This is a genomic window from Caballeronia glebae, assembly GCF_001545035.1.
In the GTDB taxonomy this organism is placed as follows: domain Bacteria; phylum Pseudomonadota; class Gammaproteobacteria; order Burkholderiales; family Burkholderiaceae; genus Caballeronia; species Caballeronia glebae.
On sequence record NZ_FCOJ02000024.1, the window covers coordinates 56,543 to 102,876 of the forward strand.

Genomic DNA, 46,334 nt, shown 5'->3' on the forward strand with positions numbered 1-46,334 from the left:
CAGACGCGTGTCGGCGCTCAATTGCTCGTAACCGCGCAAGCCGAAACGCGAGCCGCGATACGCGCCCGAATCCATGCGCGGCGTCCAGGACGAGCCGGGGTTCGTCACTTCGATGCTGGTGTCGATGGTTCCGTACAGGGTCACGGCGCTCTGCGCGTGCGCTGTCGTTGCGCAAATTCCGCACATCATCGACATGGCCAGCAAGCGGTTGAAAGTGTTTGTCAGGCGCATGAAATCTTCGGCTCGATATTGAGCCGACGCGATCGAAATACAGGGATGAGTGTTACGAGGCGGCGGCATTCACACCAGGCAATGCCGTCCGCCATGATAATCGCCCGAGCGGACGATTAGCGATTCAATGCATATGCGATGACGTAATCACCACGATCCGGCGATTGCCGCGCGCCGCCCGCCGAGATCAGCACGTATTGTTTGCCTGTCTTCGGCGACACATAGCTCATCGGCCCGCCCTGGCTTCCGACCGGCAAGCGCGCCTTCCACACTTCGCGGCCGGTGGCGCTGTCGAACGCGCGCAGATAGTAGTCTTGCGTGCCCGCGATGAACACGAGGCCGCCTTGCGTCGCGAGCGTGCCGCCGAGCGTCGGCATGCCGATGGGCATCTTCATGCGCATCTTGATACCGAACGGCCCGGTGTCCTCCACCGTGCCCACGGGCACTTGCCACAAGAGCTTTTGCGTCTTCAGATCGACGGCTGAGAGCGTGCCGAACGGCGGCTTCTGGCACGGAATGCCGAACGGCGACATGAAGCGGTTCTTGTTCACGGCATACGGCGTGCCCTTCAGCGGCACCGCGCCCATGCCCGTGTTCACCGCTTCGCCGCCGTCGCTCGCGACCGCGTTGTCGGTCTTTTGCGGAATCATCTGCACCCAGAGACCGAGGCGCATGTCGTTCACGAAGATGACGTGATGATTCGGATCGGTCGACAGGCTGCCCCAGTTCATGCCGCCGAGCGAGCCGGGAAAGTCCAGCGAGACATCCGTGCCGGGCACAGTGAAGAGGCCCTCGTTACGCATCGACTTGAAGCTGATGCGGCACATCAGCTGATCGAACGGCGTCGCGCCCCACATGTCCGATTCTGTCAGCGTACCCGAGCCGATCCTCGGCATGCCGACCGAGAACGGCTGCGTTGCGGAATATTGCTCGTTGGGGATCGTGCCCGTCTTCACGGTGCGTTCCTCGACGCGCGTGAGCGGCTTGCCCGTCATGCGGTCGAGCACGAAGATCTGGCCGGATTTCGTGCCGAACACGACCGCGGGTTTCGTCGAACCGTCCTTTTCGGGGAAGTCGATGAGGCTCGGCTGCATCGGAATGTCGAAGTCCCACAGATCGTTGTGGACCGTCTGGTACACCCACTTTTCCTTGCCGGTGGTTGCGTCGAGCGCGAGGATCGACGTCGCGTACTTATGATCCAGCGGCGTGCGATTGGCGCCCCACAAGTCCACGGACGAACTGCCCATCGGGATGAACACGGTGTTCATCGCGGCGTCGTAGGACATCGGCGCCCAGGAGTTCGGCGTGCTGCGCGCATACGTCTCGCCCGGTTGCAGTCGCACGTTCGGATCGTCGTGGCCCGGATCGAACGCCCAGCGCATCTCGCCCGTGATGACATCGAAACCGCGCATCACGCCGCCCGGCATGTCGGTCTGCACGTTGTCCGCCACGCGTCCGCCCACGACGACGGTCGTGCCCGCAAGCGTCGGCGCCGACGTCAGTTGATACTTCGGATCGTCGGCCTCGCCGAGACCCGCCTTCAGATTCACGAATCCGTGCTCGCCGAAGCCTTCGCACAGCGCGCCGGTGTCGGCGTCGATGGCGACGAGGCGCGCGTCGATCGTGTTCATCAGCAAGCGGCGCTGGCAGCTTGCGCCTGCCGCGACGGAAACGGGCGTCACAGGCGTCGAGCCAGCCACGGAAGGTTGCGTCAACGGCTGGGTCGCATCGAAATAGGCGAGGCCGCGGCAGCGGTTCCACGCCTGCGACTTCGCGTCGATCTCGCGCTTCCAGATCTGCTTGCCGCTGTCGGCATCGACGGCGATCACGTTGTTATGCGGCGTACACATGTAGATGCGCTCGCCGATCTGCAGCGGCGTCTGCTGATCTTCCGCGCCGTTGCCGGTCGGACTCTCGGGGACATCGCCGGTATGGAACGTCCACGCGACCTGCAGATCCTTCACGTTGTCGCGCGTAATCTGATCGAGCGCCACGAAGCGGCTGCCGCCGGGCGTATTGCCGTAGTTGCTCCAGTCCTTTTGCGCGTGTTCCTTCGCCACGGGCACGAGCGGCGTTTCGCCGCCATCGGACGCGACGGTCGGATGCGGCTGAAACATCCGCACGAAGGTGACGACCATGCCGAGCGCGATGACGGCGGCGAACGCATACGCACGCTTCGAAGCGGGCTTGCCGGTCTCACGCCTGCGCAACGCCGGCCACGTGAGCAGCGCGAGCGCCATGAAGCCGGAGGGCAGCATCAGACGCGACACGAGCGGCCAGAAATCGAAGCCGGCGTCCACGGGCGCCCAGATGAGCGTGCCGATGAAAACCGCGCCGAACGCGATCACCGCCGACGATTTCGCCCGCATGAACTGCACCGCGGACACGACGATGACCGCGCCCGCGATCAGGAAATACGTGCTGCCGTGCAAAAGCGCGAGCTTCACGCCGCCGGCGAAGAAAAACAGACCTGTGGCCAACAGCGCGAGGCCCAGTAAAACACACGCCGCTCTCAGACCGGCCGAAAGACGGGCTTCACTCGTAGACATTCAATCTTCTCCAGGAATCTGCCATGGCGATCTGGCATCGGCCGACGACAAGGAACGCGGCGGCCGTGTTGCGCCGCGCGATGAAATGCGTTCCGTGAAGTCGATGCGTCGAGCGACGCATGTCGTCATTCGCCGATACCGCAACACGCGAGAAACCGGCGACGCGTGCATGCGTGCGCCGGTGTGCGCGGCTGGATCGCCTGCCCCGCGCGGCCGATACGAATCGGCCGGGGCATTAGCGTTAACCTTTATATTCTAACTGGATAGTTAAACACTTGCATAGTTCGTTGTCCTGTCTCACGGCGCGCGCTCACACTTCGTGCTCGCTCTTGAACGCGTCCCCTTCGTGTTCGAGCCATGAGCGAAACAGCACGATCAGATCGTGCCCCGCCTTTTCATCGGCGACATAGGTGCAATAGCTTCGCGACGGCAAGCGCGGACCGTCGAACGGCGCGACGAGACGGCCTGCCGCGAGATCGTCCGCGACGAGCGCCGTCGGGCCCATCGCGACGCCCATGCCATCGACGGCGGCCTGCAAGGTCAGATAGAAATGATCGAAGGTGAGCACGGCCGCAGGCGTGAGCGCCGCGATGCCCGCGCGCGCGAGCCAGTCCGGCCAGACGCGCGGCAGGCTCGACGTGTGCAGCAGCGTGTGCCGCCGCATGTCTTCGGGCGTGTGCAACGGGAGACGTTCAGACAGCGCGGGACTGCACACGGGCAGGCGCTCCTCGTCGAGAAAGGGCCGCATCGCGTAGCCGTAGAACGTGTCCGGGCCGCCGCGAATCACCATGTCGTAATTGTCCTTCAGGCTTTCGACCGGTTCATTCGATGTCTCTATCCTGACCTCGACATCAGGATGACGCGTGCGGAATTTTTCGAGCCTCGGCACGAGCCAGCGCAACGTGAAGGTTGCGGGCGCATTCACGGTGAGCGTTCGCGACACAGCCTCGGACAAGCCGTAGCGCGCCGTGGCCTGCGAAAGCCGATCGAAGAGCGGGCCGATTTCCGCGAGATAAGCGCGCGCCGCCGGAGTCAACATCACGCGGCGGTTGTGACGCTCGAACAGAGGCGCGCCGAGCCACGCTTCGAGCAGACGCACCTGCTGGCTGATCGCGCCGTGCGTCACATGCAGTTCGGCCGCGGCTTCCTTGAAGCTGCCGAGTCGCCCCGCAGCCTCGAAAGCGCGCAACGCGTTCAGAGAAGGCAATATCGGTCTCATTCACAAGAGTTTTTCTAACGCGACGACGCAATTTATATGGTTTGCGATGGCCTTACAAGATAGTTATTCTACGAAGTACTCGTCACATAACCGACACAAGAAAGCATGTTCACCTACACCGGCGGTGTCGTTCTCCTCGCAGCCGTGCTTCACGCGAGCTGGAACGCGATGCTCCACGGCAACCGCGACCGGTTTCTGTCGATGACGTGGATGAGCATCGCCATCGGCGTTGTTTCCGCGCTCGTCGTCTGCTATCTGCCAATGCCCGCGAAAGCCGCGTGGCCGTACATCGTCGCGTCGGGACTCGTGCATATCGTCTATAACGTGAGCCTCGTGCGCTCGTATCGTCGCGGCGATCTCGCGCAGGCTTATCCGATCGCGCGCGGATCATCGCCGATGCTCGTCACGCTCGGCGCGGCCGTCTTCGCGCACGAGGCGATCGGGCCGGTGCACGCGTTCGGGATCGTGCTGATCTCGGGCGGCATCATGGCGCTCGCTTTGCAAGGCGGCCGCGTGTCGCGCGCGGGCGCGCTCGCCGCGTTCACGACGGGCGTGACCATCGCGATCTACACGGTGATCGACGGCATCGGCGTGCGTTTGTCCGGCGGCGAAGCGCTCACCTATACCGCGTGGATGTTCATCTTCTACTGGTTCATGCCGCTGATCTTCGTCGCCAAACGCGGCACGGCGGCGCTCTTTACGCCCTTGAAGGAAGCGCCGATGGCCGTGGGTTCGTCGCTCGCGGGCGGCCTCGTATCGATAGCGGCCTACGGCATCGTGATCTGGGCGATGCAATCGGGCGCGATGGGCACGGTGTCCGCGTTGCGCGAGACGAGCGTCGTGTTCGCGGCGCTCATCGGACGCGTGTTCCTGCAAGAGGCGGTCAGCGCGAAACGCTGGCTCGCGTGCGTGGTCGTCGCGGCCGGGGCCGTTTGTCTCGGGCTATGAACGGCCCGCATGCTTTCACGCGTAAGGCACATGCGGCGAACTGAAGGCCAAGCGTGCCTTTGATCGACGAATCGGGATTGCGCAGGGTTCGGTAGATTGCCCATCGTGGCATCGGGCCCCACGGCGATACGTGGAGCGCGATGGCCTTGTGTAACCCGGAAGAAATCGAGAAGATCCTTGCAACCCGTCCACGAATGGCACGCGGCGCCCCTGCCCGCCGACGAAGCGAAGCGGCTCCAGTTGCTGCGCAGCCTCGACTTGCTCGACACGCCGCGAGAAGAAGTCTTCGACCGTGCGACGCGTGTCGTCGCCGAGTTGTTGCAGGTGCCGATCGCGCTGGTATCGCTCGTCGATGAACATCGGCAATGGTTCAAGTCGCGTCTCGGACTCGATGTATGCGAAACCGCGCGCGATGTTTCCTTCTGCGCGCACGCGCTGCATTCCGAGCGCCTGCTGCTCGTCGAGGATACGCACACCGATGCGCGCTTCGCCGGCAATCCGCTCGTCGCGGGCGCGCCGCATATCCGCTTCTACGCGGGCGTGCCGTTGCGCTCGTCGAAAGGTCTCGTGCTCGGCACGCTCTGCGCGATCGACACGAAACCGCGCAAGCTGAGCGCCGGTCTGCAAGCCGCCTTGTGCGATCTCGCGGCCACGGTCGAGCGTGAGATCGTGCAGCGCGAAGCCGCGCGCGAGACGCGCGAAATTCAGGAAGCCGATCGCCGCAAGCTGCGCCTGTCCGAGACGCGCTTTCGCACGATCTTCGAACAGACGCCGACGGGCAAGGCTATCGTCGATCTGGACGGCCGCTTCGTCGAAGTCAATCCGAAGTTATGTGAAATCACAGGCTATAGCGCGGATGAACTTGTCACGATGACGTTTCAGCAGATCACCGAGGAAGCGGATTTATCCGCCGATCTGCAGCTCGTCGCCGAACTGCTCGACGGCACGATCAAGACATATACGCTTGAAAAACGCTATCGCCGCCGCAACGGCGAGCCGGTGTGGATCGAGCTTTCCGTCGCGCTGATCCGCGACGAGCGCGGCGAGCCGCTGCACTTCGTGAGCGTGATGCACGACATCACGAGCCGCAAATACAGCGAACAGGTATTGCGCGATTATCGACAGGAACTTGAACGCCGCGTGCTCGAACGCACCCGCGAACTCACTAGCAGCCGCACCGCGTTGCAGACGATCACGGACAACCTGCCGGTGCTGATCGCCCATGTGGATGCGGACCTGCGCTACCGTTTCAATAATCAGGTGTATCGCGAAGTGTTCGACGTCGATCCGGCCGCGTTGCGTGGCAAGCGCGTGCGCGACACGATCGGCGCGGCGACGTTCGAGCGTTGCCAGCCCTACTTTCGCCGCGTGCTCGCGGGCGAACGCGTGACGCACGAGGACATCGTCTACGAGGGCGCGCCGAGCCGCATCTGGAACGCGACTTATATTCCCGAGTTTCAGCGCGATGAAGTCGCCGGCTTCTACATCATGTCGCAGGACATCACCGAGACCAAGCGGCGCGAGAACCAGATGCGCTCCGAAGTCATGCTCGATGCGCTGACAGGCTTGCCGAACCGGCGCGCGCTCGCCGAGCAACTCGCGCTTTCGGTCGATGCGGCCCGCGACGATGCCGTGCCTTTCGCGCTCTTCTTCATGGACCTCGACGGCTTCAAGAACGTCAACGACCAGCACGGCCACGATGTCGGCGACGCGCTGTTGAAACAGGTGGCCGCGCGGCTGAAGAAGGCCACGCGCGCGGGCGATCTCGTCTGCCGCCTCGCGGGCGACGAATTCGTGCTGCTCGCCCGAGGCCTCTCGTCGCCGGGCGCGTGCAGCCGCATTGCGCAGGACATCTGCCGCGCGATTGGCCGGCCGTTCGAACTCGGCCGTGCCGAAGCGCATCTCGGCACGAGCGTCGGCATCGCGATGTGCGCGGGCGGCTTCGACACGTCGGCCGAAGCGATGCTCGGCGAAGCGGATCGCGCGATGTACGAGGCCAAGCGCAAAGGACGCAACGGCTTTCGCTTCGCCTCCGTGCCAGCGGACGTCGCGCCCGCCATCAACAATTTTCTCGACGTCGAGTGCCAAAGCGCGTTGCGTCATTGATTTTCACGATACGGAATTGAGGTCCGTTTCACGAAAATCCGCGCTGCATGGCAGCACGCGTCGGGTTGCATATCGGAGGATGGGCTTTCTCATCATGAGAGCGCGCGGTTAGCGCCTTGATTTGAATCAAGTTTTATTTGGTGCGCAACGCCACGCATCCGCGCCGGCCGGCCACGTTTCTTCGATAACCTCTTATACAAGAGGTGTAAGTTCGCCAATGCGAACCGCCCAGTGCTTTCCAATCACGCTGGAGAAACGCGATGCAAAATGTTTATATCGAACCGATGCCGAAGGGCCAGTGGGGGCCGATCGACGGCTATGCGCTCGAATTCAACGACGGATCGAGAATGACGCAGCAAAGTTATCGCTCGGAGCGGCTTGCCGTCGATGAAATCAGGCTGCGCGGTTATGCGCCGATGGTCGCGAAGGTGCGCGTGACGGATAAGACCGTCGACGAGCATTGGCAGGCTGCCGAATAAATATCCATCAGTGCGCTTCGCGTCCGGCGCGAAGCGCGTTCCTGCCGATTGCTCTATCTTCCTTCTGCGCGCAGCGAACACATCGACGCCGCGCGCGATGTCATCAAAACGTCGACTGACCCATGCACGATGCATGTCTGTCCGCGCCGATCGAACCCCGCCAGGTGCGAGCCATCCGCGCGATGCGTCGATCCGCCAGGCACGCACTCAACCGCGCCTCCCGCCAGGAGATGAAGCATGTTGATTGCCTGCGTTGCCTATCAGGACGGCCGAAAACTCGGCGACATCACCGTCGAGGAAATCAGCGACTACGTGCAAAAGCCGGAGTGCTTCGTGTGGGTCGCGCTCAAGGACCCCGATCCCGCCGAACTCAATGCGATGAAAGAAGAATTCGGCCTGCACGAACTCGCCGTCGAAGATGTGCGCGCGCATCATCAATGGCCGAAGATCGAGGAAAACGGCGATTCGCTGTTCGCGGTAATGCACACCGTCGAGTTAGAGGAAGACGGCAATTTGTTATTCGGCGAAGTCGATGTATTCGTCGGCGCGAACTATGTGCTCTCGGTGCGCATGCGTACAATGCGCGGCTTCAAGAAAGTGCGCGAGCGCTGCGAGAGCGAGCCGCCGCTTTTGAAGCAAGGTTCCGCGTTCGTGCTGTATGCGCTGATGGACGATATCGTCGACGGCTATTTCTCCGTGCTGGAGACGCTCACCGCCGAGCTCGAAGTACTCGAAGACCGCATTTTCGCGCGTCAGGCGCACAGCGACTCGCGCGAGTTGATCGAGGATCTATATCGCTTCAAGCGCCGGCTCGTCGTGCTGCGGCATCACATCGGCCCGTTGCTCGAAGGCGTCGGCAAGCTGACCGGCGGACGCGTGCCGCGCATCTGCGAAGGCATGACGACATACTTCAAGGACGTGTACTTTCATCTGGAGCGCATCGTCGGCGCAATCGAAGGACGCCGCGAAATGGTGATCACCGCGATTCAGGTCAACCTCGGCATGATCGCGCTGACCGACAGCGAAATCACCAAGCGCCTCGGCACGTTCGCGGCGATGTTCGCGGTGCCGACGATGATCGCCGGCATCTACGGCATGAACTTCGAGCACATGCCGGAATTGCACGCGCGCTTCGGTTATCCGGTCGTCATCGCGGCGATCGTCATGATCGATACGCTGCTTTTTCGATGGTTCCGGAAAGCGAAGTGGATCTGATCCGCGCGCCTTTCTTCAGCGGATATGACACGCGCGTTACTGCGGCTCAGTTCTTCTTTTTGCTCGGCCGCCAACTGTCGTCGGCCGTCATGGCGGGTTTCACCGGCGGAGCGATGGCCGCCACCTTTTGAAATTCCTTCGCGCCGGCCTTTGTCTGAGCGACGGGCGCTGTATGCGACGCCGCGCGCGTCTGCCGTTGCTTCGGCTCCGTCTTCGATGCATAGCTTTTCTTTGCTTCGGCGCACGCACGATCGGACTTATGCGGACACGCCGCGGCGGATTTTGACACGGGTTTGGATGCAGGCACCGAAGCCGTTTTCGAAGCCGTTTTCGAAGTGGTTTTCGAAGTTGTCCTTAGGGTTTGTCTGGAGCTAGAAGTCGAGTTCTTTTTTTCGATCGAACGTTCGGGAACGACACGTTGCCGAGCGTTTTCCTTGCTCGATGCCTTGACCGGAATGAACGGCGACGCGGATTCGACTGACGGATGCGGCGCACTACGCGATGCGCCGTCCACGATCCTGTCCGCCGAATCGATATTGCTGAGGGTTACGTCGGTCTTCGTCGGAGCCGGACTAACCGTGCCCGCGACGGCCACGGGAAGCGTTCCCGCGCGCGGTGTCGAACCCTGTTGGTCGAAATAAGCACGTGCCAGAAAACACGCGACGAGCACGGCAGCCCCCATCACGACCGTGGCAAGTATCGAGTTCGACGCGCGCTCTGTTTCGAGGACAGCCGCGCTGCTGGCTTGGGACGCGGGCGCAGGCAAACGAGGTTCATAATCCCTCACACGCGCGGGCCATCTCACGGGGACCAACTCGCCGCGCTCGTGAATATTGCGCGTGACGCCGCGCGCCGCCTCGACTGCCCGCAAAGCTGTCTCCGCGCCCCTCGTCAGCACGGCCCCGTGCCGGTCGGCGCCGCAGAACGGGCACACGCTTTCTTCTACTGATGAAAGGGTTTCACATCGGGGGCAGATGACGAAATATAGCGACGAGCCATCGCCTCGCTGTTCCATTGTCACACTCCGTCCGAATCAGTTCGGAACGCCGATCGACAATCAGCGATCGTCCGGTCGCAAGTAATACATACGAATTACCGTAGCACACCGGCCATTGTTTCGGAAGAACAAACATACCCTTTCGAACAGCATGTATTCATCAGGTGAAAGGTGCGGAAAGCGCGTGTCAGATAGGGCTATTCGCGGCCGCGATCGTGCGACTAACCCTTCGCTCTCTCGCCCACCACAGCGCGCGGCAGATGCGGCGCGGTCTGCGCAATCTGGTCCAACTCTTCCCGCACCGCATCGACCACACAGGGGTCGCACGCACAAGCATCGGCGGCGTGAATCGCTTCGAGACGCCGCCGCACCGCGCCATACTGCGCGCCCGCCCGGCGATGCAATTCCGCCCGCTCGCTGTAGCGCAGGAACGTCTGCAATGAGGCGAGCACCGCGGCGCTCAGACTCGTCATGCCGATCACGATGCGCACATCCGGCGACACCATCGTCGCGACAAGCGAGAGAAACGCCGACGTGCCCGTCGCCGCCGTGATGCCGATGACGGCGAGTCCGAGCCGTCTGCCGCAAAGCGTCAGCTTGTCGGCCATCGTGTAGTGACGAATCTGCGATTCGCGCGCGCGCCTGATCCACGCCAGCACGAGCGCCGACGTGTCGCGCGGAGGGTCATAGGAGGACGCGGGGGCCGTCCGTTGCGATTGAAGTAGGGTATCGGTCATGTTCTAAGCACTGTACGAACAGACCTCATCTTCGCCGCGAACGCGGACAAATCGCGTCCCGATGCCGCGCCGCTTCAACGCTCGTTTCGCGGCGCCTGAATCATCTTCCAGCCATTGCCGGCGGGATCGCGAAATCCGGCATCGACGCTGCCAAAGCGATCGACCGGCTCTTGCGTGAACTCCACGCCGCTCGCCTTCAGCCGCTCGTAAGTCGCGCGGCAGTCGACGACGGAGAGCACGAGCGGCGGCATTGCGCCCTTGGCGACCATCGCGCGCAGGGTTTGCGCGGTCGCATCGTCGTGAATCGGCGCGCCCGGCGCAAACAGCCCGAGCTGAAACGACGGCTGATCCGGATGCTGCACGGTGAGCCATCGATAAGTGCCGTTGCGCACATCGGTGTGAACGCGAAATCCGAGCTTGTCGACATAAAACGCGAGCGCTTCGTCCTGATCGTCCACGTAAATGCCCACCACGTTGATGCCCTGGTTCATGTGACCTCCTTCGTTGAAGATGGCCGCACTGTACCTGTCGCATCGCGCCGCCGCTTCTCCAAAACTGCGATCGTGAGATCGGGACGTTGCGCGGCCTTCAGCACGCAGGCGGGCACGCAATCGAGCGAGGCTATGCTGGCGCGCGATTGCACGCGCATCGCGCCCGGACTGTGGCCGGTGATATCGCGAAAAATGCGACCGAATGTTCCGAGGCTTTCCCAGCCGGTGACGAAGGCGATGTCCGTGATGGCGAGATCGGTATCGCGCAACAGCGTGACTGCCTGCTCAATACGCCGCGTCAGCAAATAGCGATGCGGCGGAATGCCGAACGCCCGCTTGAACGAACGCGCGAAATGGGCCTCGGAGACGCCGCTGACCTCGGCCAACCGCTTCACGGGCCAGTCCTCGTGCGAGCACGCGTCCATGCGGTCTTTGGCACGCAACAGACGCCGCAGCAGAGCCGGATCTTGCAGGGCGTCGTCGCTATCGGGGTCGCTTGGCGGCATGGCGTGCGGGCGGGTGAAATGTGCGGCTAGTGTAGCCCGGCGCGCATAAGAAAAACGTCGTGCGGACGGAATCCGCACGACGCGAAAGTCGCTCATTCCTTGGAGAAAATGAGCTAGAGGGGATGGAAGTTATCTTAGCGCCCGACGTCGCTCCGCGATGTGCCGGAAAACGGGCGAATTGCTGCCCACTTCGCGCAATCGGTCTTGCGCTACAACAACGGCAGCGTGAGCCGGATGTGTTCCGCGAACGCCGCCGTCAATATCGAAGGACGCTCGCGCGCGAACTTCAACGATATGCCGACGCCCGGCAGCGCGGGCAGTCCGGTATCCGCGTTCAGCACGCAGAGATCGGCGGGCACGGCCGTCTGCGTGATGACCGCGAAGGCCTGCCCCGAGCGCACGAGCGCGATGAGACCGGCGAGACTGCTGCTCGCGTACGCGATGCGATACGCCCTGCCCGCGCGCTGCAACGCGTCGCACGCGGCGATGTGATCGAGCGTGTCCGGATCGGAAAGCGCGAGCGGCAACGGATCGTAGTGCGCGGAATCCATCCCCGGGCAGCCGATCCAGACCAGTTGCTCGCGCCGGATCGCATCGCTGCCGGCGCGGTCGTCGGGCAGCGAGAGCATCGCGAGATCGAGTGCGCGCTTTTTCAGTTGCTCGGCGAGCCGAGGCGTCGGACCGCACACGACTTCCACCAGCGCGTGCGGATGCTGGCTCGAAAACTGTCGCAGCAAGCTCGGCAGAAAGACGGCAGCGTAATCGTCCGGACAGCCGAAACGAATGCTGCCCGATAGCCCTTTTCCGCACAGATCGGCCATCGCCTCGTCGTGCAGGCGCAAGATGCGCTGCGCGTGAACCAGCAGGCGTTCGCCGGGATTCGTCAGCACGACGCCGCGTCCGGTGCGCTGAAAAAGCGGCTGATCGACGATGTCCTCCAGCCGCTTCATCTGCTGGCTTAGCGCGGATTGCGTCCGGCCGATGCGCTCGGCCGCGCGGCTCAAAGCCCGCATCTCCGCGATGACGGCGAACGAGCGCAACAATTCGATTTCGAGTGACAGGCTCAAGGTATTAACACCTCTTCTATCTCGCATTAGAACTATTCGATTCTATAAAACCGGAGCGTTGTCTACACTGCAAATTCGTTCCGCTATTTCGTTCCGCTACTCGCCAGGAGAAGCACGGTGTCCCTGAACAACGACGCAACTTTCTGGCGCAACGCCAGACAACATCTCATCCGCTACGGCGGCACGTTCGAGCCGATGATCATCGAGCGCGCGCAGGGCAGTTTCGTCTACGACGCGGACGGCCGCGCGATCCTCGATTTCACGTCGGGACAGATGAGCGCGGTGCTCGGTCACAGCCATCCCGAGATCGTCTCGGTGATAAGCGAATACGCGGGCAAACTGGATCATCTGTTCAGCGGAATGCTGTCGCGTCCCGTGGTCGATCTCGCGACGCGTCTCGCCGATATCACGCCCGCCGGACTCGATCGCGCGCTGCTGCTCAGCACCGGCGCCGAATCGAACGAGGCCGCGATCCGCATGGCGAAGCTCGTCACTGGAAGGTATGAAGTCGTCGGCTTTGCGCAGTCGTGGCACGGCATGACGGGCCACGCCGCGTCCGCCACGTACAGCGCCGGGCGCAAGGGCGTCGGTCCCGCGGCGGTCGGATCGTTCGCGATTCCCGCGCCGTTCGCGTATCGCGCGCGCTTCGAACGCAACGGCCGGTACGACTGGCTCGCGGAACTCGACTACGCGTTCGATCTCATCGACCGGCAGTCGAGCGGCAATCTCGCCGCTTTCATCGCGGAGCCGATCCTGAGTTCGGGCGGGATCATCGAATTGCCGGAAGGCTATATGGCGGCGTTGAAGCGCAAGTGCGAAGAGCGCGGCATGCTGCTGATTCTCGACGAAGCGCAAACGGGCATCGGCCGCACGGGCACCATGTTCGCGTTCCAGCGCGACGGCGTCACGCCCGACATTCTCACGCTGTCCAAGACGCTCGGCGCGGGTTTGCCGCTCGCGGCCGTCGTGACATCGGCGGAAATCGAAGAGAAAGCGCATGCGCTCGGCTACTTGTTCTACACGACGCACGTGTCCGATCCGCTGCCCGCCGCCGTCGGCCTGCGTGTCCTGGACGTGGTCGAACGCGATGGTCTCGTCGCGCGCGCGAACGTGATGAGCGCGCGGCTCAGACGCGGCCTGCTCGATCTGATGGAGCGCTTCGACTGCATTGGCGATGTGCGCGGACGCGGCTTGCTGCTCGGCGTGGAGATCGTGAGAGATCGCCGCACGAAGGAACCCGCCGACGGTCTCGGCGCGAAGATCACGCGCGAATGCATGAATCTCGGCCTGAGCATGAACATCGTGCAACTGCCCGGCATGGGCGGCGTGTTTCGCATCGCGCCGCCGCTGACCGTGAGCGAGGAAGAGATCGATCTGGGGCTCGATCTGCTCGGCAAGGCTATCGAGCGATCGTCGTAGGCATTCGAGGAGATCGACTTAAAAGTTATCGCTTTTGCAAATAAAGCGTGCCTTTTCGGTCATGTGCGAATGACCTTCACATTGGACGGCAAAAAAACGTCGTGCCAGCCTCGGCACGACGCCTTCAAACAAGGCCGTCAACGCCGCATGAGGCCCATCACCAGCGTCACGAGGAATATCACGAGGAATATGAAGAACAGGATCTTTGCGATGCCCGCCGCACCCGCCGCGATGCCGCCGAATCCGAGCGCGGCCGCGATGATGGCGATGATGAAAAAGACCAACGCGTAATACAACATGATGTTATCCCCCTCTCGTTCGAGTCCGCCGCGCGCCCCATGTGCGCGGAGTTCCCTAGCATAAGCAAGCAGTATTCCTTACCGGGTGGAGCGGAGATTTTTGCCGTGCTATCCTTGGCCTCGCCTGCATACGCCATCAAGCCCGCATCACGCTGCGAGCGCGGTTCATCCGTTTTTTACACTGCCGTCAAGAAGACTCGTCACCTGCCGTTAATAAAAAAAAGAAGACGTGAAGATTGAATCGGCGTGTTGAACGCTCGTTCGCGCGCTGCTTCGCGCTATCGAATGGTCATGCATTTACGGGCAACATTCCAGCGAAGCACTCCCAAAAAAAGGGGCCATGCTCGCATGGTTGACGATCTGCGGTTCAAGGTCGATCGCTTCGCCATCTTGAGCATCAAGACATACGCGCGGGCATCCCACCACCGAAGCACGATAGAGACACTCGTTTGGATTCTATTCATCCGTCGATAGCTTTAGGGCGCCGCGCTTGTGGCCCCACTGGACAGAATTGATGAAACCGGCAAGGAATTCGCTGCGGTCACGCGTTGGCCGATATATCGCATATGGTGTGATCGCGGCCGCGCTCGTGGCGGGCGTCAGCATTCTGCATTGGCGCAATGAACAGCGGGCCGCACATTCGCAGCCCGCGGCGCTGACGGGCGTCGCCAATCAGATGCGTCATGACGCATCGCCGTGGACGCATCGGGAGAAAGACGCTTCGGAAATGCTGACCGATATTCGCGCGAAGAATGTCGCGACGATCGGCGTCAGTCCCGATGCGATTCTCGTCTCCACGCTCAACGGCGAAAGGTATTTCGTAGCCGACCACAACGGCGCATTCTCCAACGCGCTGCTGCTCGGCGACATGAAGCCCGACGCAGCCTCGCCGTATCAACTGGTCTGGTTGCCGGACGCGGACGTGCGAACGGGTTTCGCGCGCTGGAGCGAGATGTTCGATCGCTCGCGCGACGGGCTGAGCCTCTTGCTGCCGTTACTGATGATCGGCGGCCTCTTCTGGTTCATGCGCCGTGAAACGCGCGGTGGCGCGCAACTGCTCGGTCAATCGCCGACGCTACGTTTCGATGACGTCATCGGCGCAGGCGAGGCGAAAGCCGCACTCAACGATGTGCGCGCGTGGCTCACCGAGCCTGCGCAATTTACCGGCATGGGCGTGCGTGCGCCGTGCGGCATCCTGATGACGGGCGGCCCCGGCGTCGGCAAGACGCGCCTTGCGCAGGCGCTCGCGGGCGAATGCGGCGCGAACTTCATCGCGATCACGGGCAGCTATTTCAGCGCGAAGTACTACGGCGTCGGCATTCAGAAAGTGAAGCATCTGTTCGAGCTCGCGCGCAAGAACGCGCCGACCGTGATCTTCATCGACGAAGCCGATGGTCTCGGCAAGCGCACCGATACCGGCGGCGGCCCGGTCGAAGCGGAAAGCAACCGCATCATCAATCAACTGCTCGCGGAGATGGACGGCTTCGATTCGAACGAGGGCGTGATCATCGTCGCGGCGACGAACCATCCCGACAATCTCGATGAAGCGCTGCGTCGTCCTGGCCGTTTCGACCGTACGGTGCAAGTGCGGCTGCCGGGCGTCGAGGATCGCGCGGAGATCCTGCGCTTCTACGCGGACAATCTGAAGACGAAGCGCGACGACATCGACTTCGATCAGCTCGCGCGTCTGACGACGGGCCTGTCGCCGGCCACGCTCGCGATGATCGTCAATCAGGCGGGACTCGTCGCGCGCAAGGCGGGCGACCGCGAAGTGTCGGCGACGCACTTCCTCGAAGCGGTCAAGATCGCGCGCATCGGCGATGTCAACGGCGCGGAGCGCGCGCTCTCGGATGACGAACGCACGCGCATCGCGGTACACGAAGCGGGTCACGGGCTCGTCGCGGCGCTGCTCGGCACGGGCGTGCTCGAAGAAGTGACGATCCTGCCGCGCGGCGGCGCGCTGGGCGTCGCGCTCATCACGAAGATGCAGGACAAGCACCTGTATCGCGAAACCGAATTGCGCAACGAGATTCAGGTGCTGCTCGGCGGACGCAACGCGGAACTGCTCATGTTCGACGAAGCATCGAGCGGCGCGGCATCGGATCTTCAGGAGGCGTCGCGTATCAGCCTCGACATGGTGTCGAAGTTCGGCTTCAACGAAGAAGGCAATCTGTTCAGCCTCGCCGCGTTGCCGCAGCAATATGCGGGCTTGCAGCTGAAAAATTCGATCGGCCATGCGAACGCGTTGCTGCATGACCTGAGCGATGAATGCTTCGCGCTGCTGCAGGCAAACGAGCCGGTGTTGCGCGCGATCGCCGATCAGTTGCTCGAATCGGAGACCGTGGCGGGCGAGACGGTTTATCGTCTGATCCGCGAACACGCGGCGGCGCTGGTTGATGTGGAGGCGGCCAACGAAGTGCTGGCCGCCTGAGCGGTTCTCGCATCGCCTAGCTTCGAACGGCCTGACGCAAATCGAACGGCGTCTCGCGCAGCCTTCTGCCCGTGAGCCTGAACACGGCATTGCCGATCGCAGGCGCTACCGACGGACTCGACAACTCGCCGACGCCGCCGGGCTTCGCCGGATCGCCCTGCATGATGTGTATGTCGATGCCGGGCATATCGCTCATGCGCATCACGCGATACGAATCGAAATTGGTCTGCTGAACCTGGCCGTGCCGTATGTCGATGCAATCGGCAAGCGCGTGTCCGAGTCCCCACATCAGGCCGCCGTACAACTGCTCTTCTACGCCGCCGGGCGACACCGCGAGTCCGCAGTCGGCCACGCACGTGAGCTTCTCGATCACGATGCCGTCGTCGCGACGTGCCACGCGCGCGATCACCGCGATGTAACTGCCATACGCGCGATTGGTCGCGACGCCGAGCGCTGTGTTGCGCGGCAGCGGCTTGCCCCAGCCAGCGCGCATCGCGGCCTCGCGCAACACGGCGACATGCCGCGCGTCCTTCATATGCGCGACGCGAAACTCGACCGGATCGCGATGTCCCGCATGCGCGGCTTCGTCCATGAACGATTCGACCGCGAATACGTTCGGGATATAACTCACCGCGCGATACCAGCCGGTCGGCACGCCCGTTTCGTGACGCACCCAGCCGATATCCGCATGCGGCGCGCCATACGCGAACTCATACTTGCTGATTGCCTCCGTCGTGCTGTAGTCCATGCGGTCGGGACGATCGAAATAGCCCGGCTCCCATTGCTCCGGCGATGCCGCCATGACCGCGCGCAGTTGCAGCGCGCGGAGATCGCCGTGTGCATCGAGCACGGCCTTTGCACGATGATGGCTCGCCGAGTGATAGAAGAGCGCGCGCATTTCGTCCTCGCGGCTATTTATCAACTTGACGGGCTTGCCGGTCTGCAAAGCCAGCCACGTAACTTCGAAGAGCCAGTACTTGGATTCACGCGCACCGAAGCTGCCGCCCGAAACCAGCTCGTGCAGCACGACACGATTCGCCGGAATGCGGCCGATTACCTGCGCCGCCTCCTGCGCCGTCGATGGCACTTGCAAACCGCCCCAATACGCGATGCCGCCGTCTTTCGCCCACGCAGTCACGTTGATGGGTTCGAGCGGATTCGCCGCCTTGTATGGCATCGAATACGAAGCCTGGATCACGCGCGGCCCACGCTTGAAGACGGCTTCGGCGTCGCCGTTCGTAACAGTCGTGACGACGCGCGCGGCGGGATCGTCGAGCCATGCGGCCTGATGCGCGACGACGTCGCGGCTATCGAAGCTTTCGAACAGACTGTCTTCCCATTCGATGCGCAACGCGGCCCGCCCCTTGTGCGCGGACCAGTAATCGTCGGCGAGCACGGCGACACCCGCCTGATTGCCGCCGAGCACGTCCGGGCGTGCGGGTATCGGCAGCACTTGCCGCACGCCGGAGACGGCGAGCGCCGCTTTGGCATCGACGTTGCGCACGCGCGCATCGATCATGGGCGCGCGCGCGACGACGGCGACGAGCATGTCCGGCAAGCGCACATCGATGCTGTACGCGAACGCGCCGCATACCTTCTGCGCGGCGTCGCGCTTCTTGCGCAGCTTGCCGATGTACTTGAACTGCGATGGGTCTTTCAACGGCACGTCTTTGGGCGCGGGCAAACTCGCGGCGACGACTGCGAGCGAACCATAGCTCGCACGCATGTCGTTCGCCTTGTCGCTCGCCTTGCAGATCACGAAGCCGTCGTCGGTCGTGCACGCGGACGGCGAGACCTTCCACTGCTTCGCGGCCGCCGCGATCAACATGGCGCGCGCTGTTGCGCCCGCGTGCCGCAAGCGGTCGTATTCGAGCGCCACGCTCGTGCTGCCGCCCGTCGAAAACACCTTCCACAAGGGATGAATGTAATCGGCATAGAAGGGATTCTCGGGCGTGATCACGTCGATGCGAAACGGATCGACATCCAGCTCTTCCGCGACGAGCGCCGCGAGCGCGGTACGCGTGCCGGTGCCCGAATCGTGCTTGTGAACGACGAGCTTGATCGTGTCGTCGGGCAGCACGCGCACCCATGCGTTCGGCTCGAATTCGCCATCGCGCGGATGAGGATCGCCGCTCTTCGCCAACGCCTCAGGCAAGCGGAAGCCGATCGCGAGTCCCGCCGCCAGCAGCGCTGAACCTTGCTTCATGAAGCGGCGGCGCGCCGCGCCATGCGTGGCCGTCGAAGTGTGTTCGTCGATACGCATTCAGGCCTCCGCCGCCGCGCGCTTGATAGCCCGGCGAATGCGCGCATACGTGCCGCAGCGGCAGATATTGCCCGACATCGCCGCCGTGATGGCGTCGTCGCTGACGGACGTTTTGCCCTTGAGAAACCCCGCCGCCTGCATCAACTGTCCCGACTGACAATAGCCGCATTGCGGCACGTCTTCCGCGACCCACGCGCGCTGCAAAGGATGCGTGCCGTCCTTCGAAAGACCTTCGATCGTCGTGATGCGTCTGCCGGCCACGGCCGCGATCGGCAAGAGGCACGAGCGCACGGCCTCGCCATCCAGATGAACCGTGCACGCGCCGCAAAAGCCGCCGCCGCAGCCGAATTTCGTGCCCGTCAAACCGATCCGGTCGCGCAGCACCCACAACAGTGGCATGTCTTCCGGTACATTGTCGAGCGAGTGCCGCGCGTCATTGACGACGATTTCGATCATGCGCTGTCTCCTGAATGTCGTTCGAGCTTGCGGCCATTATCGGAAGCCGCCGGGCATGAACGCCAGCGACGATTTCTTTGATCATCCGTAAGCCCGGCTAACACCTATGTTGAAGCGCTATCCTTCGCTCCAGTCGATGCAGGCCTTTTTGCAGGCGGCGCGCGCCGGCAGTTTTTCGAGCGCCGCGCGGCAGTTGTCGCTCACGCATAGCGCGATCAGCCAGCAGATCCGCACGCTCGAAGAGTTCGTCGGCCAACCGCTTTTCGTGCGCGAAGGCGCGCGCGTGGTGCTGACCGATGCGGGCGCGCTCTTCGCGAATCAGCTAGGCGATGGCTTCGAGCAGATCGATCGCGCGTTGTCGTCGGTGAAGGAGCGCGCGGTGAAGCAGTCGATTACGCTCGACGTCGATCCCGAGCTTGCGCAAAGCTGGCTCGTCGCGCGCCTGCCCGCGTTGCTCGGCGCACTGACGGGCACGTCGCTCACGATGCTCTCCGCGCCCCGTCATGATCGCAGCGCCTTCGAGCGTGTCGATCTCGCGCTGCGTTATGGCTACGGCGAATGGGATGGCTTCGAGAACGCGCTTATCTGCGGCGATCGTCTGACGGTCATGGGCTCGCCGGCGCTGCTGGATTCGCGCGGACTGGCCATGCCGCTCGCTCCGCAGCAAGTGCTCGCGCTGCCGTTGCTCGGCTACACGAAGCGCTCATGGATTCCGTGGCTCGCCGCCGCGGGCCTCCCGGAAACGGAACCGCATGCGGTCGCCGTGTTCGACAACGCAGCGGGACTGATCGCGGCCGCGAGCGCGGGCGTGGGTGTCGGTCTTGCGCGCGGCCTGCTCGCCGCCGACGCGCAACGCAACGGCACGCTCGTCGAACTCACGCAGGTCGAGATCCCGACGCACTACAACCTCTACGCGGTGTGGCCGCGCGAGAAGTCGGCACGCGTGGCGCCGCTCGTCGAAACGATACGCGAGCTCGTCGCGCAAACGGTCAACGCGCGCGAGCGCAACTGACGACTTCGCGCACCGTGTCGAGAAACCGCGCCAGCACCGGCGACGGCGTTTCCGCACGATAACGCGCATGCAGCGATACCTCGGGACAGGGCGATGCGAGCGGCACGAATGCGACGCCGCCACTCGACAATTGCGCAGCCGATGCCGGCAGCAGCGCAACGCCCAGCCCTTCACGCACGAGACACAGAAGCGTATGAAGTTCGACGACTTCCTGCTCGATGCGCGGCGTGAATCCCGCCTCGACGCAGCAGTCGCGCAGAAACCGCGCGAGTTGCGAATGCAGCAGCCCGAAGGACAGAAAGCGCTCGTCTCCAAGCTCACGCAACGCGATGTCCCCGCGTGAGGCGAACGGATGCGAAAGCGGCAATGCAACCACGGCGGGCTCGCGCAGCACGACTTCGCTGACGATCTCCGGATCTTCGTGCGACACGCGAAAGAAGCACACATCGAGCCGCCGCTCTTTCAACGCCTGGATTTGCGCGGCGGGCGTCATCTCGTGAAGCGTCCATCTCACTTGCGGATGCTTGCGCGCGAACACGCCGAGCGCGCGTGGAATCGGCTCGACCATCGCCGAGCTGATAACACCTATCTCCAGGCTTCCCACTTCGCCGCGCCCCGCGCAACGCGTTAGATCGATCGCGCGCTCGAACTGCGCGAAGATCAGCGGCGCTTGTTCTTTCAGTGTTTTCCCTGCCTCGGTGAGTTCGACGCGATGTTGCGAGCGCAGAAAAAGCGCCGTGCCCATTTCCTCTTCGAGGATGCGGATCTGCTGACTTAGCGGTGGCTGTGAAATGTGCAGCCGCGCGGCTGCGCGCCCGAAATGGAGTTCATCGGCGAGCACCGCGAAGTACCGCATGTCCATATCGCTAACGTATCAAGATCGTGGTCAAAAAATATTGTACAGAGCGTGCATAACTTGTGAGACTGCATCGCAAGCAGCAGTGCACGTCAGTGTGACACTCGATGCCGGCGAGGGGAAGGCGCATCAACATGCGTCTTGCAAAAGGCCGCATGGGCAAGCTCGCAAGAGCTTTTGTTCCATCGATGCGCCTGCCCGCGATCCGGCAACTGGACACGCCAGTTCCCCTCAAGGAGATCGAGACCATGATCATCGACACAAGCTGTTATCCGACCAATCTCGTCGACCTCGCCTGGCGCCATGACGGCGAACCCTTTTCGGGCGAGCGTCTGATCGAGGTGATGGACGGCCCGTACATCATCAACGGCAAGCCGCGCCGCATCGACAAGGCTTTCATTCAGCCGCCCCAAGGCAACACCATCTATACGTGGACCGACGGCGAGCGTAGCGGCCGCGAGTCGATTGACGACTATATGGCGTACACCGTCGAGATGACGCAGAAGTATCCCGAGCGTCTGCTCGGCTGCTTCGTGTATAACCCGCGCTGCGGCCCCGAGAACGGCGCCGACGCGATCGAGTTCTATGCGAAGGAACACGGCTTCAGGATGGTGCAGTTGCAGGCCAACATGCATGCGTACCGCCCGGACCGCGCGCTCGACTGGCTGCGCCCCGCGTTGCGCAAATGCGCGGACCTCGGGCTCATCGTGAAGCTGCATACCGGCGACGGACCGTACAGCATTCCGAGCGAATGGTATCCGCTGATCCGCGAGTTTCCGTCGGTGCCGTTCATCATGGCGCACTTCGGCGTGCAGACCGGCGGCGTGTATTGCTTCGAGCCATATCAAATGGCGCTCGATACGCCGAACGTCTATTGCGAATCGAGCTGGTGTCTGCAATCGCGCATCGTCGAGTTCGCGAAGGTTCTGCCCACGCACAAGATCCTGTATGGCTCCGACACGCCGCCCAACGAGCCGGGCATGTGGCTGCGCCTGCTCGAAGTGCTCTGTCATGAGCCGCCGCAGGGCCTCAATCTCGACGAAGACACGCTAGAGGATTATCTCGGCAACAACCTCGCGCGCATGCTCGGCCTCGAACCGAGCGCGCCGCCCGCAAGCGTCGAAGAAGCGCAGGCCTATCTCGACCAATTCAAAGAAACAGACTACGCAGGAGCGCGCTGATGATCATCGATACCCATCTGCATCCGACCAATCTCGTCGACGAAGCCTGGCGACACACGGGCGAGCCGTTCACCGGCGAACGTCTTCTCAAGATGATGGACGGTCCGTACATCATCAACGGCAAGCCGCGCCGCATCGACATGGGTTTTATCCAGCCGCCGCCGGGCAACACCGGTTATCGCGACGGCAACCGGCGCGGCCGCGAGGGCATTCGCGATTACATGTCGTATATCGCGGAGCTGACGCAAAAGTATCCCGATCGTTTCATCGGCAACTTCACGTATAACCCGCGCTGGGGTCCGGAGAACGGCGCGGCCGAGCTCGAATTCCACGTGAAGGAGTACGGCTTCAAGATGCTCAAGCTGCACGCCAACATGCACGGCTATCGGCCGGATCGCGCGCTCGACTGGCTGCGTCCGGCGATGAAGAAATGCGCGGAGCTTGGGGTCGTCGTGCTGATTCACACGGGCGACGGGCCGTACACGATTCCCACGCAGTTCTATCCGATCATCCGCGAATTCCCGATGGTGAATTTCATCATCGGTCACTTCGGCATTCAGACCGGCGGCAATTACTCGTTCGAAGCCTTCTGGATGGCGATGGACACGCCCAACGTCTATTGCGAATCCGGCTGGTGTTATCAGTCGCGCATCGTCGAATTTGCGCGCCAGTTGCCGCGCGACAAGATCGTGTTCGGCACCGATTCGCCGCCGAACGAGCCGGGCATGTGGCTGCGCGAACTGGAGATGTTATGCGGTCCCGCGCCGCAAGGCATGGATCTCGATGAAGACGGTCTCGAACACTACATGGGCAACAACATCGCGCGGCTGGTGGGCATCGAGCCGACCAAACCACCGAAGGATCTTGCCGAAGCGCAGAAGCGGCTGAAGGCCACGTATGTAACGAGCGACGAAGTCGCGCAGACTGCCTGACCTCACGCGGGCGCGGTTGCTCACGCGCCCTTCTTCCTTTCGATGGAGCTCACGATGGCCGATAACTTCTTTCGCGCCACACAGGACTTTCATAGCTTTGCGCGCGCCTATCGCGAGCGATATCCCGATGATGTGTTGACGCTCAAGCAACCTGTGTCGGCCGATCAGGATGTCACGGCGATCGTCGCGGCGCTTGCCGCGCGCGGACAACATCCGATGCTAGTATGCGAGCAAGTCGAAGGCATCGATACGCCTTTGGCCACCAACTTCTTCGCGTCGCGCGAGCGCATCGGCCGTCTGTTCGATGTCGATGCGCGCGGCCTCTTCGACGCATATCAGCAACGCGCGAACGCGCCGGTCGCGCCCGAGTATGTTGCAAGCGGTCCCGTACTCGATGAAGTCGTCGAGGCCGACGCGGTCGATCTCGCGCGACTGCCGATGATCCGCCACTTCGCCACCGACCGCGGCGCGTACATAACGAACGCGGTGATCGTCGCCGAAGACCCCGTGACCGGCATCGCCAATCTCAGCTATCACCGCTCGATGCTGCACGCGAAGAACGCGCTGGCGACGAGCCTGCATTCGCGCGGGCATCTGTGGCGCATGCTGCAGAACGTAAAGGCGCGCGGCGATACGCTGAAGGTCGCGATGGTGATTGGCGCGCATCCGTTGTTCATGCTCGCGGCGGCGTCGCGCGTGCCTTTCGGCGCCGATGAGCGCGCCATCGCCGGCGGACTCTTCGGCGCGCCGCTGCAACTCGTGCGCACGCCGCGTTACGGCATCGGCGTGCCGGCGGCCGCGGAGTTCGTGCTCGAAGGCACCATCGATCCCGATGCGCGCGCCGAAGAAGGACCGTTTGGCGAGTTCACGGGCTATTCGTCGGACCGGTCGACCAACAACGTGCTGCGCGTCGACACGATGATGCGCCGCCGCGACGCGTGGCTCGTCGATGTCGTCGGCGGTCCGTATGCCGAGCATCTCACGCTCGCCCGCCTGCCGCGCGAGGCGGAAATGAGCGAGAAGCTGAAGGCGCGCTTTCCATCGGTCACGGCGCTGCACTATCCGAACTCCGGCACGCACTTTCACTGCTATGTCGCGTTGAATCAGACGCGCGATGGTGAAGCGCGCCAGATCATGCTCGCGTTGCTCGGCTGGGACCCGTATCTCAAGCATGTCGTCGCGGTCGATGGCGATATCGACATAACAGACGATTCGCAAGTGCTCTGGGCGATCGCCGCGCACGCGCAGCCGCACGAGGATGTGTTCATCGTCGGCGGATTGCCGGGCAGTCCGCTCGATCCTTCATCGTCCGTGGACGGCACCACGTCGCGCATGGGAATCGACGCGACGCGCGGCTCGCGTTTCGACGGCATACGCGCGCGCATCGGCGAAGAGGTAATGCAACGCGCGGCGCGCATTCTGGAAGGAGCCACGCAATGAGCACGCGGCGCATCGCGGTCGGCATCAGCGGCGCATCGGGCTTCATGTATGGCGTGCGCCTCCTGGAATTGCTGCGCGAACTCGATATCGAAACGCATCTGACGATCTCGCGCAGCGCGCTTTTGACAATGCAGCACGAGACCACCCACAAGCTCGCCGACGTCAACGCGCTCGCAAGCTTCACTTATCGATGCGATGACATGGCCGCCGCCATTTCGAGCGGTTCGTTCCGCACGCTGGGCATGATCGTCGCGCCGTGTTCGATGAAGACGCTCGCCGAAATCGCCAGCGGACTTTCATCGAGCCTCATTTCGCGCGCGGCCGACGTCACGCTCAAGGAGCGCCGCCCGCTCGTGCTGCTCGCGCGCGAAACGCCGTACACGCTGGCGCATTTGCGCAACATGATGGCCGTCACCGAGATGGGCGGCATCGTCGCGCCGCCAGTGCCCGCGTTCTACGCGCGCCCCGCTTCCCTCGACGCAATGATCGATCACACGCTGGGCCGCGTGCTCGATCTGTTCGCCCTCGATTGCAACTCGGTAAGACGCTGGAAAGAACACGAAGCCTGACTTACTCAAGGAGACAAGCAATGACTCACATTCATACGACGCACAACGCGTTCCGGAAGATTCCCGTCACTGTGCTGACCGGTTTTCTCGGCGCGGGCAAAACGACGCTGCTCAACTACATCCTGCGCGAAAAGCACGGCCACAAGATCGCGGTGATCGAGAACGAGTTCGGCGAAGTCGGCATCGACGGCGGGCTCGTGCTCGAATCGACCGAAGAGATCTATGAAATGACGAACGGCTGCGTGTGCTGTGTCGGCGCGGTGCGCGAGGATCTCGTGCGCATCGTGAGGATGCTGGTGGAAAGGCCCGAGCCGCTCGATCACATCATCGTCGAGACGAGCGGGCTTGCCGATCCCTATCCTGTCGCGCAGACCTTTTTCATCGACGATCCGATCGCGCAGCGCGTAACGCTCGATGCCGTCGTCACCATGGTCGATGCCAAGCACATCGCCGCGCATCTCGACGATCTCGTGCTCGATGGTCGCGACAACCAGGCGGTCGATCAGATCGTGTGCGCGGATCGCATCGTCGTCAACAAGGTGGACCTCGTGACGCCGCACGACATCGCTTCGTTGAAAGAGCGGCTACGCGGGCTCAACGCGACGGCTGAGATCGTCGAGTCGAGTTACGCGCAGATCGATCTGCGCACGATTCTCGGCGTAGGCGCGAACGAGTTCGCGCAGCAGCTCGTCGAAGCAGATGGCGATCGCGAACACGATCATCACGGCCATCACGAAGAAGATCACGACGATCACCATCACGATGAAAGCGTGACGTCGGTGGGCATCGAAGTCGATGCGGATATCGAGCTCGAAGCGCTGCAAACCTGGCTCACCGAACTGCGCGCATCCGATGCGACGAACCTCTTTCGCATGAAGGGCATCTTCGCCGTGAAGGGCCAGCCGTATCGCTACGTGCTGCAAGGCGTGCACGACATCATCGAATTGCGCGCGGCGCAGGCGTGGGGCTACGAACCGCGTTCGAGCCGCATCGTGTTCATCGGACGCGCGCTCGACCGCACCGCGCTGACCGAGCGCTTCCATGCCTGTCTTGCAGTGCCGGTCGCGGCCTGACGAACGCAGCCGCCGATAACGATATTCAGGAGACACGTGATGAACACCGACCAACACCCCGTCGATCGCGTCCTGCCCAAGCGGCAGATGATCACGCTCGGCCTGCAGCATATGCTCGTCGCTTACATCGGCGCGATTGCCGTGCCGTTGATCGTCGCATCCGCATTGAAGATGTCGCCCGCCGACACCACCGTGCTCATCAGCACGGCGCTTTTCTGCTCGGGCATCTCAACGGTGCTTCAAACCGTCGGCGTCTGGAAATTCGGCGTGCGTTTGCCGATTCTCCAGGGCGTCGCGTTCAGCAGCGTGGGGCCGGTCATCGCGATCGGCTTGAGTCCGGGCGGCGGCTTCGCGGGCGTCTGCGGCGCGGTGATCGGCGCGGGCGTCTTCACGATGTTCGCTGCGCCGCTCGTAGGACGTCTGCGACGCTTCTTTCCACCTGTCGTGACCGGTTGCATCGTCACCGTGATCGGGCTGCAACTCTTTCCCGTCGCGTATCAATGGGCGGGCGGCGGCGAGAATGCGCGGCACTTCGGCGCGCTGCCGTTCCTCTGCGTCGCGCTGTTCGTCGCGCTCGTGATTCTCGCCGTCAACCGCTTCGCCAATGCGTTCCTGCGCAATCTGTCGGTGCTGATCGGCCTCGTCTCGGGCAGCGTGCTTGCGTGCTCGCTCGGCATGGGCGACTTCGGCAACGTCGCCAGCGCGCCGTGGTTCACGATGCCGTTGCCATTCCACTTCGGCATGCCCGTGTTTTCCGTGGTGCCCGTACTCACGATGATCGTCGTGATGGTGGTGCAGATGGTCGAGTCGATGGGCCTCTTCGTCGCGATCGGCGATATCGTCGAGAAGAACATCAGCGAGGAAGACGCCGTGCGCGGCATGCGGGCGAACGGACTCGCGAGCGCGATAGCCGGTATGTTCGCCGCGTTTCCGTTTATCGCGTTCATGGAAAACGTGGGGCTCGTGATTCTGACCGGCGTGCGCAGCCGATGGGTCGTAGCGGTGAGCGGCGTCTTGATGTGCGTCGTCGCGCTGGTGCCGAAGATCGGCGCGATCGTGGCCTCGACGCCCGCTGCGGCGCTCGGCGGCGCGGGCATCGCGATGTTCGGCGTCGTGGTCGCCGCGGGCGTGCAGACGCTCTCGAAGGTGGACTTCGAACGCAATCGCTACAACGTGCTGATCGTGGGCTTTACGATCGCCACCGCGCTCATTCCCGTGATGGCGCCGCAGGTCTTCAAGCAAATGCCCGACTGGACGCAGCCCTTCGTGCACAGCGGCGTCGTGCTCGCGTGTCTCGTGTCGGTCGTGTTGAACGCCGTGCTCAACGGCGCGCATGAGGAAGACGTCGTGCCAGCGCAAAGCATGGTGCGCGAGTAAAACGTGTCGACAGGACAATCATTCATGAACACTCGAAACGAAGCAGTACTTATAAAGAATCCCGTCGCGGTGATGAGCGGACTGCGCGGTGACGCCGCACGTCTCGGCCAAGTGGATATTCGCATCCGTGACGGCGCGATCCGCAGCATCGCGCCGAATCTCGAAGCGCGCGACGACGAGCGCGTCATCGATGCGCGCTCGTGCGTCGTCTATCCCGGCTGGGTGAACACGCATCATCACCTGTTCCAGAACCTGCTGAAAGCGGTGCCTTCGGGCATCAACGCCGACCTGCAGGAATGGCTCGCCGCCGTGCCGTATCCGCGCCTCGCGCGCTTCACGCCGGAACTCGCGCGCATCGCCGCTCGCCTTGGCATGGCCGAGTTGCTCTTGTCCGGCGTGACGACATGCGCGGATCACCACTATCTTTATCACGCACAAGGCTCGACCGAAACCGGCGACCTGCTCTTCGACGAAGCCGCGTCGTTCGGCCTGCGCTTCGTGTTGTGCCGTGGCGGCGCGTTGCAGGCGGCGGGCGATCATCCGGGCTTCTCGAAACTCGCGCTGAAGCCCGAGACGCTCGATCAGATGCTCGCCGATATCGAGCGTCTGAAGGCGCGTTATCACGATCCGCGCGCGGCATCGATGCGTCGCGTCGTCGTCGCGCCGACCACGCCGACCTTCTCGCTGCCGCCCGATCTTCTACCCGAGATCGCGCGCGCCGCACGCGGCATGGGTCTGCGCATGCACACGCATCTTTCGGAGACGCGGCGCTATGTCGATTTTTGCCGCGAGCGCTTCGACAAGCTGCCGGTCGAGTTCGTCGCCGATCACGAATGGCTCGGCCCCGATGTGTGGTTCGCCCATCTCGTGCATCTCGAAGCGAGCGAGATCGCCACGCTCGCCGAAACCGGCAGCGGCTGCTCGCACTGCCCGGTGAGCAACGCGCGGCTCGGCAGCGGCATCGCGCCAGCGCCGCAAATGGCCGCGGCGGGCGTGCCGATGTCGCTCGCGGTCGATGGCGTCGCATCCAACGAGTCGGGCAGCATGATCAACGAGGCGCACTTCGCGTGGCTCGTGCATCGCGCGGCACAGGGCGCGTCGGCGACGACCGTGGAGGAAACGATTCACTGGGGCAGCGCGGGCGGCGCGGGCGTGCTCGGACTCGATGCGACCGGCACGCTGGAAGTCGGCAAGGCCGCGGACCTCGTGTTGTATGACATCGACGATCCGCGCTTCTACGGTTATCACGATCTTGCGGTGGCGCCGGTGACATCGGGCGAACCGGCGCGCGTGCGCTATAACATCGTGAACGGTCGCGTGGTGGTCGATGACGGCGTGATTCCCGGCTTCGATTTCGACGCGTTGCGCCGCGAGGCCGCCGAGGGCGTGAAAGTTCTCCTGGCCGATTAGGGAGACATCGCCATGCCGACGAAACGCTTGCGGCTCGGAATTCTGACGCCTTCTTCCAACACGGCGCTCGAACCGATAACCTGCGCCATGCTGAGCGCGCTGCCACACGTGAGCGCGCACTTCGCGCGCTTCACCGTGACGAAAATCAGCCTGACGGACGAGGCGCTCGGCCAGTTCGACGCGAGCCGCATTCTCGATGCAGCGGAGCAGCTCGCCGATGCGCGTGTCGATGTTATCGGCTGGAGCGGCACGTCGGCGGGCTGGCTCGGCTTCGAGCGCGACGAAGCGCTCTGCCGCCAGTTAACGGAAGCGACCGGCATTCCCGCGACCACTTCGGTGCTCGCGTTGAACGAGATCCTCGCGAAGACGGGCGTGCGACGCCTGGGTCTCGTCTCGCCTTACATCGACAATGTGCAGGAACGTATCATCCGCAACTACAAACGGCGCGGCATCGAATGCGTGGCGGAGCGGCATCTGGGCTTGAGCGAGAATTTCAGCTTCGCCGAAGTGCCCGACACGCTGCTCGCCAACATGATGCGCGAGGCTGCGTTCGCCCGACCCGACGCGCTGACGACGTTCTGCACGAACCTGCACGCGGCGCATCTCGCACAGTCGTTCGAGCGCGACACAGGCATTCCCGCGTATGACACGGTCGCCACTGTCGTGTGGAAAGCACTCAGGATGTTCGATGTGGATATGTCGACGTTATCGAGTTGGGGAAAGTTATTCTCTTTGCGTCTATAACCTTAAGGAATGCGCCGCGTCGCTATGAATCACGCCGTGTCGCCGCTCTTTCTTCGAGACCGGTATTCCGTTGGCGACATCAGGAATTGCTTTCTGAACACCTTCGAGAACCTTTCTCCATTGGTCAAACCGGTCCTGCGCGCAATCTTATCGATCGGCAAGTCGCTTTTGACCAGCAATTCGCAACTCAAATTTAGCCGCGCGCGCAAAAGATACTGCGACGGCGTCAGCCCGATTTCACGCTTGAACAAGCGCAGGAAATTGCGCTCGCTCATCGCGACGGTGCGGGCCGCATCGCCGACGGAGATCGGACGGCCGCAATTGCGCTCCAGCCAGCGCGCCGATTCCTGCGCTTTTTCCGCGAGCGTGGTCGTCCCGATCGTGCTCAGCATGATCGGCAGATGCTGGTCGTTGGACGAGGCCAGCCGATCCGCCAACGCCGTGGCGATATCGTAGCCGAGATCGCGCTTCACGAGCGCGAGCGAGTTGATCAGCGCATCGCCGCGTTCGGTCGACGTCGTGCTCTTCGACGTCGCGGCACCCCATACGCCACGCCCAACGGAAGCCCAGTCGCGCCGGGCGACGCCCGCGGCGGCGAGCAACGCGTCGCCATTGCCGAGCGACCCGACCGCGCCGCTTTGCGAACAGGCGATCCTCAGTGAGTCGAGCAGCCCCTCATCGGCGGCCGCACGCGTCACACCTGCGCCGCCCGCGATATACAACGCATCGAAGCCCTGAAACCTCTGGCCGCCCAATCGCTCGGTCCAGACGCAGACCGACGACGAACAAGCTATCGCGCCACCGCGAGCGGAGACGAGACGAACGCTATAGGTCACGCCGTTGCTCAGGATGGAGGACTGCAGCTCGTTGGCGATATGAAGCGCCTCGGCAAGCGTTCCAGCACCGAGAAGAGAGAATCCGTCATACAACACGATTCCTATGAGTTTTGTCGATCTCTCTTCGGCTGCGTGATAAAGGTTGTTGAACTCTGCATCGCCGAAGGCTGTAACGTGAGACATGGCGTTATCTTCCTATGTTTCGGTTGCAGATCTGCGGAACTAATGAACGTACCAATGCTATCGATTCCGTACTATTTCGGGAGCGTAGTTTCCTATTGCGTCCGTTCTTTCCGCCGTGGCCGGTAAAAGCATGGTTTTGGCCGAGATCGACGCATCCGGCCGCCATAACAACACGACTGTTCGATCTAGTCCGCTTCCTGTCAGATTCGACAGGAAAGTTATTGGAATACATTTAATACGGACATCGAATCTATCAGCCGTTTGACGCGGTAAATACAGAGCGGCGTTTATTGGAGTGATGTTTCCCTCGTTCGATCGCCACGCCTCGACGATTCCCGAAACATAACCTCTGCTTCCGTCATCACCTTGTCGAAACCGGACTATGGAACTACCACCGGCAACCCGGCCAACATCTTGCCGAATTCCGTCACGCACGAGGCCATGATTCGTGCGAGCGCTACGCTCTGTCATGAAACGGAACGCTAGGGGAGGACTTGTTATTGCACAGCGCCTCGGTCTCGTAGACGAGCACATCATTGCGTAGGCATGCGTGGGGCACCACCTCGAATCATGGAGTCGCTCACATGAGTTTCAGCAAGCGGTACTCGCAATACTATGATCTTTTCTATCACGAAAAGAACTACAAGGCCGAGGCCGCGTTCGTCACGGACCTGCTTGGCCGGTATGGAATAGTCAGTGGTCATCTAATGGATCTCGGTTGCGGAACCGGACGCCACGCGGCGGAACTGGCGGCCACGGGCTTCTCGGTTTCCGGCGTGGACATGAGCTTCGACATGCTTGCCCGCGCCGATGCCAGGCGAACCTCGCTGCCGGGCACGGTAGCGAAGAGGCTGAAGTTCCAGCAAGGCGACGCGCGCACCGTCCGCACCGAAGAGACCTATGACGCGGTCGTATCGCTATTTCATGTCGCAAGCTATCAGACGACGAACGCCGACTTCATGGCGATGTGCCACACCGCCGCGACACATCTGCCGCGCTCCGGACTCTTCCTTTTCGATTGTTGGTACGGCCCGGCCGTTCTTGCCGACCCGCCCAAGGTTCGCGTCAAGCGCGCCACGAGCGATGAGACCGCGGTGATACGCATTGCCGAGCCGCTGATGCGCCCTCATGACAATACCGTCACCGTCAACTACACGATCATGATGACGGACGGGAAGACGCAGTCCGTCGAAACCGTTCTAGAGACGCACGTCATGCGCTATATGTTCAAGCCGGAAGTCGAGCTTATGCTGGATCTCAGCGGCTTCGAGGTGCTCGACAGCGTGAGGTGGATGGGTGGCGAACTGAGCGCCGCGGATCTGTCCGCAACTTTCGTCGCGAGAAAGAGATGATGCCGGCATCGCGCGCGCCGCGCGCGATGCACTCGGTTCAGTAGGCGTTGGTCCCGCGCAGCCCCTTGAACACCGTCGCGGCAATGATGCGCATATCCAGTGCGAAGGTCCAGTTTCCCAGATAGTACAAATCGTGCGCAACGCGCGCCTCCATCTTTTCTATCCGGTCCGTTTCTCCCCGAAATCCGTTGACCTGCGCCCACCCGGTTATGCCCGGCTTGACCCGGTAACGATGGATATAACCTTGCACGACCTTCTGATAAAGATCGTCATGTTCTAGCGCGTGCGGACGCGGTCCGACGACGGACATATCGCCGCGCAGAACATTGAAGAATTGCGGCAACTCATCGAGACTCGTGCGTCGAAGGAACGCGCCGACTCGCGTCACACGTGGATCGTTACGCGTCGCCTGCTTAAGCACGCCGGCCTGTTCGGTATGCAGGCGCATCGACCGGAACTTGTAGATGGTGAACTCGCGACCGTCCGCGCCCTTGCGACGCTGCCTGAACAGCACAGGCCCGGACGAACTGAGCTTGACCGCAATAGCAATGCAGATCAAAAGCGGCGCAACCGCGATAAGCGCCGCGAGCGCAAATAGCCGATCGAATACATCCTTCTGCAACAGCGCCCGCTGTGAAAGCGGAGAAGCCACGAGATTGATCGCGGCCACACCGAGCAGGTCGCTCACGCCGCTCTCGAAGAGCGCCAGGCTGCGCACGTCGGGGATGAATCGCACGTTGACCAGATCGTCGCGAAACTCGTTCACGAAACGCAGAATGGCTTTGTCTTGCGACAGCGGCAGCGCGAGCCAGACCTCGTGCACATGCTGCTCGCGCGCGTGGCGGACGAACGCGTCGAAATCTTCGAAGATGGGTACATCTGAAGTTATCTGCAATTCGGGCGAAGTATTGAATACCGCGATAGTACGAAAGCCGGAATGGCTTGCGCGTTCGATTCTTTTCATGATCGATTCGCAATGCCGTCCGCAACCGACGACCGCCACGTCGTGAAAGTTCATCCCGGCATGGCGCATGCGCGCGAGCACCGCGTGCGTGACGAGACGTCCCACGATCATCAACGCGCCCGACATCGCCGTCCAGTAAGCGAACCACAAGCGCGAGACATCGTCGAGCCGATGCAGCGAGAACATCAGCACGAGGACGCAGGCTTGCACCACCAGCCAGGCGAGCGACACGCGGCTCGCCAGCACGAGCTTGCTGCGCCCGCGCCACGACTCGTACACGCCGAAGCCCGGGAACAATACGAGAGAAAACGCCGCTGCAAAAGCCACGAATGGCATGTAATAGCCGGGTTCGGCGATATTGTCGAACCTGATCCGCGATGCGACGGTGGCGCCCCCTATCACCATGGCGACATCGAAGAGCCTTGCCAGCAATCCTTGAATATCGCGCATGTTATGCCCCGCCTTCGAGAGCTTCGTCGATAAGATCAAATGCGGCCGTAGCAATCGTCCAGGCGCACGATATCGTCTTCGCCGAGATACGAGCCCGATTGAACTTCGATGATTTCGAGTTGCACCTTACCCGGATTTTCGAGCCGATGCCGCACGCCGAGCGGAATGAAGGTGGATTCGTTTTCCGACAGGAGGAACTGATCGTCGCCGCGCGTGACGAGCGCCGTGCCACGCACGACCACCCAATGCTCCGCGCGATGATGATGCATCTGCAGCGAAAGCCGCGCTCCCGGCGCGACGACGATGCGCTTCACCTGGAAGCGCTCGCCGTGCTCGATCGAATCGAAAAAGCCCCACGGACGACGGACCTTTCGATGCGTTTCGGCCTCGGGCGCGTGTTGCTCGCGGATACGCGCGACGAGGCGCTTGATGTCCTGCGCATGCGAGCGATCGACGACCAGCACGGCATCGTCGGTATCGACGACCACGAGGTTCGCGGTGCCCACACACGCGACGAGTCTTCCGCCATCGGAGCGCGCGTAGCTGGACGTCGCGCCTTCGAAAACCACGCGGCCGCTTCCGACGTTGCCCGAACCGTCCTTTTCCATGGCCTCCCACACCGCGTCCCAAGAACCGAGATCCGACCATCCCGCCGAGAGCGGCACGACCACGCCCTTGCAAGGCGAGCCGGCGTCGCCGATGTGCTCCATCACTGCGTAATCGATCGAGTCGGACGGCACGCGGCCGAATTGATGCGGACAAGGACGGAAGAAGCGACCATCCGCCTTGCCATCCTTGAGCGCCGCTGTGCATGTCGCATGCATTTCGCCATTGAGATGCGCAAGCGCATCGAGCCACACGCTAGCGCGGACGATGAAGATACCGCTATTCCACCAGTATGTTTGCGCGGCGACGTATTGCGCGGCGAGTTCGGCCGCGGGCTTTTCGACGAATCGGTCGATAACATGAGCGCCGTTTTCGAGCGGCTCGCCGAGGCGGATATAGCCGAAGCCCGTATCGGGCCGCGTGGGCGGAACGCCAAGCGTCACGATCATTCCGCGCTCAGCGTATTCCGCCGCTGTCGATATAGCTTCGTGTAGCGCGGGAAGATCGGCGATGGAATGATCGGAAGGCATCACGATCAGGATCGCGTCTTCATCACGCGTGACGGCCGCAAGCGCTGCGAGCGTAAGCGCGGGCGCCGTATCCCGGCGCGCTGGTTCGAGAATGATCTTCGCATCGACGCCGCATAGCCGCACCTGCTCCTCGGTCGTGAAGCGATGTTCCTCGCCACACACGATGATCGGATGCGTGTCGACGTCGAATACGCCTGAGAATCCGTCCATTCGTAAGACCGTAGCCTGCAACAACGAGTCGCGTCCCACCACACCGATGAGCTGCTTCGGAAACTGCTCGCGCGACATCGGCCAGAGGCGCGTGCCCGATCCGCCCGCGAGTATGACGGGCACGATGCGACGGCAAGACTGCATATCCGGCGCTAGCGCATTGGTTATCGACATCGAGCCGGCCGAACTCATTGCGTTCTCCATGGCTGCACTCCGTGATGTGTCGACCCATCATCGGTGCGAGGGATGACGGTCATATGAAGCAGACGATGCCCCGCGCGCATGGCTGCGGGATCTCTAGAGATACTCGCCCATCATGTTTCGAACCGCCGCCACCACGTGATCCTGCTGGGCCTCGGTTAGCGCAAGTCCACTCGGCAGATAGAAGCCGCGCCGGCCCATGCGCTCGGCGACCGGATAACTTTCTCCGTCGAATAACCCCTGTTTGCGAAACACCGGTTGTTCGTGCATGGGCCAGAAGAATGGCCGCGCGCTGACGCCTGCATCGGCCAGTATCGCGCGTGCTTCGTCTGCGCCTATGGGCAAGCGATCGTCCAGCATCACGCCGAATACCCAATAAATGTTCTCGGCATAAGAACACGCGACCGGCGCCAATTCGAGTCCTCGCACGTCGTGCAGAAGCGCTTCATAACGCCGCCCCAGTTCGCGCTTTCTCGCGACATGCTCATCGAGATTTTCGAACTGCGCAAGCCCGACCGCCGCCTGAAGACTGCTCATACGATAGTTCCAGCCCAGCTCCTCATGCACGAATCGCCTCTCGGGTTTGAAGCAAAGGTTTCGCAGGCTCCTTGCGCGCGCGGCGAGTGCGTCATCGTCGCAGAGGATCATGCCTCCCTCGCCCGTGGTTATGTGCTTGTTCGCATAGAAGCTGAAGCAGGAAATATCCCCGAAGCTACCGCATTGCTTTCCCTCATAAGTCAGCCCGATAGCCTGCGCCGCGTCTTCGATCACGGCAAGGCCGTACTTCTTCGCGAGATCCAGCACCGGCTTCAAGTCGACGGGCAGACCGAAGGTATGCACCGCCATGACCGCGCGCGTGCGCTCCGTGATGGCCGCTTCGATCTTCGCTACGTCCATGTTCCATGTATCCGCATTCGAATCGACGAGTCGCAGACGCGCGCCGGCGCGAACGATCGCCGACGCGCAGGAGATGATCGTGTGCGTGGGAATGATCACTTCATCGTCCGGACCGAGATTCAGTGCGGCCGCGGTAACGTCCAGCGCCGCACTTCCGTTCGCGACGGCGATCGCATGCTTGCGGCCCACATAGGCGGCCATGGCCCGCTCGAAGCGCTCGACGAATACACCGTCCGACGAGATCCAGCCGCTTTCGATGCATTCGTTAAGGTATGTCCTCTCGTTTCCCTCGAGCAGGGGTTCGTTTACCGGAATCATCAGGTCCCTCTCCTGGTGTCAAGATCGATGCTTTATGGCTCGTCTGAGCCGGTCCGCTAACGAAGGAATTGCTTCATCAACGGCCTGCATGCGTTCACGGAGCATAGGACCCGGGAAAGGCTCGCCAGGCGGGGTGGCCGAATATGCCATGACGTTGGCTGAAGCGGGTTTCGCCCTGATAAGCGGTGCTTGGTACGCTGCTGGCGGCGGCACATCGATGACGAGGAAAGGCTGGTCGCGACAATACCTTGCCACCGTCCGCCACAAGCTGATGGTTGCCCGGATGCCTCGCTAATCTGGCAATCGCACATCGGGCCTCACGCTCCGATCAACGCACCTCAATGGACGATTGAGCACCAACATGAATAAAGGTTCTCGGATATTTGTTGCCGGTCACAAGGGCATGGTCGGCTCGGCCCTTGTCCGGCATCTCGCCAGTCGCGGCTATCACCACTTAATCACGCGTTCCAGACAAGAACTCGACTTGCTGGACCAGCGCGCGGTGGCCGACTTCTTTGGCCAGGAAAGCATCGACGTCGTGCTACTCGCTGCCGCAAAGGTCGGCGGCATACATGCAAACTCCACTCAACCGGCATCGTTTCTCTATGAGAATCTCGTCATCGAGACCAATGTAATTCACGCGGCCTTCACGAAGCGCACGCCCGAACTGGTCTTCTTCGGTTCTTCCTGCATCTACCCGAAGTATTGCCCTCAACCGATCAAGGAAGAATATCTGCTCACGAGCGGCTTCGAGCAGACCAACGAAGCCTATGCGATTGCGAAGATCGCCGGGCTCAAGCTTTGTGAAGCTTATAACCGCCAGCATGGAATGCGCTATATCTCGGTAATGCCCACGAACCTTTACGGTCCGAACGATAACTATGATCTGCAAAACGGGCACGTTCTGGCCGCGCTCATCCGTAAGGCACACGAAGCCAAGATGAACGGACTTCGGTCGATCTCAGTCTGGGGTTCCGGCTCGCCGAGACGTGAATTCCTGCACGTGGACGATCTGGCGTCGGCGGTATTGGCATTGCTCGACAGCGACAACGCCGAGGGCACATTCAATATCGGATGTGGACGCGACATAGCGATTGCGGACCTCGCTCGTCTTGTTTGCGACGTCATAGGCTTTCAGGGCTCGCTCGATTTCGATAGCTCGAAACCAGATGGAACGCCGAGAAAGTTGCTCGACGTGTCGAGGCTCTCCGCCTTGGGGTGGACGCCCACGATTTCACTCAGGGACGGCATCGCGGCGACCTATGCCGACTTCACGAAGAACGCGCAGCGTACCGGGTACGTCGATGCGTGACAATCGCATTCCAGCGAACATAGTCAACGGGGGTCGAACATGTTTCGCATGGTAGTCGATCAGTTGAAAAAGCTGCGGCGCAGTGAAGCATTCAAGTACTCTCTCGCCACACCCAGCCGCTCGATGTTATTCGCGCGGCAGCGGCTGAACCGCGGTGTTTTCTCCATCGAGATAAGGGAGAACTGCGGCTTTTTCGCCATCATGCAAATGGTTCTTTTCATCCTGACGCACTGCGAAGAGAACCGGCTTACTCCACAAATATCTGCACGAGGCGGCCTATACGGCGACGCCAAAGGCACGATCGACTGGTTTTCGGCGCTCTTCGAAAGCGTCCGGCCTGCGAGCGGCGAGAAGATGGCGCACAGGGTATGGACGTCCACCGTGCGCGATCCGGTTCAACTGGGTTTCCGACAACGCTATGACGCGGCGCTTCGCTTGCGAAGCGCGAGCGATTTGTTTCGCTCGTATTACCGCCCCGCAAAGCATATACGTCAAGAAGTCGAAACGACCTGTACAAGACTCAAGATCAGCGCGTCGACATTGGGTGTGCATTTCAGAGGCACCGACAAGAAATTCGAAGCGGCGACACTTCCTTGGGCAGACTTTTGCCGGCTCGTCGAAAAGACGCTTATGCTCAACCCGCAGTTCACCAACATATTCGTTTCCAGCGACGAGCCTGCTTTCATCGAATTCTTCTGTGCGTGGCCATTTCAGCGCCCGATCAATGTGGCGCCCGCTAAATTGTTGTCCAACGGCGATAAGCCGGTGCATTTCAGCGGTCATCCCGGACTGGAGATCGGGCGCGAAGCACTCGTGTCAAGTCTGCTGCTTTCGAACTGCGGCCATCTCGTGAAGATGCCCTCTTATTTGTCGGCATGGTCGAAGATATTCAACCCGGACCTGCCGGTGACCTTGGCGGCGCCGCCGAAATCCAAGGAGTTCTGGTTTCCCGACAGTCAGATCTGGGTCGGGCAAGAGCAGAACATGAGCGGCAGTCTGGTCTGAACCAAGCCGCACGCGCGCCGAGACAGGACGGCACAGGTTTATTTTCGGCGAACCGCGCCACCGTATAGCGACCTGGCCGTGCGCAGCGTGTTATCCCTACGCTCACGTGAAGTGAGGAGCAGAGAGACGAGTTGAAACGTGACCAGAACAGGAACCACGTAAGCAACCGCAACCATCAGCGATCCACGCAGGACGAACACCATATAAAACGAAAGATAGCAGCCGAGCGCTCGCCGAAGCGGTACTTGCGACTCGACCAATACGTCGACGCGACGAGAGAAATAGCCTAGCAAGAAACCATAAGCTAGGACGCCTGGCCACGAGAAATCAAAATAACCTTCCGCAGGCAACGGCGCGGACAAGTTGAGGAACCACATGCTGTAATTTCGCTGCAGGTACTCGCCTACCAGGATCGCGGTCGCCAGCGGCTTGTCGGGCCAGACAGTGTGCGGAACGAAAAACAATAGCGAACCCGCAAGCTGCCTGCCCGCATTGATTCCCTCCCGGCTCACCATTTCCACGATGGTTTCCGTATTGGCCCACGCGTCGTAGGTTGTGGAGGCGAAGTGTTCCTCGAAGAAGCTCTCGATCGTCGACAGCGAAATCGGCCACTTATCGATTCTGTTATTCGTGAACAACTCGGAAAGAGGAAAAAATAGTCCGCTCAAAACGAATACCATCCAGAACACACGCGACGGACTTCTGAGGTGTCGCTGAAATGCCAATGCGAGCAGCGTCAGGTAGATAGGTCCAAGCGCGTTTCGTTTTTCGGTGAGTGGATTTTGACAAATGAGTAGCAGGACGAGCGCGGATAGCGCGAATGCGATCCAGAACAGCCCGATTCGACGTGGACGATGTGAGACGATAACAATAAAAACGGGAACGATCAGAAAGAAGAGCACCTTTGCACGAATCATGTCTAAAGGTGTGACGTCGATCCCATCCAGATCGCCGGCCTGGAGTTGGCTGGCGAAATTGAATGCGCTATACGCGGCCACGGCGCAGACCGCCAGAACAGGAATCAGCGCGGCATATCTGAGCGTCAATGGCGCCGATGAATGACTCGATGGTACTTGAATCGTGCGCGGGAATAGATGCCGGGCGCCGAGGTAGGAGACGATGAACACGATAAATATGAGATTCGCCTGCAACGCCGATGCGTCGTCGAAAGGCATGGTGTTTACGAGAACCTGGGCGTTATAGGCTAGCTGGAGAACCGGCGCGAGTATCAGAAAAGTAATCTCGAAGACCACGACGGAAGCGTCCGCGAAGGATCGACTTCTATCGAACAAGTTCATGCCGAGATGAAAGAGGACCACACCGAGCAACAAGACATGGGACAAGAACATCAGCGGGTCGTGTCCCGAACTCATCCCCAAGGTATATAGCTCCACCGCGAGCAGGAAAATAGCTAACGCAAGATATGAGACCACGTTCGCCGGGCTTTTCATGAGGCCGCCATGTTGTTTGGTGAGCGCGCTGCGTGAACTACTGGCTGCATACCAGACTTACGGGTGAGCGGGTGGATCCCCCGCCGATGTATAACGGGTCTTGCGCAGTGCCTGTCGAAACGATCGAGGTATTAGACGTTACCTGAGCGACGGTGGCTCCGTTTCGAACGATGGCGAAACTCGGTGCGCCAGGAACTGCCGGAACGCGAAATACGTTCAAGCCCGCCACACCATTAGACGTGTAGTCGGTGCCGCCCGCCGTTATCCGCATGACAGCTGGAGCAGTCAAGAAGGCGACCATTTCGATGTCGTTCACTACCGAGCCCACGCCCTCTTCGACCATAGCAGCCTCCGGCGTCGAAGACCGGCCCGGCGAAAAGATTTGCCTGCGATGAAAGTAGAGAATGCTGTCTCGAACAATCGGCGGGGGATTGCCGGTTTTAGCCCATTCAATGTAGTACGCCGCCAGATCGTAAAACGCATACTGCGTACCGACAGAAGGCGAGACGTGTGTCGATTCCGAGTAGTCGTTCCAAGTAACGATTTGCACGTAGGCGGGATCTCGCGATGTCACTTGAGACCATTGGGCGCGAAAGAGCGCGGAATTTTGCGCTTCCCAGAACTGCGAGTCTTTTGGCCGGGAGTCCTGAGGCGCGACCGGCGTCATGATATCTGCGCCGAAGGATTCCAGATTCGTGAGCGCCTGATCTTCCCAACCTCCTTTATCTATCGATTCCGGTACGGTCCGAACGCCCCAGAACGAGAAGGAATCCGTAATCGTGCGAAAGTCGGTAGCTTTGGAAGGGTCCAGAAGAATCGGAATCAAGGTGACGTTCACGCCCGCGGAGGCCGCCCCGCGAATCACATCCGCCCAAAAATTCTGACTGACATTCTCTGCGTAGAAAGGGGCGATTGCCAGGCTGCCGTCGGCCAGCCGAAACGCGTTCTTCTGTCCTGCGATAACACGTATGGCCGCGACCATGTCCGCCACACTCACACCGTCGAGCGACGCCATATCCGGTTCAGCCAAAATCATGAAGTTAGGCGCGACATGTTGCGCAACCGAATAGACGCGCATTACGTCGTCCCACAGTGTGCCGCTGTTGAGTTGCAGGATATCCACGCCGAAACCATCCAGGTCTATCTTCCTCGCGCGCAATATCTCAACTGCGAGCGCGCGCTCCTTATACACGCTAGTGGTGTAACGGGTTAAAGGTAAGGGCCGATCGCGCAAGTAGCCGCCAACGCTCGCGTATTTGCTTCCTTCACCACTACGCGTCAAGTATTCCGTGCAGTAATAGTCCGAGCGCGCTGGCAGGTTATCGATCGAGAGAGGAAACGGAGTGAAGTAATGGGCGAATACATAAGGTCGATGGCCGGTTCCTATCAGCGCGGTGCTGATCGCGAAGGGCCAGGCCGACGAAGGTGACTCCGTATCAACGAGCGACTGTGCGTTTTTCTGTAAAGCAGCCCACTGTGCGCTAGTAGGATCGGCGGCACGCGCCGAAGTCGATGCCACCGAAACCATCGATGCCAGGGCGATGGCCGCCACAGCGCGACGGGGTCCGCCGTGAGGCCCGTGGTCCGTGCCCGCTCGACCGACGCTACACATCTGCAGATCGTTCATGTTTCGTGAAGTCCCGATGGACGAGGCGTCATGCCGTCACGAATCGCCTCACGTTGCGTTGTCAGCGAAGTTCCGCCAAACGCACTCGACGAGCCGCGCGTATTCGAGGCAGTGGGCGACGCTTCGACGCCATGAACCGGGACGGCTGCCGAACGGTAACGCCTCCTGCGACCGAGAGTATTGAGCACGGCCCCAGTCACCCGAACGCCGATCGATTCGAACGCGTCGACGCACGCCGTAAGATCGGCGAGCCTCGTAAGATTCGACCGCGCGACGACGAATACGCATCCCGCCTGTCGCGCCATGACGAGCGTCTCCGCCGCGCTTAGCACAGGCGCAGCGTCCAGGATCACGAACTGATAACGATCGCCAACAGACGTCAGTGATCTTCCTAGTGTATCCCTTGATAAGCTGGCGGGCACCCCGTCCTTTTGCACTCCGCTGGGCAATAAGTCGAAATCCCCGGCTGAGCCATGTCGGACAACTTCTTCGAACGTGCTGCGGCCGGAGATAACATCGGAGAGTCCGGGCGCAGCTCCGGCATTTCGTCTCTTGGATAACCGGCCCGCGCGAGCATCGGCATCTATCAGCAGCACACGAGCGCCATTTTGAGCAAGTTGAGCAGCGACTTGCTCGGCGACGAATGACGTTCCTGTCCACGCATTGACCCCGCTAAAAAGCGCAATGCGCGCACCGGATTCGTGCATCTTATGCTCGAAGATGGCTGAAAAGCGACGCAAGCTCTCGCCCGACGGAAGTCTCGAATCGGGGCACTGGCTCGACTCGCGTGCATGGACGCCGTCGATGCCTTGGCGATAAGATGCCGCGCGAGAGACGTCTCCAAACGCCCCGCTCACAAAGACAGGCAAGCCCGTGCGTCGCTCGATATCATCGGGACCGTCAATCTTTCCCGACCAGGCCTTTTTTGCGAGCGCCAGAAGAATTCCCAGAAAAGCGCCGCCCAATATTCCTAGCGCAACGATGAGCCAGCGCCGCGGCTTTATCGGTTCTTCCGGCAGCGTTGCGTCGTCGATCAACCGTACCTCATTCACTCTGCCGGCCTTGATGAAGCGAAGCTGCTGCATGTTGGAAAGCAGGCCTGCATAGAGTTGATTGTTGACGCTGATATCACGTGAAAGCCGCAGCGCCTGTTGTTCGAGTTCGGGCAACATCCGAGCTTCGGCTTCCAACTGCGTTGCACGTGCACTTAACGTAGTGATTTGCCGGTCGACTGCAAGTACCGTGCTGTCGTCCTTCGTGAACCTTCGCAACAACTCTTGCCGTTGCACTTTAAGGTCTGTCATCTTCGCCTGAACATCGGCTAGCTGTCTGATGACTACGTTCGCCTGCTCGCTGAGGTTGACCGAGCCTGTCTCGTTCTTGAACCGGCTAAACCGATCTTCCGACTTCTCGATTTGGCCCTTGAGAATGGGCAGTTCCGTGCTCAACGCTTCCATGGACTTCTGCGCATCGGCGCTTCTTCTGGCCTCCTCACCCGACACGTATGTCGTGCCGATCGCATGAAGCAGATTCCGAATAAATACGGGATCGGTGCCTTCCAGAGACGCGCTGACTATGTTCGATTCTTTCCCGCGCTCCGTGACGCTCAATCTTCCCTGAAGGTTATCGACCACTGCCGAGCGCGATAGACGCCGAAGATCGAACACCTGGCCTGCATCGCCCGGAAGAGCATCGATCTTGAGCGAGATTGCGCCGTACTTCGTCCTGAAGGTTTCTAAAGTTGAAATGGCGCCCTTGAAGGTCTCGCCGTCAGGTGTTACGAGACGATAGTGGCCGCTTCCTTCCGACACCACTTGCAATCGCTTCTTTCGCAGGCTCTCGGGCAACTCCGCAACGGAAGCCGATCCCCGTTGAACTCCGCTCGCTTCAGTGTCGCCGCCGATTCTGCGCCAGGCTGCGCTCAGCTTAGATTGCGCGCGAGTCCAGATATCACGCCGCGGAACAAGCGAGATGTCCAGATGCATCGGAGCAATCGCGGCTTCCAGAACGCTGCGCGACGTAATCTTCTGAATCTCCGTTGCGGCACGAGGCTTCACCGCGAACAGCGACGAGACATCTTCGAGCGAGCTTCGACCCGCGGACTCGGGTGGCTCTTGAACCTGCAACAACATGCTCGTTTGATAGATTGGAGTTGCGAGAATTGCATACTCCGACGCGACACTACCGAAGATTACAGTCGTGGCGACGATAACCTTATAGTTGCGTTTCAGGAACCGTATATACGATTCCGTGACGGTGTCTGCGATTTCGCCACGCGGCAAGGCAACGTCGTCTGCGAAGTCCTTAGTCATCTGTAACGCTCCGACAATCGTCAGTGAAAGTTTCACGTGTTGCCGACCAAACACTCCACCAGCTCCGACAGCCTTGAATGTAGCCAGCCCGCTGCTGCGCCGGCGCGCTTGACCGAATGTGGCAAGACATTGGCGCGAACGGCAACGCGGCCGATCAACGTCAGTGCGTTTTCAAGCCGGTCGTTCGCTTATGCCGAACTCGCGCCTTTATCATCGGGAACGCTCAGATGGGCAAATATGCGCCTTCTGAAAAGGCTCAGATACACGCAGTAGTCCGACACCACGCTAGCTATCACCGTCGCCCACACCACCCAGGCGACTTCGTGGAATGTGGAAACGAGCCAGAACTTGAGCGAAAGGGAAACCGCGCAACTTACGCAGACCGCTACCAGTTGTGATTTCAGTTCGCCAACGCCGTTGAGAAAGATGCCGAATGCATTGCCGAATGCATCAACTACCGACATGACAGCAACCGCGCAAAGCAGCGCGACCGGAATACTGAGGTGATTGCCGACCCACTTGCTCAGGAGCCACGACGAAGCCGCGAATATCGACCCGCTAGTCACGATGGCAATCGCCCCTGTGCCTAACATCGAGAGCTTCAGCGTCATCGACAGGAAGTTCGTATCTCCTCGCGCCTTTGCATCGGCGTAGAGGCCCCACAGCGGAACCGTCAGCATCGAGATTCCGACCGTCAGAAACTGGAACAGCCGTTGCGCGACAGCGAGCTTCGCGACTTCGGCCACGCCCAGCAACTTCGCGACGATGAGCGCGTCGAAGCCGCTCGCGCACATGACGCCCACCTGCAAGCCGAAGAACATCGATCCCATGCTGAGGATCTTTTTCGAATCGCACCACATCGTGGCGCGCCCCGCGCCCGAGATTGCGCCCAGCAATCCTTGTCGATTCAGCCGGAAAACGAGGCACGACGACATGCAAATCTGAATGCCATAAGTGACGCACAAGAGCCACGGGATCGATGCATGACGCATGCAAGACCAATACAAGAGCGGCAGCGAGATCAGATAGCCGACGGAGCTCACGATATGCTGCTCCCAGCCTCGCTGAAGGCCGTGACACACGCGCTTCACGCCACCCAAAGGAATGTTCAGGCAAGTCAGAACGAGAAACAGCGTCGCGGCCGTGAGCGTTTCGTTCGCGGCGTCGGCGCTGTGGCCGAATATGCGGCGCAAGTCGAAGATGTGGAGCGCCACGTACAGAAAGACCCCGCAAATCGCGCCGACAGTACCGAGCAGCCATACGCCATGCGTGATCAGTTCACGAATGCGGCGCGGGTCCTCATTCGCTCGCGCCCCTGCAACGAGGTTGAGAAGAGCATTGCCAATGCCGAAGTCGAGCATGGCAAGCGTTGCGGCAAGGCTTGAGAACGTCATCCATACGCCGAATCGCTGCTGACCCAAATAAGGCAGCGTCCACGAAACGGATGCAATCAACACGATGAACGCGAGGCCTGAACTGCAGACGTTGCACGCGATCGTGAGCGCGGCTCGCCGGTATCGGTCCCTGTCGCGTCCTTCCGATCGGCCGACGCCGAATGGCAACATCTCGAACAAACGCGAAGACATTGCGAAAAGCATACGGCGCGGGGCGGCAAGAGGAGGCGGCATCGCTTAGGCGCACGTAACCATCGTGCTTCGAACCGCGGCCCTGGCGCAATTATGCCGCGTGTAGCCACACTCAGGCGCGCCCGGCAGACACAACGGACGGCTTACGCGCGGTCCGTCGATTCTCGCAATCACATCCTCGATCGTCGTCACGTCCGGGCCTCTCTCGGTGGTTTTACGCCGCTCTCTTGATCGAACGATGACGTCCGTCCCGGGAGAATGTTCTTCCGTTTGTCTCGCGCGCCGTTCGCGAAACGCCTTCAGGCTCTAAGAGCCCTTAACAAAATGAACGAAAGGGCTGTTAACCCTCGATGAATGCTGTTAACCTTTTCATTGTTTCGACGGTGAAAAGGACATGGCCAAGCCGCTACTCGACGACGACCTTTGGGCACTCATCGAACCGTTGCTGCCCCCTCCGAAGCCACGTCGGGCCCGTTATCCGGGGCGC

38 protein-coding genes and 1 pseudogene (1 of these 39 cut by a window edge) are annotated in these 46,334 nt (G+C 61.4%); 19 read left to right on the forward strand and 20 right to left on the reverse strand.

Going from position 1 to position 46,334, the window contains the following annotated elements:
- The 3 genes from AWB82_RS17960 to gcvA form a co-directional block, all read right to left on the reverse strand.
- Positions 1-231, reverse strand: the 5' end (the start) of a protein-coding gene (locus AWB82_RS17960; RefSeq protein WP_096031436.1) for a porin. It extends 795 nt beyond the left edge of the window; only the first 231 of its 1,026 coding nucleotides appear in the window; its start codon is at positions 229-231; its stop codon lies beyond the left edge, outside the window.
- Between the two features lie 116 nt (positions 232-347).
- Positions 348-2,780, reverse strand: coding sequence for a glucose/quinate/shikimate family membrane-bound PQQ-dependent dehydrogenase (locus AWB82_RS17965; RefSeq protein WP_086969509.1), 2,433 nt, complete (start codon positions 2,778-2,780; stop codon positions 348-350).
- Positions 2,781-3,090: 310 nt separating this feature from the next.
- Complete coding sequence (gene gcvA, locus AWB82_RS17970) at positions 3,091-3,999, reverse strand: transcriptional regulator GcvA (RefSeq protein WP_086969511.1); 909 nt, start codon at positions 3,997-3,999, stop codon at positions 3,091-3,093.
- A 105-nt stretch (positions 4,000-4,104) separates the two neighbouring features.
- Between gcvA and AWB82_RS17975 the strand changes: the two genes are divergently transcribed.
- The 4 genes from AWB82_RS17975 to corA all read left to right on the forward strand — a co-directional run bounded on the left by AWB82_RS17975 (position 4,105) and on the right by corA (position 8,747).
- Entirely contained in the window at positions 4,105-4,947 is an 843-nt protein-coding gene (locus tag AWB82_RS17975) for a DMT family transporter (RefSeq protein ID WP_086969513.1), read from the forward strand.
- Between the two features lie 177 nt (positions 4,948-5,124).
- A complete protein-coding gene (locus AWB82_RS17980; RefSeq protein ID WP_086969515.1) occupies positions 5,125-7,053 on the forward strand; it encodes a diguanylate cyclase domain-containing protein in 1,929 nt (642 codons plus the stop codon).
- 260 nt (positions 7,054-7,313) lie between these two features.
- Positions 7,314-7,532 carry a hypothetical protein gene (locus tag AWB82_RS17985; protein ID WP_086969517.1) on the forward strand — a complete coding sequence of 73 codons (219 nt, stop codon included), beginning with the start codon at positions 7,314-7,316 and terminating at the stop codon, positions 7,530-7,532.
- Between the two features lie 237 nt (positions 7,533-7,769).
- Positions 7,770-8,747 (forward strand): magnesium/cobalt transporter CorA, encoded by a 978-nt coding sequence (gene corA / locus AWB82_RS17995; protein ID WP_086969521.1) that lies wholly within the window; start codon positions 7,770-7,772, stop codon positions 8,745-8,747.
- 46 nt (positions 8,748-8,793) lie between these two features.
- Here corA and AWB82_RS18000 read toward each other — a convergent pair whose 3' ends face one another.
- The 5 genes from AWB82_RS18000 to AWB82_RS18020 all read right to left on the reverse strand — a co-directional run bounded on the left by AWB82_RS18000 (position 8,794) and on the right by AWB82_RS18020 (position 12,572).
- Positions 8,794-9,342, reverse strand: coding sequence for a hypothetical protein (locus tag AWB82_RS18000; RefSeq protein WP_143756762.1), 549 nt, complete (start codon positions 9,340-9,342; stop codon positions 8,794-8,796).
- 623 nt (positions 9,343-9,965) lie between these two features.
- Positions 9,966-10,481, reverse strand: coding sequence for an SLATT domain-containing protein (locus tag AWB82_RS18005; protein ID WP_086969525.1), 516 nt, complete (start codon positions 10,479-10,481; stop codon positions 9,966-9,968).
- Positions 10,482-10,555: 74 nt separating this feature from the next.
- Complete coding sequence (locus tag AWB82_RS18010) at positions 10,556-10,972, reverse strand: VOC family protein (protein WP_086969527.1); 417 nt, start codon at positions 10,970-10,972, stop codon at positions 10,556-10,558.
- Positions 10,969-11,478, reverse strand: coding sequence for a helix-turn-helix domain-containing protein (locus AWB82_RS18015; RefSeq protein ID WP_086969529.1), 510 nt, complete (start codon positions 11,476-11,478; stop codon positions 10,969-10,971). The genes AWB82_RS18010 and AWB82_RS18015 overlap by 4 nt, the downstream gene beginning before the upstream one ends.
- A gap of 209 nt (positions 11,479-11,687) precedes the next feature.
- Entirely contained in the window at positions 11,688-12,572 is an 885-nt protein-coding gene (locus AWB82_RS18020) for a LysR family transcriptional regulator (protein WP_200818135.1), read from the reverse strand.
- 90 nt (positions 12,573-12,662) lie between these two features.
- Between AWB82_RS18020 and AWB82_RS18025 the strand changes: the two genes are divergently transcribed.
- Positions 12,663-13,964 (forward strand): aspartate aminotransferase family protein, encoded by a 1,302-nt coding sequence (locus tag AWB82_RS18025; RefSeq protein WP_086969533.1) that lies wholly within the window; start codon positions 12,663-12,665, stop codon positions 13,962-13,964.
- 137 nt (positions 13,965-14,101) lie between these two features.
- Here the strand turns inward: AWB82_RS18025 and AWB82_RS18030 are convergent, their stop codons facing one another.
- Positions 14,102-14,263 (reverse strand): DUF1328 family protein, encoded by a 162-nt coding sequence (locus AWB82_RS18030; protein ID WP_008346326.1) that lies wholly within the window; start codon positions 14,261-14,263, stop codon positions 14,102-14,104.
- Between the two features lie 514 nt (positions 14,264-14,777).
- On the opposite strand from AWB82_RS18030, the gene AWB82_RS18035 reads away from it, so the two are divergent.
- Positions 14,778-16,694, forward strand: coding sequence for an AAA family ATPase (locus AWB82_RS18035; RefSeq protein ID WP_086969535.1), 1,917 nt, complete (start codon positions 14,778-14,780; stop codon positions 16,692-16,694).
- A gap of 16 nt (positions 16,695-16,710) precedes the next feature.
- Here AWB82_RS18035 and AWB82_RS18040 read toward each other — a convergent pair whose 3' ends face one another.
- Both AWB82_RS18040 and AWB82_RS18045 read right to left on the reverse strand, forming a co-directional pair.
- The gene (locus AWB82_RS18040) at positions 16,711-18,957 is read right to left on the reverse strand and encodes a xanthine dehydrogenase family protein molybdopterin-binding subunit (protein WP_086969537.1); all 2,247 of its coding nucleotides are present in this window, start codon (positions 18,955-18,957) and stop codon (positions 16,711-16,713) included.
- Positions 18,958-19,413, reverse strand: coding sequence for a (2Fe-2S)-binding protein (locus tag AWB82_RS18045; RefSeq protein WP_086969539.1), 456 nt, complete (start codon positions 19,411-19,413; stop codon positions 18,958-18,960).
- A 106-nt stretch (positions 19,414-19,519) separates the two neighbouring features.
- On the opposite strand from AWB82_RS18045, the gene AWB82_RS18050 reads away from it, so the two are divergent.
- Complete coding sequence (locus AWB82_RS18050) at positions 19,520-20,425, forward strand: LysR family transcriptional regulator (RefSeq protein WP_086969541.1); 906 nt, start codon at positions 19,520-19,522, stop codon at positions 20,423-20,425.
- On the opposite strand, the gene AWB82_RS18055 is transcribed toward AWB82_RS18050, so the two are convergent.
- Entirely contained in the window at positions 20,403-21,287 is an 885-nt protein-coding gene (locus AWB82_RS18055; RefSeq protein ID WP_086969543.1) for a LysR substrate-binding domain-containing protein, read from the reverse strand. The genes AWB82_RS18050 and AWB82_RS18055 overlap by 23 nt on opposite strands.
- 242 nt (positions 21,288-21,529) lie before the next feature.
- Here AWB82_RS18055 and AWB82_RS18060 point away from each other — a divergent pair, with 242 nt between their 5' ends.
- Genes AWB82_RS18060 through AWB82_RS18095 form a run of 8 tightly spaced genes read left to right on the forward strand, consistent with a single transcriptional unit; the run spans position 21,530 to position 30,007 of the window.
- A complete protein-coding gene (locus AWB82_RS18060; protein ID WP_086969589.1) occupies positions 21,530-22,462 on the forward strand; it encodes an amidohydrolase family protein in 933 nt (310 codons plus the stop codon).
- Positions 22,462-23,394: an amidohydrolase family protein gene (locus AWB82_RS18065; protein ID WP_086969545.1), complete on the forward strand. Its 933-nt coding sequence runs from the start codon at positions 22,462-22,464 to the stop codon at positions 23,392-23,394. The genes AWB82_RS18060 and AWB82_RS18065 overlap by 1 nt, the downstream gene beginning before the upstream one ends.
- A 54-nt stretch (positions 23,395-23,448) precedes the next feature.
- A complete protein-coding gene (locus AWB82_RS18070; protein WP_086969547.1) occupies positions 23,449-24,834 on the forward strand; it encodes a UbiD family decarboxylase in 1,386 nt (461 codons plus the stop codon).
- Positions 24,831-25,403 (forward strand): UbiX family flavin prenyltransferase, encoded by a 573-nt coding sequence (locus AWB82_RS18075; RefSeq protein ID WP_086969549.1) that lies wholly within the window; start codon positions 24,831-24,833, stop codon positions 25,401-25,403. Before AWB82_RS18070 ends, AWB82_RS18075 begins: the two co-directional genes overlap by 4 nt.
- A gap of 20 nt (positions 25,404-25,423) precedes the next feature.
- The gene (locus tag AWB82_RS18080) at positions 25,424-26,476 is read left to right on the forward strand and encodes a CobW family GTP-binding protein (RefSeq protein WP_086969550.1); all 1,053 of its coding nucleotides are present in this window, start codon (positions 25,424-25,426) and stop codon (positions 26,474-26,476) included.
- A 39-nt stretch (positions 26,477-26,515) separates the two neighbouring features.
- Positions 26,516-27,853 (forward strand): nucleobase:cation symporter-2 family protein, encoded by a 1,338-nt coding sequence (locus tag AWB82_RS18085; protein ID WP_086969552.1) that lies wholly within the window; start codon positions 26,516-26,518, stop codon positions 27,851-27,853.
- A 24-nt stretch (positions 27,854-27,877) separates the two neighbouring features.
- Positions 27,878-29,263 (forward strand): amidohydrolase family protein, encoded by a 1,386-nt coding sequence (locus AWB82_RS18090; protein WP_086969554.1) that lies wholly within the window; start codon positions 27,878-27,880, stop codon positions 29,261-29,263.
- Positions 29,264-29,275: 12 nt separating this feature from the next.
- The gene (locus tag AWB82_RS18095) at positions 29,276-30,007 is read left to right on the forward strand and encodes a maleate cis-trans isomerase family protein (RefSeq protein ID WP_086969556.1); all 732 of its coding nucleotides are present in this window, start codon (positions 29,276-29,278) and stop codon (positions 30,005-30,007) included.
- A 29-nt stretch (positions 30,008-30,036) separates the two neighbouring features.
- Here the strand turns inward: AWB82_RS18095 and AWB82_RS18100 are convergent, their stop codons facing one another.
- Positions 30,037-31,026 (reverse strand): GlxA family transcriptional regulator, encoded by a 990-nt coding sequence (locus tag AWB82_RS18100; RefSeq protein WP_086969558.1) that lies wholly within the window; start codon positions 31,024-31,026, stop codon positions 30,037-30,039.
- Between the two features lie 584 nt (positions 31,027-31,610).
- Between AWB82_RS18100 and AWB82_RS18105 the strand changes: the two genes are divergently transcribed.
- On the forward strand, positions 31,611-32,378 hold the full coding sequence (locus AWB82_RS18105; protein WP_086969560.1) for a class I SAM-dependent DNA methyltransferase: 768 nt from the start codon (positions 31,611-31,613) through the stop codon (positions 32,376-32,378).
- A 37-nt stretch (positions 32,379-32,415) separates the two neighbouring features.
- On the opposite strand, the gene AWB82_RS18110 is transcribed toward AWB82_RS18105, so the two are convergent.
- The 3 genes from AWB82_RS18110 to AWB82_RS18120 all read right to left on the reverse strand — a co-directional run bounded on the left by AWB82_RS18110 (position 32,416) and on the right by AWB82_RS18120 (position 36,554).
- Positions 32,416-33,792: an undecaprenyl-phosphate glucose phosphotransferase gene (locus AWB82_RS18110; protein ID WP_086969591.1), complete on the reverse strand. Its 1,377-nt coding sequence runs from the start codon at positions 33,790-33,792 to the stop codon at positions 32,416-32,418.
- Between the two features lie 35 nt (positions 33,793-33,827).
- Positions 33,828-35,312: a mannose-1-phosphate guanylyltransferase/mannose-6-phosphate isomerase gene (locus AWB82_RS18115; RefSeq protein ID WP_096031437.1), complete on the reverse strand. Its 1,485-nt coding sequence runs from the start codon at positions 35,310-35,312 to the stop codon at positions 33,828-33,830.
- A gap of 123 nt (positions 35,313-35,435) precedes the next feature.
- A complete protein-coding gene (locus tag AWB82_RS18120; protein WP_086969563.1) occupies positions 35,436-36,554 on the reverse strand; it encodes a DegT/DnrJ/EryC1/StrS family aminotransferase in 1,119 nt (372 codons plus the stop codon).
- 361 nt (positions 36,555-36,915) lie between these two features.
- On the opposite strand from AWB82_RS18120, the gene AWB82_RS18125 reads away from it, so the two are divergent.
- Together AWB82_RS18125 and AWB82_RS18130 are read left to right on the forward strand one after the other, a co-directional pair.
- Positions 36,916-37,866, forward strand: a complete 951-nt coding sequence (locus tag AWB82_RS18125) for a GDP-L-fucose synthase family protein (protein ID WP_086969565.1) — start codon at positions 36,916-36,918, stop codon at positions 37,864-37,866.
- A 39-nt stretch (positions 37,867-37,905) separates the two neighbouring features.
- Complete coding sequence (locus tag AWB82_RS18130) at positions 37,906-38,871, forward strand: O-fucosyltransferase family protein (RefSeq protein ID WP_086969567.1); 966 nt, start codon at positions 37,906-37,908, stop codon at positions 38,869-38,871.
- 38 nt (positions 38,872-38,909) lie between these two features.
- Here AWB82_RS18130 and AWB82_RS18135 read toward each other — a convergent pair whose 3' ends face one another.
- The 4 genes from AWB82_RS18135 to AWB82_RS18150 form a co-directional block, all read right to left on the reverse strand.
- Positions 38,910-40,322 (reverse strand): hypothetical protein, encoded by a 1,413-nt coding sequence (locus tag AWB82_RS18135; protein ID WP_086969569.1) that lies wholly within the window; start codon positions 40,320-40,322, stop codon positions 38,910-38,912.
- A gap of 37 nt (positions 40,323-40,359) precedes the next feature.
- A complete protein-coding gene (locus AWB82_RS18140; RefSeq protein WP_159462599.1) occupies positions 40,360-41,874 on the reverse strand; it encodes an endo-1,3-alpha-glucanase family glycosylhydrolase in 1,515 nt (504 codons plus the stop codon).
- Between the two features lie 71 nt (positions 41,875-41,945).
- Complete coding sequence (locus tag AWB82_RS18145) at positions 41,946-44,261, reverse strand: GNVR domain-containing protein (RefSeq protein ID WP_086969573.1); 2,316 nt, start codon at positions 44,259-44,261, stop codon at positions 41,946-41,948.
- Positions 44,262-44,449: 188 nt separating this feature from the next.
- Positions 44,450-45,718: a lipopolysaccharide biosynthesis protein gene (locus AWB82_RS18150; protein ID WP_235023340.1), complete on the reverse strand. Its 1,269-nt coding sequence runs from the start codon at positions 45,716-45,718 to the stop codon at positions 44,450-44,452.
- Positions 45,719-46,241: 523 nt separating this feature from the next.
- On the opposite strand from AWB82_RS18150, the pseudogene AWB82_RS36785 reads away from it, so the two are divergent.
- Positions 46,242-46,334, forward strand: a pseudogene (locus tag AWB82_RS36785) (IS5/IS1182 family transposase); the annotation flags it as partial.

Excerpts from the sequence above, each read along its gene's own strand:
- AWB82_RS18145 (WP_086969573.1), bottom strand. The coding sequence starts at position 44,261 with ATGACTAAGGACTTCGCAGACGACGTTGCCTTGCCGCGTGGCGAAATC.
- AWB82_RS18030 (WP_008346326.1), bottom strand. The coding sequence starts at position 14,263 with ATGTTGTATTACGCGTTGGTCTTTTTCATCATCGCCATCATCGCGGCC.
- AWB82_RS18015 (WP_086969529.1), bottom strand. The coding sequence starts at position 11,478 with ATGCCGCCAAGCGACCCCGATAGCGACGACGCCCTGCAAGATCCGGCT.
- AWB82_RS18005 (WP_086969525.1), bottom strand. The coding sequence starts at position 10,481 with ATGACCGATACCCTACTTCAATCGCAACGGACGGCCCCCGCGTCCTCC.
- AWB82_RS18010 (WP_086969527.1), bottom strand. The coding sequence starts at position 10,972 with ATGAACCAGGGCATCAACGTGGTGGGCATTTACGTGGACGATCAGGAC.
- AWB82_RS18040 (WP_086969537.1), bottom strand. The coding sequence starts at position 18,957 with ATGCGTATCGACGAACACACTTCGACGGCCACGCATGGCGCGGCGCGC.
- corA (WP_086969521.1), top strand. The coding sequence starts at position 7,770 with ATGTTGATTGCCTGCGTTGCCTATCAGGACGGCCGAAAACTCGGCGAC.
- AWB82_RS18095 (WP_086969556.1), top strand. The coding sequence starts at position 29,276 with ATGCCGACGAAACGCTTGCGGCTCGGAATTCTGACGCCTTCTTCCAAC.
- AWB82_RS18080 (WP_086969550.1), top strand. The coding sequence starts at position 25,424 with ATGACTCACATTCATACGACGCACAACGCGTTCCGGAAGATTCCCGTC.
- AWB82_RS18130 (WP_086969567.1), top strand. The coding sequence starts at position 37,906 with ATGTTTCGCATGGTAGTCGATCAGTTGAAAAAGCTGCGGCGCAGTGAA.
- AWB82_RS17975 (WP_086969513.1), top strand. The coding sequence starts at position 4,105 with ATGTTCACCTACACCGGCGGTGTCGTTCTCCTCGCAGCCGTGCTTCAC.
- AWB82_RS18045 (WP_086969539.1), bottom strand. The coding sequence starts at position 19,413 with ATGATCGAAATCGTCGTCAATGACGCGCGGCACTCGCTCGACAATGTA.
- AWB82_RS18100 (WP_086969558.1), bottom strand. The coding sequence starts at position 31,026 with ATGTCTCACGTTACAGCCTTCGGCGATGCAGAGTTCAACAACCTTTAT.
- AWB82_RS18115 (WP_096031437.1), bottom strand. The coding sequence starts at position 35,312 with ATGTCGATAACCAATGCGCTAGCGCCGGATATGCAGTCTTGCCGTCGC.
- AWB82_RS18070 (WP_086969547.1), top strand. The coding sequence starts at position 23,449 with ATGGCCGATAACTTCTTTCGCGCCACACAGGACTTTCATAGCTTTGCG.
- AWB82_RS18055 (WP_086969543.1), bottom strand. The coding sequence starts at position 21,287 with ATGGACATGCGGTACTTCGCGGTGCTCGCCGATGAACTCCATTTCGGG.
- AWB82_RS18085 (WP_086969552.1), top strand. The coding sequence starts at position 26,516 with ATGAACACCGACCAACACCCCGTCGATCGCGTCCTGCCCAAGCGGCAG.
- AWB82_RS18110 (WP_086969591.1), bottom strand. The coding sequence starts at position 33,792 with ATGCGCGATATTCAAGGATTGCTGGCAAGGCTCTTCGATGTCGCCATG.
- AWB82_RS18135 (WP_086969569.1), bottom strand. The coding sequence starts at position 40,322 with ATGAAAAGCCCGGCGAACGTGGTCTCATATCTTGCGTTAGCTATTTTC.
- AWB82_RS18090 (WP_086969554.1), top strand. The coding sequence starts at position 27,878 with ATGAACACTCGAAACGAAGCAGTACTTATAAAGAATCCCGTCGCGGTG.
- AWB82_RS18060 (WP_086969589.1), top strand. The coding sequence starts at position 21,530 with ATGATCATCGACACAAGCTGTTATCCGACCAATCTCGTCGACCTCGCC.
- AWB82_RS18105 (WP_086969560.1), top strand. The coding sequence starts at position 31,611 with ATGAGTTTCAGCAAGCGGTACTCGCAATACTATGATCTTTTCTATCAC.
- AWB82_RS17985 (WP_086969517.1), top strand. The coding sequence starts at position 7,314 with ATGCAAAATGTTTATATCGAACCGATGCCGAAGGGCCAGTGGGGGCCG.
- AWB82_RS18125 (WP_086969565.1), top strand. The coding sequence starts at position 36,916 with ATGAATAAAGGTTCTCGGATATTTGTTGCCGGTCACAAGGGCATGGTC.
- AWB82_RS18050 (WP_086969541.1), top strand. The coding sequence starts at position 19,520 with ATGTTGAAGCGCTATCCTTCGCTCCAGTCGATGCAGGCCTTTTTGCAG.
- gcvA (WP_086969511.1), bottom strand. The coding sequence starts at position 3,999 with ATGAGACCGATATTGCCTTCTCTGAACGCGTTGCGCGCTTTCGAGGCT.
- AWB82_RS18065 (WP_086969545.1), top strand. The coding sequence starts at position 22,462 with ATGATCATCGATACCCATCTGCATCCGACCAATCTCGTCGACGAAGCC.
- AWB82_RS18075 (WP_086969549.1), top strand. The coding sequence starts at position 24,831 with ATGAGCACGCGGCGCATCGCGGTCGGCATCAGCGGCGCATCGGGCTTC.
- AWB82_RS17965 (WP_086969509.1), bottom strand. The coding sequence starts at position 2,780 with ATGTCTACGAGTGAAGCCCGTCTTTCGGCCGGTCTGAGAGCGGCGTGT.
- AWB82_RS18035 (WP_086969535.1), top strand. The coding sequence starts at position 14,778 with ATGAAACCGGCAAGGAATTCGCTGCGGTCACGCGTTGGCCGATATATC.
- AWB82_RS18020 (WP_200818135.1), bottom strand. The coding sequence starts at position 12,572 with ATGCGAGATAGAAGAGGTGTTAATACCTTGAGCCTGTCACTCGAAATC.
- AWB82_RS18120 (WP_086969563.1), bottom strand. The coding sequence starts at position 36,554 with ATGATTCCGGTAAACGAACCCCTGCTCGAGGGAAACGAGAGGACATAC.